This window comes from Gammaproteobacteria bacterium, assembly GCA_019911805.1.
In the GTDB taxonomy this organism is placed as follows: domain Bacteria; phylum Pseudomonadota; class Gammaproteobacteria; order Thiohalobacterales; family Thiohalobacteraceae; genus JAHJQQ01.
Genome location: JAIOJV010000098.1, coordinates 1 through 57,671, shown reverse-complemented (window position 1 = coordinate 57,671; position 57,671 = coordinate 1). Strand labels below are relative to the sequence as shown.

Sequence of the window (57,671 nt, the reverse complement as noted above, 5' to 3'; positions counted from 1 at the left end):
ACAGCGCTGGAATTAGACGTGAGCTATCTTCGAACGGACCATATACTGCGTAAAGACGCAGGTTCGTAACAGGAACACCGCGCACCTTGCCATAATATGTAATAGCGGCACTAGCTGCCACTTTGCTAACGGCATAGTGGCTGTTAGGCACGAGTGCTGCATCTTCAGGAGGGGCTGCCGAGTTAAGGCCATATTCTGACGAACTACCTGCATGAACGAATGCAGCCAATCCCAGCCTTTCGATCTCCTCCATCAAGCGAATAAAACTAAGGTAGTTTGTTGCATGGACCCGCGTATAGTCCTGCTCGAAGGAGTATGCCCCAAAGGATGAACAGTCAAATATCGTCCGTGGCCCAACACGATATAGCACTGATCGAACGCTGACCGGGTCCTCTAAATTCAGGAAGCCTATGTTAGCCGACGGTACGCCGTCGAGCCGCCACGTATCCCCAGAAAATACCGTGCCAGTGACATCACTACGTACTGCAAGCAGATGACGCAGCAAGTTAGCTCCAATAAAACCACTCGCACCAATAACCAGAACCGGTCCGGTAACATTTCTAAGTTTTTCTTCCAGATTCATTTTCTCAGCCCATAATCATGCTGCGAATTGACGGTGCATCGAGACCGCATTGGGCACGGTGAAAAGCCTGAGAACCGAAGCGCCCCGTCGGGTAGCCAAGAGCAGGCCGGTGAATGAAGCGTCCTGCTGTCAAACCGCGAGTAGCCAGACTAAAAGCCAAGCTCATCCCAAGCCCCCCTTGGGCCACGTGTTCTTCTAGAACGTAAAGGGGACGGCCTACAATTTGTTCTAGAAATGTGGATGGTATTTTGGAGTCAGTGAACTCACACACCGCCCATACTGATGGCCTTGAATCCATATCAAGGTCGACCAAGGCTTGCCAAGCAACACCTGCGATCGGCCCTAAGGCGGCAATAGCACCGCACCTGCCGGGCATAATCTCTCGCCACGGAGCATAGTCCGGCACGCTTTGATCAGCAGGCCTAACATCGTACCCAAGGCGAAGATAAGTAGGTGCATCAAGGCGATGAAGGAGAGCGGGAAGATCGTCGTCAAAAGCAGGCACAAGCACTCGTACACCTAGAGCATTCATTGCTGCGCAGTCTTCCAGTGCGTGATGGGTCGGCCCCATGTGACCGTATGCGTACCCCCCCCCATTGCCTACTAAGCACACCGGCAGGTTGTTTAGACATAAGTCATTGCGAATTTGCTCAAAGGGGCGCGCGTAGCAGAAAGGGGCAATACTGTAGACAATTACGCGCAGGGACTCTCGTGCCAGGCCAGCAGCAACGCTGATCATATTCTGCTCGGCAACGCCAGCGTTGACGAAGCGGCTACCAAACGCGGACTGGATTTCCTCTAGAGCCATAAAACCCAAATCTCCGGTGAGAAAAAACCAGTTGTCATGATTGCATTGCGTCAAAACTGCATTCGCGAAGGCCTTTCTCATTGAACCCCTTCCTGTTCTAACGCGTTGCAAGCCGTTACATATTCCGCCTCCGACATGGGCAAGTAATGAGATTCCAGCCGATCTTCGAAATGCAATCCACGTCCTTTCACTGTATCAAGAATCAACACTCTGAGAGCGCTGTGAGTTGGTTCCATTATGACTTCTATGATGGCCTTCGGATCATGACCGTCGATTTTTTTAACATCTGCACCGAACGCGGTTATGCGCGGGGCGAGATCGTCACATGAAATCACATCAGCAGTGCGACCGAACCCCTGTAATCCATTTTGATCGATGAGTAAGACAAGATTTTCTAGGCGCTGATGAATGGCGAAGTTAAGGGCTTCCCAACAGCTACCTTCTTGCCATTCACCGTCTGAACATAGACAGAAAATATGATGATCAAGACCCTTGTGGCGTGCTGCCAGAGCCAAACCGGCAGCCAAGGAGGGGCCGTGCCCAAGAGACCCTGTGGAAAACATCAATCCCGGAATACCTAGGCCACTCGGGTGGCCAGGAAGCAAAGTGTTGTCGCGAGTGAAAGTCTCTAGATCGGCATCTGAGAGGTAACCAAGGCTCCACAGTGTTGTGTATAGGGCTCCGGCCGCGTGCCCTTTTGAAAGAATAAAGTGGTCACTCGGTTCCATGACGAGGTGATGCAGAGTCATTAATGCCTCGATACACGAAAAATTCCCTCCTATGTGCCCACAATTAGCGTCACGGTGAAGCTGAAGAAGTCGCAATTTCGCCTTTCGAAGAAGCCCAACGAAGTGATCGTTTATTTCTTTCATTTTCCTTCGGCCTTTTTCCTATATATCTGATATGCAGAACTATGCGAATGTGGAACAGGCTCAAAATTATTCAGAATATACTGGTAAATTAAGGGGTGCGTATTTTTAAACCGAAGCTCTTCGCGCCCATCAAGGGGCATGTCGAGGACAAGGGCGAAACCTGGTTCCGACGCCTTAATTCTCTCGATTTCTTTCTTCTCAAATAATTCAGGCCGAGGAACAAGCGCATATATTTCCCACATGGGTGATCTACGTTCCAGCAAAGCATAAGCGCCGGGCCAGAAAGGCGCGACAATAAACGATCTCCCATTTGCTGCATACTCGTCCGCCATTTGACGCAGAAAAACTATATCACTCGCTGTACCTGGATCGACTTGGAGATGCTTGCCTGATATATCCACATTAATGCACTGTTTACTTGCGAAGCATTGCCAGCCAGGATGAAAGGCATGCATTATCCATATGCTGACGGCACATAGAGCAGCCGCGATTGGCCATTTGATTTGCGGCCGCGCGGATATCAATAGAACCAAACAGCCAATTAGTAAAGGGAAAAGTCCCTGTGCGAGGTGACTGACATCCGCGCGTGAAAAAGCGAAATGTGCGTAAGGAAAAGCAAGAAAAGCTGCGGCGATCAGAACGGGGGGTACTGACTTGTCATTAAATTTACAGTACACAACCCACGCCACTGAACTCGCTGCAAAAACAAGTGCTCCGATAAAGAAAACCCCGATCAGCGCTCTCCGCACGGCATCACTAAAAGAAGAAGTAGCAAAGGCGATGGTCCATGGCCAGGGCACGGGCAATGGCAAATTAGTCGCTTTCTGCTCGAATAAAAACCGAATGCTCTCCCAAAATGCTTTAGCAAATCCAGGCATGAGGATCGCCATCAAAATAATGGGGAGGAATCCGATTACAACTCCGCCCCCCCAGAATGCAAGGGCTTTAATCAGGCCGGGTCCAGAGCAGCGTTTGATCGCAAGCCAAGAGATCACCCCTAAGCTACCGACAGCGCCGTATACACCATGATTACGACCAAAAACTGCAATCAACCCAACACAGGCACCTGTAATAATGTAACGTTTTGGAATTGGATTACTTATTAGATAAGTCAGCACACCAATCAGAAAGATCGAAAGCGAGATGTCGAAAAGTTTGTGACGTGGAAACATCCAGACCGCAAGGGTAGCTGCCGCAATCAGCCAATAAAAGATGTCGGTCTTGCCTTTGACTTTTGCAGATTGCGCCACCAGTAGCAAGCCTACAAATAAGCCAGCAACTTGAAAAACAGCAACGGCGGCGCGCAAGCTCATGACACCATCGTCACCAGCCACCTTCAACAAAGCCGCAGACCAGTAATACCTCCCTGGATCGTAGGCTAAAAAATCCCGAATTGGGACTTCATTCTGAAGCACTCGCTGGACGCCATACCAGAGATAACCTTCATCCCATAGGTTGAATCCTTTGTTGCCTTGCCAAAGAAATGAAAGCAAAACAACGAAGCCTGATATTACCAAAGCTTTAAATACTATATATCTATGTGTTTCTGCCACTTGGTTCCGGCGCTACCTCGCCCGCAAAGTTACCACTAGTTGCACAGGATCTATTAGGCTCCGCTCAACACCCACAACTTCCCAGTCCGCTCCATCTAGAAATTCGGCATTCATGGATGTGTCGCCGTAATGTGGATTTTTAGGGTGGGGAATAAATGCAAACCCACTCTCCCTGTGAGCGTGTTCCAGCTCTCTGTATGGAACTGGCGTTCTCTTGTTAATGCGTTGCCAAAACTCGATGGGGCGAATCGTTACAACAAACAAACCGCCTGTAGTCAGTGCAGGTCGTACAGCGCGAAGAATTGCTCTAGTTGCTTCGGCCGAAGTGTGCGTCAAAACAGAAAACGCATACGCCAGATCTACTTCACACGATAATGGAGTCGGCACAGATTCTGTTTTCAGCAGGCTGGCGAGTATCCGACTTTCCTGGCAAAAATTCAGAGACTTCTCCCAAGCATCAACACCGATGATGTTTTCCGGATCAGTATAGTAATAAAGGAGTCGTATCAGACGCCCATAACCACAGCCAAAATCCAAAACACGCTTGCCGAAAAGAGACAGATCCGCATGCCGAATACAGATGGACTCGAGCAACCGCATAAATGCAACGGATGTTTTCAATAGCTCCACGCCTGATAGCCCAGTCCACTCTCTCTGAATTTCTTCCGAAGCCATATGTGGCAGCATTTTGGAGAGATTCGGATAGTCGGGGTTTGGGATCGACGCTAGGAATAACCCAAAATCATCCAGACCAATACGTCGAAGTATTGGTAATGCTTCCGCAACAGAGCTCGATTTTTCAGCTGAGTCGAGAACTGAAGCCGTGTATTGGAACATTTCATGCGCCATTATTTGATTCTTCCGTTCGGTATACCATCATCCGGTATCACATCAATTGTGATACCAACCAGCACTGACAACCGGCAACAATTTTGCCCAATATCGCTCTCTGATCGCCAAAGCCAGGAGTTATCAGCCCTATCATTTCCTTTGCACCGCCAGAGCTGCCTGCCAAAACTGTGTCCTGTCATCAATATATTGCTTTACCTCAAAATATGGCGCCCACTTCTTTTTAATATATGATAATGGGACCACTGCATCTCCATATACTGAACTATTCAGAATAGGTCCGCCGCCAGTGGGAAGGTATGCAATCTCGCCTGCATCAAACGCCCTATAATAGCCCTGCACTTCGCTCGCATACCGAGCAAGCGCCCTGTACCAACGATTTTCTGCATTCGCCGAAAGCCCAGCAACAAAATCAATAAAACGCCTCGGCTCTAGGGTGAGGCAGAAAATGCATCCTGGAGCGGCCACACGCGCGATCTCTTCCATCCAATGCAGATGACTTTTCTCTGGCAGATGCGTAAAAACGGAGTACGCCATAATTACATTGAAATGTGCATCAGGATACGGAAGCCTGCCATCTGTGGTAATCAGCGCGAGATTGCCCGGCACCTTTGTTCTTCGACAGACTTCTAATGCCTCAGGATCCACATCGCAGCCATGGAGGTTTTCGCTCGCAATATCCTTCCAAAAAAACCGAAGATAACGACCCCACCCACATCCAAAGTCGAGCAGTTTCTGCTCGGGCCTTAATGGCGCACCCGCATTCTCTGCATTCCTTTTTACAAATTGATAAAATCTAAATGCCTCGTTGAGAGCACCTTCGTTAGACGAGCCCACAAAACGGGCCTGTAAATCTGAAGGCGGAAAACCAGGAAACTCCACCCCGTCTATTACTTGGGTCGATACGCTCTTAAGTAAGAATGACAGCCACTGCTCATCGCTCGCCTTTTGCATTGTGTCAGGTAATTTCATATGTTCCTCTGTCGATTATAACGAGAGCATCACGCCTCAATTCGTGGCGCCGGATTCAACATGGATTTTTGAACAGCTTCTCCGTGCGTCCGTAGCCGCGCAAATAGATGCCCGCCTTTCTTATTCGATATCCAGTGTGTAATTTGCAGCTACAGTACGCGTAAAACGCTGCGGAATAACGTCCACCTTCCCATCATTCAATGTAAAGTGAATCTTCTCTACCCCCGCCAGTTCGCACAGGAAAAACCGGTGATGTCCATCGAAGATCTCGCAATTGATGCCCCGTCCCTCGGTTGTCGTAAAACTCAGCTTACCGGCCGGGTGCGGCACAATTTCCACAGGAGCTATCTGATCGACATAGCCATTAAGAATACGAAACGCATCTTCATATTTGTTTGAAATTTTCCGAATCATCCACTCTGGGTTCTCACAAAACTTCCTCAGATTCTGATCGATCTGCTTCTTTTTAATCCCTTCCAGCAGAAAGCCAAGGTACAGGTTATCAGGACGAACCAACCCCTCAATTTTCCCCTCATTCTCAGCGAACTGATGCAGGCCGGCGAGAAATACCTCGAAATATACATCAGTTCCATATACGTAATCTGCCCCATCATAGCAGGGCTTGCATGCATGCTTCGCGTAGCAGTGATCCGCTAGTTGTAGGATTTCCGCTTTACTTAGTTTGCCATGTCGTTGGATAAACTTATTATCGAAATAGGGCCTTACCTGCAAAAATTGGCGGTTAACCATTTTGTCGATCGTCGCCTTGTCCTTACCAAAAACAACGACCATCCGGCTTTTATGGGGATCAGCCGGCATGTCTGAATATCCTAGTGAAATTGCGTGCGGAAAGTGTTTTAGAATAGGCTGGTAATAAAATTCGATTCCATGATCCAGCGTGTGGCTCTCGAACACCATGACATCGGTGATCTCCGCAATCTGCTCGATGGTGTCTTGCATATACACCCATACGGACAGCGCCAGCACAACATCGTACTTCATCCCCTTGAACAGCTCGGGACGCGTGCAATCACCTTGGAATAGCGATACTCGCGTCATACCAGACAACGCATTTACCACTCGGCCGATTTCGACAAAATACGGATCATACTCATAACCATCAACGAGGGATGCACCCAGCTTTCTTACAATTCGCGCGTTTTCCCCAGTGTTGGCGCCAATATCGAGCACCGTTTTTCCCACGAGATCTATAAGATAAAGAAAACGCTCACGACTCTGGCGACCGCCTTGACGCAACGTGCTATCTAGCATCAACGTTTGGTAGTTGTTCCCAGTTGGAATAGCATCATGAATGGAGCGTGCAACATACGATACCCGCGTCGCCCTGATCACCAGATCCCGCAAATCTTCCTTGATGGATGGCACATCTTTGCTGTTTGCGGGCAAACGAGAGTTCACAAACTGCCTGTAACCAGCTCGGGCGGCCGAATCAACACGTAAGGAAAAGATGTAGTTGTTCGCTGCACTCCCTGCAAATGCACTTATGTCCAGGGCGCTATTGTCGTTACCGATGTCCCTCTGCCTGACCTCCGCAGCCCATTTGCCCGTTTCTGAAACGGCGACGCCTGTTACATATCGGTCAGATCCATCCAGAATAACAACCTGATCGAGCCCAAACGAGCGTATAGCCCCGACATCGACATGCCCAACCAAGGAGATAGCCTCTCCATTTGCTCTTGTACTATCCACAGCACCCACTTCGTAGCCCGTCCTAAAAAGTGTATTTGGATCTCGAAAAATCATCGTTATTGCGTCTCTCTAAGTGTTTATACATGACATCAAGATACAGATCGGCGACTCGATCCGCGCTAAAGAGCGCCGCTACCTCGCGGGCACACGTTTTCATTTGGGAGAGCTTTTCCTGGTCGTCGATCAACGCACCTATCGCATGCGTCATTTCCTCAATCACAGATCGCTCGTCTGCACCTTTTTGCACTACGCGACCAGGCGTCTGACCCTCTATCGCATTCATGATGCGCGATATCTCACCAACATCTGACGTGATGACCGGCAGACCGGCTTGGAGACATTCCAAAACAAAGAGTGGAAACGACTCACCGACATAACAGCTAGGGAAGATGCCAAAATCACATTCGCCGATAATCGGGAAAGGGTTATCGAGTCGACCAAGGAAATATACGCAGTCACTACCGGAGTTTGCCGCCACGATTTCCTTGAAATCTGGACCATCGCCGATCAGAATCAATCTGCAATCGCGTCGTACTAGCCGTCGCAGCGCGATCGTCACATCGATTGCCACCTGCCACCCCTTGTCAACAATGGCGCGTGAGGCAAGAACGAGCAAAATTGTGTCTTCTGGGATCTGCAGCCTCCGGCGAATGCTCAGCTCTGAATCGATATTTGCCTGGTGGGCCGTCACTGAGTTGAAACATTTAGTAAACCGCGCACCATCCAGGCCATATCCCTGGAGTACTTCCCTGTTTTTTTCCGCGAGATACAACCACTCATCAACATATTTTCTGAGATATGCCAAGAACTCACTCGTAAGAAGCTCCGGAACTGTCTCGTAGCCGCCATGAAGAGAAGCTACATATTTGATATCGAGGCGAGCCCTTGCGAGGTATAGCGCGTACTCGATCGCTACATTGTGTGAGTTGAATACATCAATTCTGAAATCCTGCAGAAAATCATCAAACTGGTTTTTGATGTCATCCCAATAAACAACCGGAATGTCACTACGCAAGCGTGATCTCAGCAGAGGAGGATTACCCGGAAGATCTCGCCTAAGCACCAAAAACGTAATGTGGTGGCCGCGCGCTCTCAAAACATTTGCGACGTCAATTGGCACCACCTCACCGCCGCCTACATAGAATCCGTAGCTAGCGATACAAATCCTGAGCTCCCGACGCGCAACTGCTTTGATTTTTAATGCTGTTGACACATAGTCTTGGGAACCAAACTCCGGAGCCTCCTTCAGCACTTCGCACAATGCATCCACATGGCGTTGTATCACCTGCGGACTAACCTCATACATCCGAGCCAAGTCCTGCAAGATCATTTTATGCTCGTTGACATGTCTTGCCGAAAAAAACGCCTTCCGCGAAGTACTTTGCGTACGAACGCGAAAATAGGATTTAGCGTTTTTGCGAAAGCCGATGGAGCCGCCTCGGGCGATTGCGGCATAGAAGTACCAGTCGCCGGCAAAAGTGTATGATGTCAGCCGTTCCTGCTCTTCGATATTAAGATGCGGTTTTCGGAACACTGACCCCGAGACATTCGGGATAATGTTTTTGATCGCGAAAGCGCCGGTGAAGGCGCGAGTCGCCGTGACTACATGAGACTGTTGCCAATCAAGATCATCCAATCCGTCGTAGTAGTGCTGGAGCCCGGGATCGAGAACACCGTCAGCCCCGATATAGCTAATGTCCCCGTATGCAAGCACTATGTCCTCACGATCGAACGCCGGAAGAATCTGCTCCAAGAAATTGGGGGCCGCATCATCGTCGCTTTCGGCAATCCAGATCAGGTCGCCAGTGGCCTTCTGAATTCCTTTTAGCCACTGCTTAAAAACATTCCCGGAGTTAGTCTCATTTTCAATGATCGTAAACCGTATGTTCGATCTCGACAAAATATCTCGAGCAATTTGGACGCTATCGTCGACCGAAGCGTCATCGAGGAAAATTATTTCATCTGGCCTGCGACTTTGATGAATAATAGAGTTCAGTCGCCGCTCAAGAAAAGCGCTGTGGTTGTAATTCGGTACGACGACCGACAATTTTCGACTACTTTTCGCGCAGCCCTTCAGGACCTTCTTCGTCGTCTCCAGATAGCCGAACCCATACTTACTGTCTGGCTCTAGATAGGTGCCTTCGGCCCATTCATTCCAGGCATTGATGAAAACAAATTTTTCACTATCCAACAGATTAGAATCTGCAAGGGTGGCCTTACAAGCTGACATAAGCCACTGAGCGTAGCCAGTCAATGAGAAATTACGCAAAATTGTTGCGTTCCGGCCCCGTCGCGCGGTGTTGTCCCATCCAAGAGTAACGCCTCTAAATAATTTATATTGAAGGTCAGCTCCGTCACAGAAATGGCCGCACATGTTCCGGTAATCAAAAATACGGCCCTTAAAGTCTCGCACTAGCCCCGGCGTTTCATGATTGAGGGAAAATTGATGTCGCTGGTTATGCGGCGGAAACTGCACAGCCGCATCGAATCCGAAATCGTGTGGGTCTTTATGCCCAAAAGTCTGCGCGGCAACTAGATAAAGACCCGGCCATCCGAGAGATTCCGCATGCTCTCGCCACAGCTGCTGGATGCGCAAAATCTGCGGAATAATCGTAGGATGGTAGACAATCAGTACTGGTTTACCATCGATCTTGATATACCTATCATCGCAAAAATACACGTTAATATAGTCAAGGAAAGCGATTGCATCCTTTTCAGAATGCGATTGCGCAATCAGTATCTCATCATCCTGCCCATCCCAGCGTCGAGTCCAGTTTTCGTTTGCCCAGCAAAAACAAAAAGGGTGATCAATCTGAGGGCTCGCCAAAATATTGCGTAAAGGTTTTTCGAGGAGAGTCTTACCTCCGAACCAGTAGAAATAGAAACAAAAACCATAAATACCCGCCCCTCTTGCAAGAGCAACCTGCTTTGCGTATACAGATGCATCCTCTAGATTGTAATACCCTAAGTCAGCAGGAATTCGCGGCTGATGGTGATTGTCAAAAAGCGGTTCAGCTTTGCTGGTATTGGTCCACTCCGTAAACCCCTCTCCCCACCATTTGTCGTTTTCCGGAATCCGATGGAACTGAGGAAGGTAAAAGGCAATCGCTTTAATTGATGTTGATCCTACTGACTCCATCGAAAGATCAAAATAGTATTTTTCCGTTATTGCCGGCAGGGATGCATCATCATTCTCAGATGGATATCCCGTTATTGGTCGTTGAGTCGGATTCGCCCTATTCTGCATCTGTTGGGCGCCCATTTCTCTTGCGACTGGCTCTTGCGCATCCAGCTGCTGCCGCCTAAGGACGTAGGGTGCCCGCCCCCGGAAGAGACGGTCCAAATCGACGAGAATAGCGTTCCTTATTTGGTCCTTTCGCTTCTGCGGCACAGGCAAGGAGCGCCAAGTGAGTCGAAGCACGCGTACTGCTAGCCGATAGACAGCATTGCGCACACTGCGCACGGTACGCACAATCGCGCGCAGCGGGTGAGTCAACTTCCAGGAGGTACTCATTCTGATTAGCCGAATGTCGTTTTCAAGGCTTTCTTTCATTCGCTCGGCAAGGGCAAGCCTAGCCTGCAGCGTCACATTGTTCCTGATCTGCTCATCGAGTCGGGAGCTGATGACCTGGAGATCGCCCCCCATCTTCTCAACTTCCTGCCGAAGGCCATCCGCAACCTCTCGCTCGATTTGGATCAGCTCTTGCTGCAGCGTTGTATTGTTCTTGATCTGCTCATCGAGTTGGGCGCTGATGGCATGGAGATCGCCGCCCATCTTTTCTGCGTCCTGCCGAAGGTCATCCGCAACCTCTCGCTCAATTTGAATCAGCTTTTGCTGCTCATTCGCCTTATGTGCGAGAGCCGCAGCTCGTTCGTCGCAGGTTTGCATGTAGCGCAACGCCGGGTAACTGTCACGGAACTGCGCATCAACCTGACTCACGAGCGATGTCACCTTGCGATCATCAAACTGGACAGCGTCCGCAGCAAGTTCAGTAAGAGCGCTGTAAAGCACGCTTACATTTGAGGGAACCGATTTATCCAGATGCAAGTCCTGCGCCCGATACCGAGTATGACGCATTGAGTCTTCGAGAAACTGGGTTCGGTATTCGGTGAACTCCAGGCTTTCCGGGGCGAACGTTAGCTCCAGGTTCTTAGCTATCCTTTGCAGCTGTCCAGCCGGGTCGTCCACCAGGCGATCGTAATCGACGACGATGCGAGGCTGGTTAGTTGTTTGCATAACACTTTGGAGCATATGCTCAAACCAAAGGTAATAACTTTTTTCGAAGTCAAAACCATCCCGTTCGGCCAATGAGCTAGCCACGCTCAAGGGATTGCGGCAGGCGATGACATAGCTTACCCGGGCCTGTAGATGCGCGAATACATCTTGCCAAAAGGGCAACAACCGTGGGATTCGGGGATCTTTCAACCCGAAGCAGTTTGTAGCGCTTAGCCTGCTGCGCAGTATTTCCACCGCACGCGGCTTGAACTCAGCAACCGCCGGCGTCGCCAAATCAGCGAGCAGGACGGGAGTCAGCGTATGCCAATCGCGACATAACTTTCGAAGAAGCTCATTATCAAGCGCATTGATCTCGGCATCTTCAAAGAAACCTTTGTCATTGTCTCGGGGAAGGCCATCAATAAGGCGATCCCCCAAGTCAACACCAAGCACCTTCAAACCTCGAGTTATTGCACTGGTCCCGCTGCGATGCATGCCCAGAACAACGACAATATGCTTTTGCTGAATATTATTCATGCTGTAACAGTAGATTCGCTATCAGATAAAAAAATAATGTCAGGCATGCAATTGAAATCGACAATTCCAGTAGCCAGATTATCCTCACACGGCAACACACGAAACATGCAGGCATCCAGAAGTCTGTGCAGATATGTTTCTTCTGTGTTTCTTATACCCATGATGCCTGCGTTCAGAAAATAAGTGCCTTGATTGAGATTGCACTGAAAACGGAACTCTACGCGCATCGCGGAACCAGGGGCGACATAGGCCATCGCTTCCCGAGCCCCTTGAGCGGAAGTTGCCCCTCCCAGCTCCATCCCGGAGAGGGTTTTAATGAGCATGCCAAAGCGCACACTGGAAGCGCCCTCCGTGAAGTGCACCGTGTAGGTATAACGATAAGTACGCCCACGTTTGAGACAATTGACCGGGTCTCCTGCAACGTTGAGTATTCGCGGATTCTCGATAACGGCACCATGCGGTTCATAAGCAAGCGTGCTTTGAGGTTTAAGATGCGGATCAAAAAAGTCCTCTGGCGCGTGGGCGCGTGGACACGCTGCAGATTGTGTTGAGATCGAAGTAGCCCTCATCCGTGGAGGTAATACCTGGCTGGGATTGGAAACTGTCTTGATCTCGTTACGGATCTCTTCGCGTTTATCCTCCGGTGCGTAGAGTAGCTTCTGGTATCTACCAACAACGGACTTAGGCGTACCGGAAGCAAGCAGTTCCCCGTCATCCAGCAGAATAGCGCGGTCACACAATTCCACCACGGTAGCGCCTGCGTGAGACACAAACAAAATCGTCGCGCCGCTACTTTTGATGGCTTCGATGCGGGAAAAACACTTGCGCCGGAATAGCTCGTCACCCACAGAGAGAGCTTCATCAACGACCAATATCTGCGGGTCAACATTGATAGCCACTGCAAAGGCCAAACGTACCACCATACCGCTGGAATAGGTTTTGACGGGCTGCTCGATGAAGTCACCGATATCGGCAAACGCGGCGATGCCATCATAGCGGGCATCTAATTCCGCCTTGCTGAGTCCCAACACAGCACCGTTCATGTAGACATTCTCTCGGCCCGTAAAATTCGGGTTAAATCCGGAGCCGAGTTCCAGTAGAGCCGCGATGCGTCCATTGGTCGTCACCGTTCCCCGGGTCGGTGTAAGTGTGCCACAGATAATCTGCAGAAGTGTCGATTTGCCGGAGCCATTGCGGCCAACGATTCCGACGGTTTCACCTTTCCGGACCTCGAACGAGACATCGTGAAGCGCCCAGAATTCGCGGAAATATTGCCGGGGTGTCTGTCTTGCCAAGCGTTGCAGGCGTGGGATCACAAACTGTCTGAGCCGATCGCGCGGTGTACCGTAGATCTGGTAACACTTGCCGAGATTTTGGGCTCGGATAGCACAATCATTTGCCTCCATCGTCGCGTCTAACACTTCTTTCGTTGAAGGAGTGGAGTGATACCGGTTAGAGGACATCGGCAAACCCCTTCCTGGTTTTTTGAAACCAAGCGTAGCCCGCCCACGCTATCACGGTGGCCGCTAGCATGTAGATGCCGCAGCCAGTCCAGTTAGGCAAATGCCCTCTGATAAGCACCTCTCTGGCCTGTTCGATAATGAACGTGAGCGGGTTGGCCATGATCCAGGGCCGGAGTTGTTCCGGCAATGCGCTTAATGGATAGAACACCGGCGCCAGAAACAGCATCACCGTGGTGATGATACCGATGGTTTGTCCCACGTCACGCAGGAATACCCCCAGCGAGGCCAATATCCAAGCGAACCCGAGAGTCAGTATGACCAAAGGAAGCAGCACCAACGGGATGAGTATCGCCGTCCAGTAAAGATGCCCGTTGAGCAGGGCAAAGGCCATGAGCAGCACACCGAGGCTGATCAGGCAATGAAACAGTGCCGCCCCCATGCTGACGACAGTGAGAATTTCCAGTGGGAAGACAACCTTCTTGACGTAGTTGACGTTTCCCAGAATGAGTCCAGGCGCACGATTGACAACTTCGGCGAACAGTCCGTGCACGATCATGCCGACGAACAGCACGACAGCGAACTGGGTCTTGCTCTCCTCGCCCCCGACACCCCAGCGCGCCTTGAACACCACGCTGAACACGAAGGTATAGACCGCGAGCATCAGCACCGGATTGAAGAACGACCAGGCCATGCCCATGACGGAGCCGCGGTAGCGGCCGACGACTTCCCGTTTGCTCATCTGCAGGATGAGCTGCCGGTTACGCCACAGACTCGCGACCATCTCCGCCAGAGACGCCTTGTGTGCCTGATGTGGGTTCACGCTACACCTTCAACAACGCGCATACACATCCTCGAACCGCACGATATCGTCCTCTCCCAGATAACTCCCCGACTGCACCTCGATGATCTCCAGCGGGATCGTTCCCGGGTTCTCCAGCCGGTGCCGGGTGCCCAGCGGGATGTAGGTCGATTCGTTCTCGGAGAGGATGAACACCTCTTCGCCGCGGGTGATGCGCGCGGTGCCCTTCACCACGATCCAGTGCTCGGCGCGGTGGTGGTGCATCTGGAGGGACAGCTGGGCGCCGGGTTTGACAGTCAGGCGCCTGGCTCTGCGAGCGGTTGCGGTGGGTGGCGCGCAATGGAATGTAAGTCAATCCGTCCCCGCTGGCCATCTACTGCATCCCCCGTACAACCGCACTCGCAAATTCCTCGAAATCGACCAACCGGTTTCGGCAGATGTCACGAACGATGTCCCAGTTGATCTTTTCGTAGGCATGCACGGCGATGTTCCGGAAACCGACCGCGTTCTTCATGCGCGTCGCCAGATCATCGTCGAGCAGATTTTCCAATCGCATGACTTCAAACGCCTCTGCCATGGTATTGGGAACCTGCGCTCCGCCGCCCGCCAGGATATGCGCCGCGATATCGACGCTGAGCTGAACCGCTCGGGCCAGATTCATCGCGATGATGTCCTGCAAGTCGGGATCACTCGCCAGTCGCTCACCCGCTTCCGGGCACTTGTCTTTGAGACGCTGCACGCAATATCTGAGCGCCTCAAGCTTACCTTCGATCACGTCCCTATCCATGCCTGCCTCCGTTCGGCCAGGATACGACGTCTGTAGGGCAGGAAATCCGCGCTGTCGAACAGATGACGTTTGATCAGTTCGGCGAACAGACGCTGGTCGCGCACGAACAGGCGATCACCCTTCTGCAGGATCTGTCCGAGCAGTGGTTCGCCGGCCGTGCGCAGGTCGACCAGATCGACAGGCCGTCCGACCAGGAGGCTGAGCTTGTCGATCAATCTCAACTTGTCTGCACTGTTCAGACGGCAGCCCGCCGCGACCGCGATGTCCAAATCGCTGTCGGGGCGCGCGTTGCCTGCCGCAAGCGAGCCGAACAGGATCGCGATGCGCAGCGGTTCGCGCTCTAGCAACGCCTTGATCGAATCTCTGTTCATCAGGGCATGGATTCCACGCGATTGTACACATCCTCGAACCGCACAATATCGTCCTCCCCCAGATAACTCCCCGACTGCACCTCGATGATCTCCAGCGGGATCGTTCCCGGGTTCTCCAGACGGTGCCGGGTGCCCAGCGGGATGTAGGTCGATTCGTTCTCCGAGAGGATGAACACCTCCTCGCCGCGGGTGACGCGCGCGGTGCCCTTCACCACGATCCAGTGCTCGGCGCGGTGGTGGTGCATCTGGAGGGACAGCTGGGCGCCGGGTTTGACGGTCAGGCGCTTGACCTGGTAGCGCGGGCCGTGGTCGATGCCCTCGTAGTCGCCCCACGGGCGGTAGACGCGGCGGTGGAATTTGTATTCGTCGCGGCCGCTCTTCTTCAGCTGGCTGACGATCTCCTTTACATCCTGCGCGCGGTCGCGGTGGGTGACGAGCACGGCATCGGAGGTTTCGATGATCACGGCGTCCTGCAGGCCGATGGCGGCGACGCAGCGGTGCTGCGCCAGCACCAGGGTGCCATGCACGTCGTGGGTGAGGACGTCGCCCTGGGTGACGTTGTCCTCTCCATCATGAGTGGAGATATCCCACAGCGCCGACCAGGCGCCGATGTCGGACCAGCCGGCATCCAGCGGCACCACGGCGGCCTGGTCGGTCTTCTCCATAACGGCGTAGTCGATGGAGTCGCTGGGCGAGCTCAGGAAGGCGTCCTTGTCGACGCGGCAGAAGTCGATGTCCCGTTTGCCGGCGGCCATGCCGCCCTCGCAGGCCGCCAGGATCGCCGGCGCGTGTCGTCGCATCTCGCCGATCCAGGCGTCGGCGCGCAGGGTGAAGATGCCGCTGTTCCAGTAGTACTCGCCGGAATCCAGGTAGCCTTGCGCGGTGGCGGCATCGGGCTTCTCGACGAAGCGGTCGACGCGATAGGCATTGCCGCCTTCAAGTTCGAGGGCCGTGCCACGGTGAATGTAGCCGTAGCCGGTCTCGGCATGCTTGGGCACGACGCCATAGGTCACCAGGCGGCCCGCGTTGGCCAGCACCACGCCCTGCGCGACGGCAGCCTGGAACACGGCGGCATCGGGGATGACGTGATCGGCGGGCATCACGATCATGACTGCGTCCGGATCCTTTTCGAGCAGATACAGCGCGGCGAGGGTGAGCGCCGGCGCGGTGTTGCGCCCCTCGGGCTCGAGCAGGATGGCACCGGCCTTGCCACCGAGGGCCTGCACCTGTTCGGCCACCAGGAAACGGTGTTCCTCGTTGCAGACGAATACCGGCGCCTCTACGCCCGGAAGGTCCATCAGACGGGCCGCGGTGCCTTGCAGCAGGGTGCGTTCCCCGAACAGCGGCAGCAGCGGTTTGGGGTAATGCTCACGCGACAGCGGCCACAGCCGGCTCCCGGCACCGCCGGTCAGGATCACTGGATACACACTCATGGGTTCGTCCCTATCCGCTCTGGCGGCGGTAATTATCGATTAAGTCCCTTCCACCGGACCCGGCAATTATACGGGAACCAGTGCCGTTTTAAACCTCGATCACGTCTCGGGGCGCGGGCGCAAGTCATTGGGGCACGGTCAAAAAAATGGCTGGCACCGGGGGCCCAGTGATTGGGCACGGACGGACGCTGGATTCAATCCTCGGTCGTGTCGCGGTCTTGCGTGGATTTCGTGGCCATTGGTCTTTGGGGGTGCGTCGCCGCGCTGGCGCACCCTACATGTGCTCTCTGAGAGAAAAAGCGGCCCCGGGGGGCCGGGCCGCCAGGTGGCGCGCGGGGGCGCCCCGCTACTGCTTGGTGGGCGGCTCAGCCTCGCCGAAGCGGATCAGGGCCTTACTTCTTCTGGAGCAGACTCTCACCGATGCCCTGAATGAATCAGAGGCTCCTTAAAGTGATGGATTGCCATGGCTAGGGGGCCCGATGGATGCTAGCCGGCGAAAACCACACTCTGATTTCGGCCACCATGCTTGGCCTGATACAGCGCCTGGTCGGAGGCACTGAGCCACTGGGCGTGATCGCTCATAGCAGGGCTGACCTCGGCAACACCCAGACTGACAGTGAACTGGATTTCATGCTGCTGAAAGCCAATTTTCAGGGCGGCGATCTTCTTCCGCAGGCGCTCTGCCAGGTAATGACTTTGTTCTGCGTTGGTATCGATCAGGATTACGCCGAATTCTTCGCCACCGTAACGCCCGGCGATGTCGGTCGTGCGGATGCTGCTGCGGAGCGTACGTGAGGTTAATCGGATAACCTCGTCTCCAGCCTGATGGCCGTAGGTGTCATTGACTTTCTTGAAGTGGTCGATATCAAACATGATCAGTGTGCTGGCCTGTTTGGTGCGCTGGTAACGTGCAAATTCCACCTGCAGACATTCTTCCCAGTAGCCGCGATTGTGCAACTCGGTCAGACGATCGGTGCGCGATAATTTCGCGAGGCTGGTGTTTGCGGCCTCCAGTGCGTATTTGCCGATGGCAATGTCGGTTACGTCATACAGGATTACGCCGATGTGGTTGATCTTGCCATCTGGCGAGAGCAGTGGAATCAGGGTCATGTTCTGATACATGAATTCCGCGGTGCCGGTGATGGGGCGGTAATTCTTGAAGCGCAGCAGATACGGACGTTGTTCATAGGTTGTGAAGGCACGACTCTCCAACAGGAAAACCGACTCGGCCTTATTTTGAAACCAGTTCTTGGAGATATCCGGAAACTGCTCGAACAGGTTGTTGCCGATCACATCGGCCGCTGACTGGCCACTATGATTTTCCATGAAGCCATTCCAGAGCATGATCCGGTAATGACGATCGAGCACCATCAGGCCTACATCGAGGGTCTGGACCATGTCCATCAACCAATGAAATCCCTCGATGTCGGTGTTGTGGCCAGGCATGGTGGTCAAAAGTCCAAAAAGGAGGTGCGTTCATGCAGTGCGTCCAGAGAGTCTTCGCTGAACAGCAGCATGAGATCGCAATCGATGTTGCAATTTTCGATACGGTACTCGATTTCGATAGCCAGAGTGCGGTTCCAGCGCGAGGTATCATGATCCAGTAACTCGGAGATATTGACGTGCCGCCCCAGTATGATCGGATGGCCCTGGCTGAAACTGATATCCAATTGATCCGCGATGCCCTTCAGACAGGCACCGATCAGAATATTGGAGATATCCATCAATAGTTCGAGTTCCGCATTGTCGTCGATCTCGCCCTCATGGTGCATCAACGTGGCGATATCGGCGAAGCTGGATTCGGTGAAGGTCAGCATGGCCTCGCCCGCAATACCGGCGCCAATAAAGCCCTGGCAGACAGCTGAAATGGTGGTACTGGCCTCAATGGCTGAGAGTGTCATGTGCAGATCGCTGCCTTCGATCATGCGCACCTTGAGCCCGGGCAGTTTGACGAAGGCGCCCAATAAGCGTGCCAGCAAATCTCCGGCGCGGCCCATGGCGACATTGGCAATTTCCTGGACACGGTCCAAGGCATCAACTTTGAAGTCAATGTCGGGCTGGGTTTGTCCGGGTGCACCGCGAATACCGTACTTGTCGAGTATTTCGCCGATCTTGTCGGCGTCGATCGGTTTCTTGATGAAATCCAAGGCGCCCAGCGCCAGCACGCGGGTACGCGCCTCGGGTTGGATATCGCCGGACACGACAATGACCATGGTATTGAGGTCTTCGCGGCGGATGGTTTCCAGGACCTGGTAACCATCCAGTACCGGCATGTTGAGGTCTAGAAACAGGATATCGCCCTTGCCGGCCCGGAGTGCGTCGAGCCCCTCCGCGCCATTGGCCGCAAAGGACAGAGTGACATCCCAATCGTCCGGTAGCGCGCGCGCCATTTGTTTTTGGGCAAAACTTGAATCGTCGCAGATGAGTACGGGCGTGGGCATATCGGGCGAAACTATAAGCGATGGATTGAACCTGCGCTACTGCGCGGTGCCGGCGTTGCGCGGATGTCAACCTGGGTTTGGTGTCTCTGGAAGGGGCAGATAGGGACCGTCACGCAGCCTGGGCCGAAGCATTACAGCAAAGCGGCCTTATTCTGTCCGTGACTATTGGTCTTTGGTGGTGCGTCGCTGCGCCGACGCACCCTACACGTACGCTCTGAGAGAAAAGGCGGCCCGAAGAGGTCGGGCCGCCGTGTGACGCACGGGGTGTCGCTACTTCTTGGTAGCCGGCTCGGCCTCGCCGAAGCGGATCAGGGCCTGATTCTTCTGGACCAGGTTCTCGCCGATGCCCTTGACGCGAGCCAGATCCTGATGGCTGCGGTAGGGCCCGTGCTGGGCACGGTGGGCGACGATGGCAGCGGCCTTGCTCGGGCCGACACCGTTCAGTGCCTCCGCCAGCTGGTCGGCGGACGCCGTATTGACGTCGACCGGGCCGGCGAATGCCAGCCAGGGCAGGAACAGACACAGTGCGATGAAAGCCCGCAGGGATGTACGGATCATGATGACCTCCTTGTCTTTGGTTGGATGGGACGGCGCCCGCCATTCCTTGCAGGCGCCGCGATTAGAGTAGCAGCTACGCGCTGCCGGTCAATTCGCTGATTTCGCCAGCGATGGCGCGCAGGGCGGCGATCGGGTCGGATGCCTGGGTGATGGGCCGGCCGATCACCAGATAGTGGGCGCCGGCGGCCATGGCCTGGCCGGGGGTCATGACCCGCTGCTGGTCATCGGTGGACGCGCCGGCCGGGCGTACGCCGGGCGTCACCAGCCGGAACGCGGGGCCAAGACTGCCGGCCAGCGCCGCCGCCTCCTGCGGCGAACAGACCACACCGTCCAGGCCGCTGGCGTGCGCCAGGGTCGCCAGGCGCAGGACGTTGTCCGCGGGCGACCCGGTCAGGCCGACCTCGGCGAGGTCGTCCGCGCCCAGGCTGGTGAGGAGGGTCACCGCGATCAGCAACGGCCGGCGCCCGCCGGCATCGTCCAGCGCCTCGCGCGCCGCGGTCATCATCCGGCGCCCGCCCTGGGCATGCACGTTGACCATCCACACGCCGAGTTCGGCCGCCGCCCGGCAGGCCTGTGCGACGGTGTTGGGGATGTCGTGGAATTTGAGATCGAGGAAGACATCGAAGCCGCGCCCGACCAACGTGCGCACGAGTTCGGGCCCGCTGCGCGTGAACAGCTCCTTGCCGACCTTGAGCCGGCACAGCGCCGGTGCGAGCCGGTCGACGAGGGCGAGTGCATCGGCGGCGTTGGCGTAGTCGAGTGCGACGATGATGCGGGGATCGGGGGGGTTGGAGGTTGTCATGAGTCGTTCGCCTCGTGCTGCGCAATTCCAATCAATAAAACCTTGCTAGTGCACTTTACGTACCTTTAACCGCAATGGTCGCGAAGGCGCGCGAAGAAAACCCCAGGCAAATGTCGCAAGCCGCCTTCTCTCCCCCAGGAGAAGAGAAGGCGTTCACGATGCTACATTTTTGGAGGTCCTTCGCGTCCCTTCGTGTCCTTCGTGGTGAAAACGCCTTTCAAGCCTCTATGGCGCGTCAGGCTGCGCCTCGACGCACCCTACGGGGGCATTGTGGCGTCGGCTGGTGCCGTGGTTTCCGTTGCCAATGCCTCGCTCATTCACCCTCGACACCGTGGATGGGTTTGACGGTGTTCCATTCCTTACAGGTCGGGCATTGCCAATGCAGGGATTTGCCGTCGAAGCCACAGTGGATGCAGCGGTACACGGGCTTGCCCTGCAGCAGCTGCGTGACCAGCGCGCGCAGGATGAGCAGGTCATCTTTACTCTTGCCCGAGGCCGCGGCGAGATCCAGGTCGATCAGCCGGCCGAGGCCGCGCACCGATGGCCGCTTGCGCACCTGCTCCGTCAGGAACTCCGTCGCCACGGTCTCGCCACGGGATTCCAGCAGCAGCTCGGTCAGCATCAGCATCGGTGAGACACCGTCGTAGTGCTCGATGACCGTGTGCAGATAGTCGGCGAATTCAGTCGTGGTGTTCAGCTGCTCGTGGCACTGGTGCATCGGCTCCAGCACCTCCGGCAAAAATTCGATGTCCTGGTCGGCGACCTCGCGGAATGACTTCAGGGCCGCCTTGCCGTTGCCGGCGCGCATGGCCATGCGGCCCTGCAGGATGCTGGCGCGCACACAGCGTCGATCGAAACCCAGCGCGCGCTTGATCAGCTGCCCCGCCTGAGCCTCATCACCCTGCTTCAGCGCCCGCTCGGCCAGCTCACAGTGGAACTGGGCGATGACAGGCTTCATCGCCTGGCTGCCCTCGCTGTCCAGGCGCCGGGCGACCTCGATGGCCTTGTCCCACTCCTTCTCCTGCTGATAGATGTCGAGCAGATGGCGCAGCGCCGGCAGGCGATGGGCATTGCCCTCGAGAAGTTCCTCGAACAGGCTTTCGGCGCGGTCCAGCCAGCCGGCACGCATGTAGTCCTGGCCGAGTTCGAGCAGTGCGGCGCTGCGCTGCTCCTTGCTGAGCGTAGGGCGTGCAATCAGGTTCTGATGGATGCGGATGGCGCGGTCGACCTCGCCGCGGCGGCGGAACAGGTTGCCCAGCGCCAGGTGCGTCTCGGCCGTATCACGGTCGATCTCGACCATGCGCACGAAGACCTCGATGGCCTTGTCCGGCTGTTCATTCAGCAGGAAGTTGAGGCCCTGAAAATAGCGCGCGCTGAATTCACGCGACGCCGGCCGGCGCGTATTGTGCCCCGATCGCTTCGCCATGATCCAGCCGGATGCGGCCGCCACGGGGAGGAGCAACCATAGAAGCTCCAACATGATCAGTGCGTATCTTTGAGGGGGATACTGCGCAGGTTGGTGACTTCCTGCTCCGCCAGCCTGACCTGGCGCCGCAGCCGTTGGGTTTCACGCTTGAGGCGGATCACCAGGCCCAGCGAGAACAACACGCCGGCAAGGGCGCCGCCGGCCAACGTGAGCACCAGCGTCAGGGCCAGCGGCACCTCGCGCGTGCCCAGAAAGTAATTCAGTTCGACGGGTTTGGCGTTGACGACCGCAAACGCGAGTCCGAGCAGGACGAGCGCCGCCAATACCACATAGGCCAACAGACGGGGCATGGTCTCCTCCACGATCTGCGCGTTGAAGTAAACCCAAAAACCGCACTTGCCAAAGAGCAACACGGTCCAGGACTTTTTAGCCACGAAACGTGAGGATCTTGTCCGTGTCGTTCCGTGTGCTTCCGTGGCTGAAGTACGTTTTCAGGTCCAAAGTGGGCCGCGGAAGACACCGACGATACCGGAAGCGCGTCGGCTGGGGAATCCACGGGAATCAATCCTGCCGGCAGGCCGGGGCAGCACCACCGCGGCGAGGCCAGGTCCGGGGTATACCGCCCGGTGCCTCCAGAGTAAAGAGGTGGGATGCAGACTGTCCGATGTTGTCGGATCGCCTGCGCAGCCGGCCCCGAGCCTGACCGTGCGTCACCCGGGACTGGGGCTCAGGTCTCCTGTTTGATCTCGATGTCGCGTCCCGCGTTGACCCGTTCACGCAGTTCCTTGCCCGGCTTGAAATGCGGGACGTATTTCGCGGACAACGCCACGGCCTCGCCGGTCTTGGGGTTGCGGCCGACGCGCGGCGGACGGTAGTGCAGTGAGAAGCTGCCGAAACCGCGGATCTCGATGCGGTTGCCGGTCGAGAGCGACTGGCTCATCTGCTCGAGCAAGCTCTTGACGGCGAGTTCGACGTCCTTGTAGTTCAGATGGCTGTTCTTGCTGGCGATAATTTCAATCAGTTCAGACTTTGTCATTATCTTCTTCCTGATCAGTGATCAGAGCCGGGAGGCCATGGACCATGGCCTCCCTGACCGAACAACACGATAAACGAATAGACGGGGACCCCCAGCCCAATGGACTCAGCTATCCTTGCCTTCCATCTTCTCCTTGAGCAGGTCGCCAAAGCTCGTGGTCGTCCCACCCGAAGAGCGTGAGTAGTCCTGTACCGCTTCGGCTTCCTCATCGCTATCTTTAGCCTTGATGGACAGGCTGATGGTACGGGTCTTGCGATCCACGCCCATGAACTTGGCCTCGACCTCGTCGCCCGGCTTGAGGACGCTGCGGGCGTCTTCGATGCGGTCGCGGGCCAGCTCGGAGGCGCGCAAGGTGCCTTCGACGCCATCGCCCAGATCGATCACCGCTGCCTTGGCATCCACTTCGCGGACCGTGCCCTTCACGATGCTGCCCTTGGCGTGCTCACCGACGAAGTTGGAGAACGGATCGCGATCCATCTGCTTGATACCGAGGGAGATGCGCTCGCGCTCCGGATCGACTGCCAGCACCACGGCCTCGACCTCGTCGCCCTTCTTGAAATTGCGCACCGCCTCTTCGCCCGGCAGGTTCCAGGAGATGTCGGACAGGTGCACCAGGCCATCGATACCGCCGTCCAGGCCGATGAAGATGCCGAAGTCGGTAATGGACTTGATGACGCCCGAGACGCGGTCGTTCTTGTTGTGGGTCGCACCGAACTCGTCCCAGGGATTGGAGTGGCACTGCTTCATGCCGAGCGAGATGCGGCGACGCTCCTCGTCGATGTCGAGCACCATCACCTCGATCTCCTCGCCGATATGCACCATCTTAGCCGGATTGACGTTCTTGTTGGTCCAATCCATCTCGGAGACGTGTACCAGACCCTCGACACCCTCTTCGATCTCGACGAAGCAGCCGTAGTCGGCGATGTTGGTGACCTTGCCGAACAGGCGGGTGTGTTCCGGATAGCGGCGCGCCAGATCCGCCCACGGATCCTGACCCAGTTGCTTCAGGCCCAGGGAGACGCGGTTGCGCTCACGGTCGAACTTCAGCACCTTGACGTCGATCTCGTCACCGACGTTGACGATCTCGGAAGGATGTTTGACGCGCTTCCAGGCCATGTCGGTGATATGCAGCAGGCCATCGATACCACCCAGGTCGACGAACACACCGTAGTCGGTGAGGTTCTTGACTACACCCTTGATGATCATGCCTTCCTGCAGGTTCTTCAGCAGGGCCTCGCGTTCGGCGCTGTATTCGGATTCGACGACGGCGCGGCGCGACACGACCACGTTGTTGCGCTTCTGGTCGAGTTTGATGACCTTGAATTCGAGTTCCTTGCCTTCCAGATAGGCGGTATCGCGTACCGGGCGCACGTCCACCAGGGAACCGGGCAGGAACGCACGGATATCGCTGATGTCGACGGTGAAGCCACCCTTGACCTTGCCGCTGATCATGCCGGTCACGGTCTCGCCATCCTCGAAGGCCTTTTCGAGCACGATCCAGGCGCGCGCACGCTTGGCCTTTTCGCGCGACAGGCGCGTCTCGCCAAAGCCGTCCTCCATCGCGTCCAGTGCGACTTCGACACTGTCGCCCACATGGACCTCGAGTTCGCCCTGTTCGTTACGGAACTGTTCGATCGGGATCACCCCTTCCGACTTCAGTCCGGCGTTGACCACCACCACATCCGAGCGGATGTCGATGACGGTGCCGGTGACAATCGCACCGGGGCGCATTTGCTGATTGGCAATGCTCTGTTCAAACAGTTCTGCAAAACTTTCGCTCATGAAACACGTTTCCTTGAACCGCCGGATAGTCGCGGTTCCGTTGTTGGGCCACCCGAAGGCAGCGGGTTGGTTAATGACAACGCCCGAGTATCATTCCTCCGGGCACCTGAACAAAACTACAAACTCGACACGGACCTGCAATGGATCGTTACACTGACCGTTTAAGACGGATGCCAAGGCAACTGGTGCCGTACCAGATCACGCACGCGGGCCAGTGTAGCGCCGATATCCAGCGTCGAAGTATCGATGACGATGGCATCGTCCGCCGGTTTCAATGGCGCCACCGCCCGGTTCGCATCACGACGGTCACGCTCGGCGATATCGGCCGCGAGCGTGGGAAGACTAGCACTCAACCCTTTCTCTATCAACTGCTTATAGCGCCTGCGCGCGCGTTCCTCGGCGCTCGCGGTGAGGAACAGCTTGAGTGGGGCGTCGGGGAACACCACCGTGCCCATGTCGCGGCCATCCGCGACCAGGCCCGGTGGGCGGCAGAAGGCACGCTGACGCGCCAGCAGGGCCGCGCGAACCGCTGGAATCACGGCCACCTGGGAGGCCGCATTCCCGACAGACTCTGTCCTTATTTCAGTACTGATATCAATATCATTCAAAATAATATTCGAGTTATTTGTCGAAAAAGAGACCGGTAGATTCAGGCCCAGTTCGGCGAGCCGCCCGGCGTCGTCGAGGGCGATCCCCTGTTGCTGGGCGGCAAAGGCCAGGATGCGGTAGAGGGCGCCGCTGTCGAGGAAATGCCAACCGAGTTCCGTGGCCAGGGCCTGGGCGATGGTGCCCTTCCCCGAGCCGCTGGGGCCGTCGATGGCGATGACCGGGACGGCCGCAAAGGTGGATTCGGTCATGCCATCCTCCGGTCCGCCCGGTCAGCCCTGCCGGATGTCGAGGCCCGTGGCACGCGCCAGCGCCACGAAGTGCGGGAAGGAGGTGTTCACGTTGGCGCAGTCGTCGATGTCGATCGGCCCGCCGGCGCACAGCGCCGCCATCGCGAAGGACATGGCGATGCGGTGATCACCGCGGCTGTCGATGCGGCCCTGTCCCAGTGTATTCCCCGGGGTGCCACCCTCGATGATCATGCCGTCCGGGGTCGGCCGGGCGTCGATGCCCAGCACCTGCAGGCCGTCGGCCATCACCTGGATGCGATCGGACTCCTTGACGCGCAGTTCCTCGGCGCCGGTCAGCACGGTGCGCCCCGTGGCACAGGCGGCGGCGACGAACAGCGCGGGGAACTCGTCGATGGCCAGCGGCACCAGTTCCGGCGGGATGTCGATGCCGCGCAGACGGGCGGCGCGCACGCGCAGATCGGCCACCAGTTCGCCGCCGACCTCGCCTTCGTTCAGCACCTCGATGTCGGCCCCCATGGCGCGCAGGATGTCGATCACGCCGGTGCGGGTCGGGTTCATGCCGACATGCTCCAGCACCAGATCCGAGCCGGGTGCGATGCTGGCGCCGACCAGGAAGAAGGCCGCCGAGGAGATGTCCGCCGGCACGTCGATCGGCGCGGCGTAGAGCTGGCCGCCGCCCGGCACGCAGGCGGTGGCGCCGTGCACCTCGACCGGATAGCCCAGGCCCCTGAGCATGCGCTCGGTGTGGTCGCGGGTCGGTGCGGGCTCCGTCACACAGGTGCGGCCCTGGGCGTACAGACCGGCCAGCAGCACACAGGACTTCACCTGCGCGCTGGCCATCGGCAGCGCGTAGCGGATCGCCTGCAGGCGTTGCCCCCCGTGGATGGTGAGCGGCGCGGTGCCGCCTGCGGTGGTCTCGATATGGGCGCCCATCTCCGCCAACGGCTCGGTGACCCGACGCATGGGGCGCTGCGACAGCGAGGCGTCGCCGGTCAGTACGGAATCGAAGGCCTGCCCCGCCAGCAACCCGGCGAGCAGACGCATGGAGGTGCCGGAGTTACCGACATACAGCGGCTCACTCGGCGCCCGCAGGCCGTGCAGACCGACACCGTGAACGCGCACGCTCCCGTCGTACGGTCCTTCGATGGTAACGCCCATGGCACGAAACGCCGTCAGCGTCGCCAGGCTGTCCTCGCCCTCGAGAAACCCGCTGATCTCGGTGATGCCCTCGGCCAGGGCCCCCAGCATGATGGCGCGGTGCGAGATGGACTTGTCCCCCGCCACACGGATGCGCCCGGTGAGCGCGCCGCCGGGCGCGACATGGAAACGAATGTTGGTAGCTGCGTTCATAGGCCTGACCGATCGTTTATTTTTAACCACGAAGGACACAAAGGACACGAAGGGAAATCATGAAAATGCTGCTTGCATCCATGGACAGCACGAGATGGCTATTCTGCCAACAGGGCCCGCATGTTTGCTCTGTAATGCACTTCGTGTCCTTTGTGTCCTTCGTGGTTAAATTGCATTAGGAAAATCACCGCTCATTGTGGCGGTCGCGCGCGGCCTTGGCGTTGCGGAAGACGCGCTCGATCGCGGCGCCGTCGCCGCTGCGGATGGCGTCCGCGAGGTGGTCCAGGTCGCTGCGATAGCGGTCCAGCATGGCGAGCAGCGCCGTACCGTTGGCCAGGCAGATGTCGCGCCACATCACCGGGTCGCTGGAGGCGATGCGGGTGAAGTCGCGAAAACCGCCGGCAGCATACCGGAAAATCTCGTCCTCGTCGCTCATCCGCGCCAGGGTATCGACCATCTGGAAGGCCAGCACGTGCGGCAGGTGGCTGGTGGCGGCCAGCACCTCATCGTGGTGGTCGACATCCATATATTGAACCTGGGCGCCGGCGACCTCCCACATGGCCTGCACACGGGCGGTGGCCGCGGGTGAGGTCTCCGGCAGTGGTGTGAGGATCACCGTGCGGTTGCGGTACAGCCCGGCAAGCGACGCCGCCACCCCACTCTTCTCCGTGCCGGCGATGGGGTGGCCGGGCACGAACCCGGGCGGCACGCCGCCGAAGGCGCGGTGCGCGGCCGCGACCACGCAGGCCTTGGCGCTGCCGGCGTCGGTAACCACCGCGTCCGCCGCCAGTGCCGGGGCGATGCTGCGGAACACCGCCTCCATCGCGCCCAGCGGCACGCACACGACGATCATGTCCGCGCCCTGCACGGCACGGGCCGGATCGGTGTCGAAGCGGTCGATCACGCCGAGATCGACCGCCTCCTGCAGATGCTCGACACGGCGTCCGCAGCCGACGATCTCACTGCAGTAACCGGCGTCCCGCAGCGCGCGCGCCAGCGAGCCACCGATCAAGCCGACGCCGACGACGCACAGGCGGCGGATCATGCCAGTACCTTGCGCAGCGCCGCCCCGGCGCGGCGGTTCTCCTGCGCCAGGCCGAGGGTGATGCGCAGGTGGTTCGGCAGCCCGTAGTTGGCGACCGGGCGCACGATCACGCCTTCACGCAGCAGCGCCTCGTACACCGCTGCCGCCGGCCGGCCGACATCCACGCACAGGAAGTTGCCGACCGACGGAATGGCCTCGAGATCCAGCTCCGCGAGGATCTCCGCCCACTGCGCCATACCGGCCCGGTTGAGCTTGAGGCTGGCCTCCAGATGGGCACGGTCGGTCAGCGCCGCCGTCGCGGCGATCAGTGCCAGGGTATTCACATTGAAGGGCTGCCGCACCCGATTGAGTACATCGGCAATCTCGGGATGCGACAGCGCGAAACCGACCCGCAGGCCGGCGAGACCGAAGGCCTTCGAAAACGTGCGCGTCAGGATCAGATTGGGAAACTGCGCCAGCCAGGGGATGCTGTCCGGATAGTCGGGTTCGTCGACGTATTCGACATAGGCCTCGTCGAGTACCACCACCACCTGACGCGGCACGCGCTGCAGGAACGCGTCCAACTCGTCGCGCTTCAGCCAGGTGCCCGTGGGGTTGTTCGGATTGGCGATGAAGATCATACGGGTCTGGTCGGTGACGGCCGCCAGCATCGCCTCGAGATCGTGCCCATAGCGTGGACCGCGTGAACCGTCGTGTGCCGGTACGACCCGCGCAGCGGCACCGACGGCCTGGGTGACGATCGGATAGACGGCGAACGCATGCTGTGAAAACACCGCTTCCAGACCCGGCTGCAGGAAGGCGCGCGCGATGATCTCGAGCACGTCGTTGGAGCCGTTGCCGAGGGTGATGCCCGCGATATCGACATCGTAGCGGTGTGCCAGCGCACGCTTCAGGTCGAAGCCGTTGCCGTCCGGGTAACGGGCGATCTCGCCCAGCGCACCGCGCATCGCCTCCAGTGCCGCCGGGCTGGGTCCGAGCGGATTCTCGTTGGACGCGAGCTTGATCGCATCGCGCACACCGTACTCGCGCTCCAGTTGGCTCAACGGCTTACCGGGCTCGTAGGGCCGCAGTCCTTGTACACCAGGCGTGGCGAGATCGCAGAATGAGAAAGCAGCGGGCATATGTTTCCAACCACCAAGGACACAAAGGACACGAAGCAATTGCTAACATGTTTTCCTTGGTGTCCTTAGTGTCCTTTGTGGTGGAAGCGTTTCCAGTACGACAAGACGATATCTCAAAGAATCGCACGCGGATAGGAGCCCAGGACCTTGAACAGGCTGGCGTGCTCTTCCAGTTCCTTGAGCGCGGTGGCGACCGGCGCATCCTCGACGTGGCCTTCGATATCGACGAAGAACACGTAGTCCCAGATGCCGCGCCGCGACGGGCGCGACTCGATGCGGGTCATGCTCAATCCGTGGCGCGCCATGGGCTCCAGCATACGGTACAACGCACCCGGCTGATTTTTCATCGAGATCAGCAGCGAGGTCTTGTCCTGCCCGCTCGGCGCGACCGCCTGCCGGCCGATGACCAGGAAGCGCGTCGTGTTACCGGGCTCGTCCTCGATGCGGCTGGCCAGGCGCGTCAGACCGTACAACTCCGCCGCCGCCTCGGCGGCCACAGCCGCACTGCCGGGCTCCTGGGCGGCACGGCGCGCCGCCTCGCCGTTACTGCTGACGGCAACGCGCTCGGCCCGTGGCAGATTTGCATCCAACCATTCGCGGCACTGGGCCAGGGCCTGCTGGTGGGCATACACCCGCTTTACGGTATCGAACGCGGGCTCGCGGCTGAGCAGATACAGTTCGATGCGTAGCGACACCTCGCCGCAGATGCGCAACGGCGAGCGCAGGAACATGTCAAGCGTATGGTTGACTACGCCCTCGGTGGAGTTCTCGATGGGCACGACCCCGTAGTTGCAGTCGCCCGACTCCACCTCCCGGAACACCACGTCGATGTCCGGCAACGCACGCATCTCCACCGAGTGACCGAACTGCTTGAGTACAGCGGCCTGAGTGAAGGTGCCTTCCGGTCCCAGATAGCCGATGGACAGCGGCCGCTCCAGCGCCAGACAGGCCGACATGATTTCGCGGAACAGGCGCGTGATTTCCGCGTCCTCCAGCGGCCCGGTGTTGCGTTCCCGCACCCGCCGCAGGATCTCCGCCTCCCGTTCGGGGCGGTAGAAATCGGCCTGGTCGCCCTGTGCGATCTTCACCTCGGCGACCTGCTGCGCACAGGTGGCGCGTGCACTGATCAGCGCCTGGATCTCGAGATCCAGGGCATCGATACGCTCGCGCAGTTCCTGCAGAGTCGGTTTGTCGGTCATATCAATTGAAGGTTAATAAACCACGAAGGACACGAAGTCACTAAAGCAGTCATTAACAAAGCCTCACGCCGTGTCGGCAGGTGTGAGGCTTTGTTAATGCGGGTTTTGGCATGCGCAATCGATTGCCTTTGTGTCCTTCGTGTCCGTTGTGGTCAATGAATCTCAGACCCCCTATACCGTACGCACGGAGAGCACGCCATCGATCGCTCGCAGGCGCTCGAGGCTGGCTGCGTCCACCGGCATCTCCACGTCGACCAGGGTATAGGCCAGCTCGCCGCGTGACCGATTGAGCATGTCGATGATATTGTGGCCGGTCTCGGCCAATGCGGTGGATATCCGGCCCAGCATATACGGGACGTTGGCGTTGACGATCGCCACCCGGAAACCCGCTGTCCGCGGCATGTTGGCCTCGGGGAAATTCACCGCGTTGAGGACATTGCCGTTCTCCAGAAAATCACGTACCTGATCGGCAACCATGACCGCGCAGTTCTCCTCGGCCTCGATCGTCGAGGCGCCGAGGTGCGGGAGTGTCACGACACGCGGATGATCCTTTAACCGGTTACCGGGGAAATCACAGACGTAGGCATAGACCTTGCCGCTGTCGAGTGCCGCGATCACCGCCTGGTCATCGACGATGCCGTCACGTGCAAAATTCAGCAGCACCACACCTCGCTTCATGGATGTCAGTCGGTCGGCATTGATCATGTGCCGGGTGGCGTCGATCAGCGGCACATGAAAAGTGACGAAGTCGGAGCGGTTGAGCAGATCGTCGACGCTGTTGGCCTGCTGTGCCTCGGAGGACAGTTGCCAGGCACGCTGCACGGTGATGTCCGGATCGAAACCGACGACTCGCATGCCCAATGCAAGTGCGGCATTGCAGACCTTCACGCCGATGGCGCCCAGCCCGATCACACCCAGTGTACGGCCGGGGAGTTCGAAACCGACAAAGTTCTTCTTCCCCGCCTCCACCGCCTTATTGATGGTGGCATCGTCGCCCTGTTGGGCACGCGCGAAATCCCAGGCCTGGCAGATGTTGCGTGCGGCCAGCAGCATGCCGGCGATCACCAGCTCCTTCACCGCGTTGGCATTGGCGCCCGGGGCATTGAACACCGGGATGCCGAGCCTGCTGAGCTTCTCTACGGGAATATTGTTCACACCGGCACCGGCACGCCCGACCGCCTTCAGGGTCGGTGGAATCTCCATATCGTGCATCTTGAACGAACGCAACAGGATCGCATCGGGATGCTGAATTTCAGAGGCGACCTCGTAACGATCGCGCGGCAGCCGTTCCAGCCCGGCGACGGAGATATTGTTCAGCGTGAGAATCTTGTACATGCGTCAGCCTAATTTACGTCATTAACCACGAAGGACACAAAGGACACGAAGTATTTATACCAATGCTTTCCTTTGTGTCCTTCGTGTCCTTTGTGGTTTGAGCTGTGTTCTTTATCCGTTGCGCTGCTGGAAATCGGTCATGAACTCGACCAAGGTGTCGACACCGGCTTCGGGCATGGCGTTGTAGAGACTCGCGCGCATACCGCCTACGGAACGGTGGCCCTTGAGCGCGATCATGCCGGCGGCCTTGGCCTCGGCGAGGAAGGTCTTGTCCAGATCGGGGTTGGCCAGCACGAAGGGCACATTCATCCAGGAACGACAGGCCGGATCGACCGGGTTCCGGTAGAAACCGGAATTGTCGATCGCGGCGTAGAGCTTGTCGGCCTTGCGCTTGTTCATCTCGGCGATCCTGGCAAGGCCGCCCTGCTGCTTGATCCACTGAAACACCAGTCCGGCCAGATACCAGCCGTAGGTTGGCGGGGTGTTGTACATGGATTCATTATCGACGTGAATCTTGTAGTCGAACATGGTTGGCGTGCCCGCGACCGTCTCACCGATCAGATCCTCACGCACGATAACCACAGTCAGGCCCGCTGGGCCGATATTCTTTTGTGCCCCGGCATAGATCAGGCCGAATCTACTGACATCGATAGGCCGCGACAGGATGGTCGAGGACATGTCGACGACCAGCGGCACGTCGCCCGCGTCCGGCACCCAGTGGAATTCCACCCCGCCGATGGTCTCGTTGGGTGTGTAGTGCAGATAGGCGGCATCTTTCGACAGCTGCCACTCACCAAAGGCCGGGATGGTTGTGAAGTTGCTCGCCTCGGAGGTCGCGACGACGTTCACGCCGCAATATCGCTTCGCCTCACTGATGGCCTTCTTCGACCAGGCGCCGGTATTGACGTAGTCCGCACCCTGCTTGCCGCGCAGCAGGTTCATTGGAATCATGGCGAACTGGCTGCTGGCGCCTCCCTGCAGGAACAGCACCTTATAATTGGCCGGGATCCCCATGAGTTCCCGCAGATCGCTCTCCGCCTGAGCCGCGATCGACATGAATTCCTTGCCGCGATGGCTCATCTCCATCACCGACATGCCACTGCCCTGCCAGTCCAGCATCTCCGCACGCGCCTGCTCGAGCACGGTTTCGGGCAATACGGCGGGACCTGCACTGAAATTGTATACGCGCGCCATCTGCTGCAACCTCTATATTTCGGAAAAAGCCATTTAACCACTAAGGACGCGAAGGATGATTATTTCAAAAACCTTTGTGTCCTTGGTGTCCTTTGTGGTTAAACGCATTCAATCTGCTGCAATCTCTAGTTCGGAAAAGCCGCTTAACCACAAAGGACACGAAGTACACGAAGGATAATTATTTCAAAAAACTTTGTGCCCTTGGTGTCCTTTGTGGTTAAACGTATTCAATCTGCTGCAAGCTCTATTTCGGAAAAAGCCATTTAACCACGAAGGACACAAAGGGCACGAAGGATGATTATTTCAAAAACTTCGTGTCCTTGGCGTCCTTTGTGGTTAAACGTATTTAATCTGCTGCAAGCTCTATTTCGGAAAAAGCCATTTAACCACGAAGGACACCAAGGGCACGAAGGATAATTATTTCAAAAACTTCGTGTTCTTTGTGTCCTTAGTGGTTAAACGTATTTAATCAGCCGCGTCACCGTCATCATCCGAGTCGTCCTCTGGTTCGATGATGCGTTCCAGTCCTACCAGCTGCTCGTCGTCTGCCAGGCGGATCAGGCGCACGCCCTGGGTGTTACGGCTCATCTGCGAGACTTCCTCGGCGCGCGTGCGTACCAGGGTGCCGGCGTTACTGATCAACATCAGCTCGTCGGCATCGGTGGCCAGGATCGCACCGACCACCGGCCCGTTGCGCTCGTTGGTCTGGATGGAGATCACACCCTGACCGCCGCGGGTATGCACTGGATACTCATCGATCGGTGTACGCTTGCCGTAGCCGTGGGCCGTGGCGGTGAGCACCTCGCCGCCATCGACGATGATCAGTGCGATGACCTTCTGGTCGTCCTGGAGCCTGATGCCGCGTACGCCGCGGGCAGTGCGGCCCATGGGCCGCACGTCCGTCTCCTTGAAGCGGATCGCCTTGCCGGCGTCGGTGAACAACATGACGTCCCGCACGCCATCGGTGATGGCGACATCGACCAGCTGGTCGCCGTCGCGCAACTCCACGGCAATGATGCCGTTGGTGCGGGGGCGCGCGAAACCGGACAGCGGCGTCTTCTTGATAGTGCCGCTGGTGGTGACCATGAAGACGAACTCGTCGTCGCTGAACGTGCGCACCGGCAGCACGGCATTGATGCGTTCGCCCTCTTCCAGCGGCAACAGATTCACGATCGGCTTGCCGCGTGCGGTACGGCCGGCCTGCGGCAGCTGGTAGACCTTCAGCCAGTAGGCCTTGCCGCGGCTGGAGAAACACAGGATCGTATCGTGCGTGTTGGCAATAAACAGCTTATCGACGAAATCCTCTTCCTTGACCGTGATCGCCGCCCTGCCGCGTCCGCCACGCCGCTGCGCGCTATACTGGGTCAGCGGTTGCGCCTTGGCATAGCCGGTATGCGACAAGGTCACCACCACGTCCTCCTCGGTGATGAGGTCTTCCAGGCTCAGATCGACGTGATCGGCGTTGATCTCGGTGCGGCGCGGGTCGCCGAACTGTGTGCGGATCTCGGTCAGCTCGTCGCGAATCACCTGCATCAGCCGGTCAGGGCTGTTGAGGATGGCCAGCAAGCCATCGATCTTATCCAGCAGCTCCCGGTACTCACCGACGATCTTGCCTTGTTCCAGGCCGGTCAGCTGGTGCAGGCGCAACTCCAGGATCGCCTGGGTCTGCGCCTCGGACAGGCGATAGCCTGCCGCGGTCAGACCGAAACCGGCCGCCAGGTCGTCCGGCCGCGAGGCCTCGCTGCCGGCGCGTGCCAGCATGTCGGTGACGATGCCCGGCTCCCAGGCGCGCCCCATCAGGGCATCGCGGGCCTCGGCGCGACTCGGTGATTGCTTGATGACGGCGATGATCTCATCGATATTGGCGAGCGCCACCGCCAGGCCTTCCAGTATATGGGCCCGCTCCCGCGCCTTGCGCAGATCGAACACCGTGCGCCGTGTCACCACCTCACGGCGGTGGCGGATGAACGCCTCCAGCATCTGCTTGAGGTTCAACAGATGCGGCCGACCATCGACCAGCGCGACCATATTGATGCCGAACACATTCTGCATCTGGGTCTGCTGATAGAGGTTGTTCAGCACGACCTCGGCGACTTCACCGCGCTTGAGCTCGATGACCATGCGCATACCGTCCTTGTCGGACTCATCGCGCAGGTTGCTGATGCCCTCGAGCTTCTTGTCTTTGACCAGCTCGGCGATCCGCTCCAGCAGCCGGGCCTTGTTGACCTGATAGGGCAGTTCGGTGACGACGATGGTCTGCCTGGCGCCTTCCTCACCCTCGATCTCAGTGCGCGCGCGTACATGGATGCGGCCGCGGCCGGTGAGATACGCCTCCTGAATCCCGCGCACACCGTTGATGATGCCGGCAGTCGGGAAGTCCGGGCCGGGGATGTGCTGCATCAGGGCACGGATATCGAGGTCGGGATCGTCGATCAACGCCACACACGCGTTGATGACCTCGGTGAGGTTGTGGGGTGGGATATTGGTTGCCATGCCGACGGCGATGCCGGTGGAACCGTTGATCAACAGGTTCGGCAGGCGGGTCGGGAAGACCGTGGGCTCCCGTTCCGATTCGTCGTAGTTGGTGACGAAATCGACCGTTTCCTTGTCGAGGTCGGCGAGCAACTCATGAGCGATCTTCGCCATGCGCACTTCGGTGTAGCGCATGGCCGCCGGGGCGTCGCCGTCGACCGAACCGAAGTTGCCTTGCCCGTCGATGAGCATGTAGCGCAGCGAGAATGGCTGCGCCATGCGCACGATCGTGTCGTACACGGCGGTATCGCCGTGCGGGTGGTATTTACCGATGACGTCGCCGACGACGCGGGCGGATTTTTTATAGGGTTTGTTCCAGTCGTTGCCCAGTTCGCTCATGGCGAACAGCGCGCGCCGGTGCACGGGTTTGAGCCCGTCGCGCACGTCGGGCAGCGCACGTCCCACGATTACGCTCATGGCGTAATCGAGGTAGGACTGTTTCATCTCGTCTTCGAGATTGACGGGCAGGATTTCTTTGGCGAATTCAGCCATCGACGGGGGGCCGGTCCTTACTATTATTTATATGCTTCCGGTTGCGACGAGGTACCTCATGCCGTCCGGACAGGCGCTAAACCGGCGACATTCTAGCATAGACGCCCCACCCACCGCACCTTATGAAAAACGCCGCAGACCCAGCCTCAACGCCTCACACGCGGATGTCCCCGCTCGGCCCGGCCATCAGTGCGGCCATCTTCGCCGCGGTGGGGCGTTCCACAACGCCGCGCTCGGTGACGATGGCATCCACCAGCTCGGCGGGGGTGATGTCGAAGGCGGGATTCCAGGCCACCGCGCCGCTGGCGGCGACCGGCTGACCGCCGAGCGCCAGCACCTCGGCCGGGTCACGCTGCTCGATGGGGATCTGCGCGCCGCTGGCGATGCCCATGTCAATGGTGGAGGTGGGGGCGACCACCATGAAGCGCACCCCATGGTGGCGCGCGTTCACCGCCAGACCGTAGGTACCAATCTTGTTGGCCACGTCGCCGTTGGCGGCGATGCGGTCGGAACCAACGATCACCCACTGCACACTCCCCTGCCGCATGAGGTGCGCGGCAGCAGCGTCGGCGAGCAGCGTCACCGGAATATTGTCCCGCACCAGTTCCCAGGCCGTCAGTCGCGCACCCTGCAACCAGGGTCGGGTCTCGTCGGCGAACACGGCCTCGATGCGGCCGGTCGCCCAGGCGCTGCGGATCACCCCGAGTGCCGTGCCGTAACCGCCGGTCGCGAGTGAACCGGTGTTGCAGTGCGTCAGCACGCCGTGGGTGTCGGTCAGCAGCGCAGCACCGAGTTCGCCCATACGCCGATTGGCGGCGATGTCCTCGGCATGGATCGCCTCGGCCTCCGCCAGCAGCGCCGGCAGTGGATCGCCTTCGATGGCGACGAACCGGGCGCGCATGCGCGCCAGTGCCCAGAACAGATTCACCGCCGTCGGGCGCGATGCCGCCAGCAGCGCCATATCCGCTTCGATCGCTGTTCGCCAGTCCGGGCCGGCGGTGGCGTAGGCCTGCCGCGCCGCCAGGACGACCCCGTAGGCGGCGGCGATGCCGATGGCGGGGGCACCGCGCACCACCATGGCGCGGATCGCCTGTGCCACCGACGCGGCATCGTTGCAATTGAGGTACTCCTCGCGTACCGGCAGCTGGCGCTGATCGAGCAACACGAGCGCATCATCCTGCCAGGTGACTGCCCGGATGCTGTCATGACGTGTGGAACTTACCTCGAAATGCATCGCGTCCACCCCCACTCAGCGCGCTGTCGTGTGTCTATCCCTGCGATTCTGGCATGGATTTCCGGCATGGGATTCTGGCATAGGACGCGCTGGCTTTGAAACAGCGTCTACTGATAGACTATTGCCGCGTCACCAAACTCCAATCACACACGTGACCTCACGATCAATCAACAATACCAAGGAACTTCACCCATGCGTCACCCTCTGCTTCATATCACACTGATCGCCGCCTGCGGGGGTCTCACCCTCAGCATGACCGTGACCGCCCATGAAGGCGGCACCGCGAACGCGGCCTATGTCGGCGATGCCCGTGGCCATCTCGTGCTGGACGGTTCCGGCAACTGCGTGCGCACCAGTTCCTGGAGCAAAGACCTGGCGATTGCGGAATGCGATCCCGATCTGATGCCGAAGGCCGAACCCGTCGTAACAACCACCCCGGCCCCGGTTCCTCCGGCACCGGCCCCGCAGGTGGTGGCAGAATCCGTTTCATTGAGCGCCGGCGCCCTGTTCGACGTGAACAAGGACATCCTGAAACCGGCCGGTGAGCGGGAGCTGCGTGATCTGGCGGCCCGCATCAGGACCATCGACATCGAGCACATCGACATCGCCGGTCACACCGACAGCACCGGCGCCGAGGCGTACAATCAGGACCTGTCCATGCGTCGGGCCATTGCCGTGAAGAACTTCCTCATCGATGAGGGCATCGACCCGCGCACCCTGTCGACCATCGGCTATGGCGAATCCCGCCCCATCGCCGACAACGGCACCGCGGCAGGCCGCGCGCAGAACCGCCGTGTCGAGGTCACCCTGCGCGGTACCCGTCCAGCGAACTGAGCGCGTCTTCCACGTCCGATCAGGCCATCTTCGGCCGCCGCAAGGCGGCCGATTCGTTTGCAGGATACGTCGGCGCAGCGACGGACCCTGACAAAAACCGATGGCCACGGAAATACACGGAAGCACACGAATAATAAAACCCGCCATGACACCACTTTCGCCCGTCTGTCCGTGTGTATCCGTGGTCAATCTCCTTGCCGGTCCACACTCCAGGATCGACCCCGTACGGTACAGCGACGCGCCACGAACGAATCCGTCCCGGCGGCCGCCCTACGCCGGAATCACGCCACCGAATGACCTCGGACCATCCCACGCTCACACATCTTGACGGACCCTGGAGGATCTCATGGACATACTCGCCGGACTCATCACCCCCGAAATGCTGCAGACCCACGTCATCCCCTGGGTGACGCGTATCGCCGTGGCGCTCGCAATCTTCATCATTGGTCGCTGGATCGCACTACGGTTGCTGTCCGCCACCAAAAGGCTTATGCGCCGTGGTGGCATGGACAGCATGCTGATCGACTTCATGTCCAACATCGTCTATTTCATACTGCTGGCGATCGTCGTCATCGCTACGCTGGACCATCTCGGTGTGCAGACCACCTCGCTGCTCGCCATCGTCGGGGCCGCCGGTCTGGCCATCGGCCTGGCCCTCAAGGATTCACTCGGTAATGTCGCCTCCGGCGTGCTGTTGATCATCTTCCGCCCCTTTCGTGTCGGCGATTTCATCGAGGCGGCCGGCACCAGTGGCATCGTGCAGGCTGTGAACGTCTTCAGCACCGTCCTGGCCACCGGCGACAACCGACAGGTCATCGTTCCCAATGGTCGGATCTATGGCGGCACCATCATCAACGTGACTGCGCGGCCCACCCGCCGCATCGACCTGGTCTTCGGCATCGGCTATGGCGACGACATCCGCACCGCCAAACGCCTCATCGGAGAGGTCATGGCCGAGGACGCACGCATCCTGGCCGAGCCGGCACCAGCGATCTCGCTGGCGGAGCTGGCCGACAGCAGCGTCAACATCAATGCCCGACCCTGGGTGAAGACCGGCGACTACTGGGCGGTGCGTTCCGATCTGCTGGAGAACATCAAGGCGGCCTTCGACGCCAACGGCATCAGCATCCCGTTCCCGCAGCGTGACGTGCACCTGCAGCAGGTCGACGCGGCCTGAGGCGTGCGTCCGGGGCGCTTTTCAGTATACTGACGCGCAACATCGCCACGCCCGACTCATGCAGACCGTCGATACCCTCATTCATGCCGCCTGGATCATCCCTGTCGAACCGGACGGGCGCGTCCTCGGCGAGCACAGTCTCGCCATTCACGAGGGCCGCATCGTGGCGCTGCTGCCGACGGTGGAGGCGCGCCAGCGGTATCGTGGTGCGACGGAGATCGAACGGCCGGCGCACGCGCTGATCCCCGGCCTGATCAACGCCCACACCCACGCGGCGATGACACTGTTGCGCGGCCTGGCCGACGATCTGCCGCTGATGGACTGGCTGCAGCATCACATCTGGCCGGCCGAGGCCCGCTGGGTGAGCGAGGAGTTTGTCCAGGACGGGACCGAACTCGCCATCGCCGAGATGTTGCGCAGCGGCACCACCTGCTTCAATGACATGTACTTCTATCCGGAGGTCACCGCGCGGGCCGCCGCGGCCGCCGGCATGCGCGCCACGGTGGGTCTGATCCTGATCGACTTTCCCACCCGCTATGCCGGTGACGCCGACGATTATCTGGCCAAGGGCCTGGCGCTGCACGACACCTACCGCCATCATCCGCTGATCGGTACGGCGTTCGCGCCACACGCCCCCTACAGTGTCTCGGATGCACCGCTCGCGCGGGTCCGGGTACTCGCCGACGAACTCGATATCCCGGTCCATATGCACGTCCACGAGACTGCGCACGAGGTCGAGCAGGCCGTGGCGCAGCAAGGCCGGCGGCCGCTCGCCCGGCTGCAGGAACTCGGCCTGGTCTCGCCCTCTCTGCTGGCCGTGCACATGACCCAGCTGACCGACGCCGAGATCACACAATGCGCCGCCGCCGGCGTCCACGTGGTGCATTGTCCCGAATCGAATCTCAAGCTCGCCAGCGGCTTCTGCCCCGTGCAACGCCTGCAGCAGGCGGGCGTGAATGTCGCACTGGGTACGGATGGCGCGGCCAGCAACAATGACCTCGATATGCTGGGAGAATTGCGCAGCGCCGCGCTGCTGGCCAAGGCAGTCAGTGGTGACGCCAGCGCCCTGCCGGCGTATCAGGCCCTGCGCATGGCCACCTTGAACGGCGCCATCGCCCTCGGGTTGGGCGATCAGATCGGCTCACTGGTGCCCGGCAAGTGGGCGGACGTCTGCGCCATCCGCCTCGACGAACTCGAATCCACCCCCCTCTACGAGCCGCTGTCACAGATCGTCTACGCCAGCGGCCGGCACCAGGTCACGGATGTGTGGGTCGCCGGCGAGCACCTGCTCAAGGGCCGCGTCCTGACCCGTCTCGATGAGACCGACATCCTGGCCCGCGCCCGCCAGTGGCAGGCGCGCCTCGGCGCGCCGGACGCGGGGACGGACCTTTGAGACCGTTTTAACCACGAAGGACACGAAGGGCACGAAGGTTTCGATTACTCCGGAGTCAGGATGTATCGCTACCATCGTGCGCTGTCATTCCCGCAACAGCGGGATATGGATCGCGGCAGGGATGCCGCTCCTACAGGGTGGGTGTCTGATTTGCCATCCGCATTTTTCCGTGTTGTTCCGTGGATTCCGTGGCCAAAGGGGTTTTTCTCCTCTTGCACGATGTGTAACCAATACCACTGACCACGGTGTAATGAATATTCCTTGGTGTCCTTCGTGTCCTTTGTGGTGAATATACCTACACAAAGCTGCACGCACCGGGGTATCCTTACGCCCATGCCTCACGCCACCCCCAACGTCGACCCTGCCGAGATCGCCAAGTTCGAGGAACTGGCGGCGCGCTGGTGGGATCCGCACAGCGAATTCAAGCCGCTGCACGACATCAACCCGCTGCGGCTGGACTACATTGACCGCCTCGAAGCGCTGCGTGGCAAGCGCGTACTGGACGTCGGCTGCGGCGGCGGCCTGCTGAGCGAAGGCATGGCTGCGCGCGGCGCCCAGGTCACCGGCATCGACATGGGCGAGGCGCCGCTGTCGGTGGCCAGGCTGCACCTCTACGAATCCGGCCTCGAGGTCGACTACCGGCAGATCACCGCCGAAGGCATGGCAGATGAACAGCCCGGCGCCTTCGATATCGTCACCTGTCTGGAGATGCTCGAACACGTACCTGCGCCGGACTCGGTGATCACCGCCTGCGCGCGTCTGGTCAAGCCCGGTGGGCTGGTGGTGTTCTCCACCATCAACCGCAATCCGAAGTCGTATCTGCTCGCCATCGTCGGGGCCGAATACGTCCTGCGCATGCTGCCCAGGGGCACCCACGACTTCCGCAAATTCATCCGCCCCTCGGAACTCGACGAGTGGGCGCGCGCCGCGGAACTCGAACTGTGCGACATCACCGGCATGAGCTACAACCCGCTCACCGCAACCTACCGCCTGGGCCGCGACGTCGACGTGAATTACCTCGCCGCCTATCGCCGCTGAATCGCCACGGACGTGGAAAGATTTTTGGCCACGGAAGCACACGGAACAACACGGAAAAATGCGGGTGGCAAATCAGGCGCCCACCCTGTCAAGAGCAGCAGTTCTACCGTGATTCATGCGCACGGCGAACCCAGGTCATCGCGCCAGGAATGGCGCTCCTACGAAAACCTGCGCGACACCTGTAGGAGCGGCATTCCTGCCGCGATCCATATCCCGCTGTTGCGGGGATGACAGCGCACGATGGTAGCGATACATCCTGACTCCGGAGTAATCGAAACCTTCGTGTCCTTCGTGTCCTTTGTGGTGACTATGCCTACACAAAGATGCCTACAACGAGTTATCCTCACGCCCATGCCCCACACACTGACCCCGGTGCAGCGCATTCGCACCGTCCTGTTCGATCTTGACGGCACCCTGCTCGATACCGCGCCCGATCTCGCCTTTGCATTGAACGAGACCCTGCGTGCATTCGGCCAGGCCCCGCTGCCGTACGAAGCCATCCGTCCGGTGGTCTCGCACGGCGGTGTCGCCCTGATCAGACTCGGCTTCGGCCTCGGCCCGGATGATGACGGCTATCATCCACGGCGCCAATATCTGCTCGACAGCTATCGCGCCAACATCGCGCGTGCGACCCGCCCTTTCGCCGGGATGACCGACGTGCTGGACACGCTGGAGCGTCAGGGGCTGAACTGGGGTGTGGTCACCAACAAGCCCGCTTGGCTTACCGAACCGCTGCTGCAGGCGCTCGACCTGTTCGAGCGCGCCGTCGTCGTCGTCAGCGGCGACACCCTCGACGAACGCAAGCCCCATCCCGCCCCCCTGCTGCTCGCCAGTGAACGCGCCGGCTCGCAGGCGCACGAATGCCTCTACGTCGGCGACGCCCGGCGCGACATCGAGGCCGGCCACAACGCCGGCATGGCGACGCTGGTCGCGCTGTTTGGGTACATCGGCGACGAGGACGATCCGCACGCCTGGGGTGCGGATGCATTAATCGAGAGGCCCGAGGATATTCTCACCTGGCTCGACGCCCGGGGCGACGAGCCAGGGCACGTCGCTGGCGCCGACACACCCGAGGACTGAATGTATGCAACTCCCTCGGCCGCACCAGCATATGGAAAGACACGGACGCCAGCACCGTACGGCCCGCCATCCCTGAGGTCGCCCTGCGTCCCTTGCGGACGGGTCCGGCCCGCCCTCCCCGGCCGGCACCAATGCTATGATGCCGGCCATGCCGCTGCCGCCCATCGATCTGCCCGTCTTCATCCTCGCCGTGGTGCTGGCCGCCCTGCTGGGCGGGCTGTTGGTGTATCTCGTGCAGCACCGCAAACAAACGGCCCTGCACGCGGAGGCCGCGCGGCTGGAGGCAGAGCTCACCGTCGAGCGGCGCCGGGCCGAGGAACGGCTGGCCTCGCTGGAGGACGCACGCACGCAGCTGCGCGAGACCTTCGGCACGATGGCCAGCCAGGCGCTCAAGCACAACAGCGGCGAATTCCTGAAGCTCGCCCGGGAGAATCTCCGTGCCTTCCAGACGCACGCCGAAGGCAGCCTCAGCCAGCGCGAAAAGGCCGTCGAGACGCTGGTCAAGCCTATCCGCGAGGCCCTGGAGAAGACCGAGGTGCAGATCCGGCACATGGAGCACGAACGCAAAGAGGCCTACGGCTCGCTGACCAAACACCTCGAAACCATGGCCGAATCCCAACGCCTGCTGCAGGGTGAGACCCGCAGCCTGGTGCAGGCACTGCGTCGCCCCGAGGTGCGCGGCCAGTGGGGTGAACTGACGCTCAAGCGTCTGGCGGAACTCGCCGGCATGGTCGACCGCTGCGATTTCTTCGAACAGGAGGGGGTGCAGACCGATGCCGGCCGCCAGCGTCCGGACATGATCATCCGCATGCCGGATAAGCGCGAGATCATCGTCGATGCCAAGACGCCGTTGGACGCCTACCTCAACGCCATCGAGGCCAGCAACGACGACACCCGTCGGCACGAGCTCGAACGGCATGCGCGCAAGGTGCGCGAGCGGGTCCGCGAGTTGTCCTCCAAGGCCTATTGGCAGCAGTTCCCACAGGCACCGGATTTCGTCGTGCTGTTCATTCCCGGTGACCAGTTCCTGAGCTCGGCGCTGGAGTACGATCGGCAGTTGTTGGAGGATGCCCTGGCGGCCAGGGTGATCCTGGCGACGCCGACGAGCTTCGTCGCACTGCTGCGCGCCATCGCCTTCGGTTGGCGTCAGGATGCACTGACCGAGAACGCCGAGATCATTCGCAAGGTCGGCGAGGACCTGTACCAGCGCCTGAGCACCTTCACGGAACATCTTGCCAAGATCGGCAGGAGCCTGGATACCAGCGTCAACGCCTACAACAAGGCCGTCGGCTCTTTCGACAGCCGCATCCTGCCGGGTGCGCGCAAGTTCACCGAACTCGGCATCGCCTCCAAGTCCGAGATCGCCGAACCGGAACAGGTCGAACGCGCAGCCCGCACGGTGCAGGCCGGCGAGACGACGAACGAAGACGCTATCCAGGAGGGGACGGAAGATAATGGCACTTCGTAAAGCCATGTCTCGGCCACAGAAGCACACGGAAAAACACGGACAAGATCCTATGCTTTACATGACAGCCCGCATCACCTGCCAGAGGCTGGGGCAGAGTCTCGCGATGTGGCTTCATTTCCGTGTGCTTCCGTGTGCTTCCGTGGCAAATACGATTTTCAGGATGAACATGAGGCCTCGTCGTCGCTCGTGTTCAATGCCATCTACGTGCGGATGACGTTCCCCACTCATGCCTGACCGTGCACTCGAACGGGCCTATGCCGACTGCCTGGCCAGCGCCCGCTCCCATTACGAGAACTTTCCGGTGGCCTCCTGGCTGCTGCCGCGCGCGTTGCGCCGGCCGGTGGCGGTGATCTATGCCTTTGCACGCCAGGCCGACGATATCGCCGACGAGGGTGATCTCGCAGCGGAAGCCCGGCTGGCGCGGCTGGCGGAGCTCGATGAGTTGCTGGATGGCATCGCCGCCGGCGTGCCGCCGACGACGTCCGCGGATCCGGGCCTGGCCCTGGCGCTGGCCGATGTCATCGGGCGCCAGCGTCTGCCGATCGGGCTGTTCCGCGATCTGCTCAGTGCCTTCCGCCAGGATGTCACCCAGAAACGGTATGCGAATTTCGGTGAAGTCATGGACTATTGCCGGCGCTCGGCCAATCCGGTCGGGCGCCTGCTGCTGCATCTGCAGGGGTGCACGGATACGCGTGACCTCGCCTGCTCCGATGCCATCTGCAGCGCGCTGCAGCTGATCAATTTCTATCAGGACCTGGGCCAGGATTACGCCGAGAACGGGCGTATCTACCTCCCGCAGGACGAGATGCAGCACCACGGCGTCGATGAGAGCCATTTTCGCGAGCGGCGCACGGATTTCGGCATGCAACAGCTGATGCGCAGCCAATACGCCCGCACCTTCCGTTTACTGCGGGCAGGCGCCCCGCTGGCCCGGCGCCTGCCCGGCCGCTTCGGCTTCGAGCTGCGCCTGACGGTGCTGGGTGGGCGTCGTATCCTCGAACGGCTCGACCAGAACCGCACGGATGTGTTCGCGCGGCCGCGGCTGACGCGCAACGACTGGGCCAGGATCGTCTGGCGGGCCCTGCGCCGACACTGATGCCGGAGACCGGCCGATCGTTTATGCTTGCCCCCATGTCCGCCCAACCCCAGCCCCGCGAGCCCTTCGACTACTGCCAGGCCAAAGCCGCCGCCAGCGGGTCGAGCTTCTATTACGCGTTCCGTTTCCTGCCTGAGCCGCAGCGGCGCGCCATCATCGCCCTGTATGCCTTTTGCCGCGAGGTCGACGATGTCGTCGACGAATGCAGCGATGCTGGCGTGGCACACCTCAAGCTGCAGTGGTGGCGCGACGAGCTGCAGCGCACCTTCGCCGGCAACCCGCAGCACCCGGTCGGTCAGGCGCTGGCCGAGCAGATCCCTGTCTACAACCTGCCGCAGGAATATTTTTTGGAGATCATCGATGGCATGGAAATGGACCTGCAGCAGTACCGCTACGCCGCCTTCAAGGATCTGGCGCTGTATTGCTATCGGGTCGCCGGCGTCGTCGGCCTGCTGTCGGCGGAGATCTTCGGCTACCGCAATCGCCAGACACTGAAATATGCCACCCAGCTGGGTACCGCCTTCCAGCTGACGAACATCCTGCGGGATGTCGGCGAGGATGCACGCCGTGGCCGCATCTACCTACCCGAGGACGAACTGCGGCGCTTTGGGGTGAACGAACAAGATATCCTGAGCGGCCAGCATACCGAGCAGGTGCAGCAGCTACTGGTCCATCAGCTCGAACGGGCGCGCCAGCACTATCGCAGCGCCCTCGCCCTGCTGCCCGCCGAAGACCGGCCGGCGCAGCGTGCCGGGTTGATCATGACGGAGATCTATCAGGCCACGCTGAACGAGATCGAGCGTGATGGTCTGCGTGTGCTGGAACGGCGCGTCGCGCTGACGCCGCTGCGCAAATTCTGGATCGCCTGGCGCACGGCCCGCCGGGAAAGCCGCGCCACCCCGGCCGATGGCTGAGGCCCCTACGACACCACCGCCGGTCCTCGTGATCGGCGGTGGCTGGGCCGGCCTGGCCGCGGCGGTGACGCTGGCCGATGCGGGCCGCCCGGTCACGCTCATCGAGGGGGCGCGCCAATTGGGCGGACGCGCGCGCTGCGTGCGCTTCGGCGAGCGGCGCGTCGATAACGGTCAGCACATCATGGTGGGCGCCTATCGTGCGCTGCTGGGGCTGCTGGACACACTGGGCGTGTCACCGACCGAGGCCTTCCTGCGCCTGCCGCTCGATCTCCACCTGCGCAGTCTGCGGCGGGCCGACCTGCGCCTGCGCGCCCGGCGGCTGCCGGCCCCGCTGCACCTTGCCGTCGCCGTCCTCACCGCCCGCGGCCTGCCACCGGCATCGCGGCTGCGACTGGCACGCTTCGCCGTGCGCCTGCTGCGTCGGCGCATCGAGCTTGGCAGCGACATCAGTGCCCAGGCGCTGCTGCTCAGCGAAGGCCAGGACGCCCGCCTGATCCAGGCACTCTGGAACCCGCTGTGCCTCGCCACCATGAACACACCGCTCAACGAGGCCTCGGCGCTGCTGTTCCTGGAAGTGCTGCAACGCACCTTCGGCGGCGACGCCCACCAGGGTGACCTGCTCATCCCGCGCACCGATCTGGGTGCCCTGCTGCCCGAACCGGCGATGGAGTTCATCGAGCGCCGTGGCGGCAGCGTGGTTCTCAGCCGGCGTATCCGGGCCCTGGAACTGGACGGCGACCGTCTTGCCGGTATTCGCTGGCAGGACGGTACATGCCAGACGACGCAGGCCATTCTGGCGGTCAATCCGACCATGTGCCGGCGGCTGCTGATGCCCCATCCCCCGCTCGCGGCGATCGCCGCCCACATCGGGGAACTGCGCCACGAACCCATCACGACCGTTTATCTGCGTTACCCGGAGTCCGTGCGCATCGATGCTGCACTGCAGGGTCTGCTGGATGGGCTCGGCCAATGGCTGGTCGATCGCCAGTTCAGCGGGCTGCCAGGGACGGTCGCGGTCGTGATCAGCGGCCGCGGCGAGCACCTGTCTCTTGCCGCGGACGTACTGGCCGCCCGCGTGGGTGCGGAGCTCGCCGCGCTCTATCCGGATTGGCCGGCTGCCGTCGACCATCTGGTCGTCCGGGAAAAACGTGCCACCTTCGCCGCCACCCCCGGCGTCGACCACGTCCGGCCGGCCCAGCAGACCCCGGTGGCCGGACTGTGGCTGGCCGGTGATTTCACGGCTACCGGCCTCCCCGCCACACTCGAAGGCGCGGTGCTGAGCGGGCGGCGGGCCGCTGCAGGCATCCTCAGCGAAGGCTAGAAGCCGCTCCAATTCGAATGGCACGTACCTGACCCCTTCTTGGCCACGGAACAACACGGAAAACATCTATTTCCAAAACCGGTGCTCGTGGCTCGATCTTGTAGGGTGCGTCGAGGCGCAGCCTGACGCACCAAAATTCTGCGCCTGTGGGGTGGAGTGGGGCGTGAGGCGCAAACCCCAAACCCCAAACCCCAAACCCTTTTTGGCCACGGAAGAACACGGAACAACACGGAAAAAATACTCTTGTAAAAGCCCAGACTTCACGCGACGCGCGTTGTTGCATAGCGCCGGGCCAATGGCCACGCTACGGTTTTTGCAATAAGTTTTCCGTGTTGTTCCGTGTTCTTCCGTGGCTAAAATCGGGTTTGGGTTTTACGCCTCACGCCTCACTCCGCGCCACAGCGCGAATACAATACAAGGGTGCGTCGAGGCGTAGCCTGACGCACCAGCTTCCCGCGCCACGGTGCGTCGCTGGCGCCGACGCACCCTACAAGGGCTCGGCTCCCGTAGGAACGCCATACCTCTCTAATCCCATCGGATTGCTCAACTTCCACCCTCCGGCGCCGACAAGAGCCGAGGCAGGTCGTGTTCAGAAACAGACGGGTTGGAAAGCCCGCACACTGGTCGAGGGAAGCCTCCGTGGAGAAGCAGGTCGACAGCAGGGACTTGAAGCCGGGCATGTACGTCGCGCGACTCGACCGGCCGTGGGTGGAGACACCGTTCCTGTTTCAGGGTTTCCACATCCACACGCAGTACGACATCGCCGAACTGCAGCGCCACTGCCATTTCGTCTACATCGATACCGAACGCGGCGCACCGGCCAGCCGCTACCGCGACGAAGATCCGGCCCGCGCCCGTGCCGCTGACACCCAGCTGCGGAATATCTGCCGCACCACCTGCGGCCAGCCCGTCTATCCGGACAGTGTGAGCGTCGAAGACAAACTCGCACCGGCGCGTGCCAGTCATCAGGGCGCCTGTGACCGCATCGGCGCCATCCTCGACGACATCCGTGCCGGCCGTAAACTGAACGTGCGCGAGGCCGAACACGCCGTCAGCGGCATGATCGAGAGTATCCTGCGCAACCCCGACGCCTTCATGTGGCTGACCAAACTGAAGGACAAGGATTCCTACACCTACGCCCATTCCATCGACGCCTGTGCCCTGGCCATCACCTTCGGGCGCCACCTCGGCCTGCCGCGTCCGGAACTGCAGCAGGTGGCCGTCGGCACACTGCTGTTCGACATCGGCAAGATGAAACTGCCCACCGAGCTGTTGGAAAAGCCCGGGCGACTGACCGCGGCGGAGTTTGCACTGGTGCAGGCGCACGTTGGGCACAGCGTGGAGTTGATGGCGGACAGCAAGGACATCTCACCCACCGCCATCGAAGTCGCCCACAGCCACCACGAGCGCCACAACGGCAAGGGCTACCCGCGTGGACTGAACTCCGAACAGACCTCGGTGTACGGCAAGATCGCCGCCATCGTCGACTGCTACGACGCCATCACCAGCAATCGGCCCTACGCCGTCGCGGTGTCGCAGCACGAGGCGATCCGCAACCTGTACGCGTGGCGCAACGTCGATTTTCAGGAGGAACTGGTCGAACAGTTCATCCAATGCCTGGGGGTCTACCCCACCGGTACACTGGTCGAACTGAGCACCGGTCAGGTGGGTATCGTGCTGTCGCAGAATCGGGTGCGCCGCCTGCGCCCCAAGGTCATGCTGGTACTGGACCCCGACAAGGTTGCCTACGAGATCGCACCGACCGTCGACCTGATGCGCGAGGAGTCCGCGAGCCGGAGGCTCGAGATCGCCCGCTCACTGGAACCCGGCGCCTACGGCATCGACCCGGCCGCCTACTTTCTATGAGCTGCCGCCATGGAATGTGACCCGCTGACCGGCCTGCCGAACCGGCACACCTTCTTCCGCCGTCTGGAAGACCAGATCAGGTGCAGCGGCCAGTTCGGGGAGTTGCTGGGTGTCATCGTCGTCAATCTGCGCCGCTTCCGCCACATCAACCGGGAATACGGGTACACGGTCGGTGACGCCCTGCTGCAGGAGGCCGGCCAGCGCATCCGTGCGGCACTGCGCCAGTCCGATACCGTCGCCCGCATCGGCGCCGACGAATTCGCCCTGCTGCTCCCCGGGCTGATCAACCCCGGTCATGCCCAGTTGGCCGCCCACAAGATCAACCAGATCCTGAGTGAGCCCTTCCTGATCGGCGACCTGCGGCTGCGGCTGCGCAGCTACGCCGGTGTCGCACTGTTCCCGGAGCACGCCGACGACGGCCAACAGCTCATGCAGGCGGTGGACCGGGCCTTGGCCGAGGCAGACTCCAGCGCAGCGGCATGCACATTCTTCAGCGAGCAGCTGGCGGTGACCGAGCCCTGTCTGCTGGCGCTGGAGACGGATCTCCAGGAGGCCATCGACGGCAACGATCTGCGCGCCTACCTGCAGCCCCAGATAGACCTCGAACACGGACGGGTGGCCGGTTTCGAGAGCCTGACACGCTGGAATCATGGGCAATACGGCGAGATACCGCCTGATCAGTTTATCGCCCTGGCGGAGCAGACGGGGCTGATCGAGTCGTTGACCTTCTGGTCTCTGAAGACCTCGTTGCATCACCTGCGCATGCTGCAGCAGTTGCAGCCGGGGCTGACGATGGCCGTGAACCTGTCGCCGGGCATCCTGCATCACGAAGACCTGGTCGAACTCGTGCAGCAGGCGCTGGCGATCTGGAACACACCGCCGCGGCAACTGGTGCTGGAGATCACCGAAGGTGCAGTGATGCACCAGCCGGATCGCGGCCTGGATGTGCTGCGGCGTCTGCATGCGCTGGGCGTCGGTTTGTCGATCGACGATTTCGGAACGGGGTATTCGTCACTCGCCTATCTGAAGCGCCTGCCAGTGGATGAGATCAAGATCGACAAGTCTTTCGTCCGTGATCTCCACCGGGACGCCGGCGACGAGAAGATCGTGCGCAGTATCATCACGCTGGCACATAATTTCGGCATGTGCGTGGTGGCGGAAGGTGTGGAGGAGCAGTCGACCCTGGAGCGGCTCGCCGATCTCGGCTGCGACTGCGCCCAGGGCTACCATATCGCGCCGGCGTTGCGCGCTGACGATGCCGCCGCCTGGCTGAGCCACCCCGGCGACCACCTGCAGGACCTCGCCGGGCCGGCCCGTACCGCCCGCCGTTCGTAAGCCAGCGGCAACGGCCGCACGATCCAGCAGCCTGATCTGTCGCGGGACCCCCGGAACTTCACAGGCAAGCCCATACTGGCGTGCACTCAAACCCTTTTTGGCCACGGAAGCACACGGAACAACACGGAATGTAAAACCCATCGTGGCCTGACACCGGTAGGAGCGGCATTCCTGCCGCGACCCCGGCGGGAACGCCCGATCCAATCGCTGCGTGTTCAGTCATAAGAATTTCTTCGTGTCCTTTGTGTCCTTCGTGGTGAAGGAAATTGAGTATCAACAGCAGAGCGCCGGCATGAACGTCCAGCGCATCCGGGCGTATGTCGATATCTTATAGATTCGCCATTTCACCACGAAGGACACAAAGGACACGAAGGAATAATCATTGCAGAACCGGCTCGTCGATCAGGCTCGGTTGCACTCGCATCGAAATGCATTTGGTCATGGAACCACACGGAAATACACGGAATGTAAAACCCATCGTGGCCTGACACCTGTAGGAGCGGCATTCCTGCCGCGATCCTGGCGGGCTGTCCGCCCAATCCAATCGCGCCAGGAATGGCGCTCCTACATCAGAAGCTCTGCTGTGTCGCTCGCCCAATCCAATCGCTGCGTGTTCAGTCAGTGGAAAAAATCGGTTTTTATAGGATAATGCCGGCTCCTCCAGCCTGACCGACGAGCCGGCATGCCCGCACACACGCCCCCCAAGGACCTGCTGTCCGAGCGCATCATCCTGATCACTGGCGCCGGCGACGGCATCGGGCGCGCCGCAGCCCTGGCCTGCGCGGCTCATGGCGCCACCGTGGTGCTGCTGGGGCGGACCATCCGCAAGCTGGAAGAGACCTACGATCAGATCGAACAGGCCGGCCACCCGCAGGCGGCGATCTATCCCATGAACCTCGAAGGGGCCACGCCCAAGGATTATGGCGATCTGGCGGCGACGCTGGAGACCGAGTTCGGGCGCCTCGACGGCCTGCTGCACAATGCCGCGCTGCTCGGTACGCTGGCGCCCATCGCGCATCAGGATGTCGAACTGTGGTTCAAGGTCATGCAGGTGAATCTGCATGCCCCTTTCCTGCTGACGCGCGCCTGCCTGGGGCTGCTGATGAAGTCGCCGGATGCCTCGCTGCTGTTCACATCCGACAGCGTCGGCCGGCGGGGGCGTGCCTACTGGGGTGCTTACGGGGTAGCGAAATTCGGCCTCGAAGGACTGAGCCAGATCCTCGCCCAGGAGCTGGAGACCAACACCACGGTGCGGGTCAACAGCATCGACCCGGGGCCGACCGGCACGCGCCTGCGCACCCAGGCCTACCCGGGCGAAAACGCCCTGGCGCTGCCGACCCCCGAGAGCATCATGCCGGCCTACCTGTACCTGCTCGGCCCCGACAGCCGCGGTGTGACCGGCCAGCAGTTCGATGCACAGAACTTCGACTGGCCGGCCACCACCCCCTCCTGAGGCGACGCCTCACTCCATCAGATCGACCGGGATGCCCTGCGCCCTCAGGGCGTCGGCGCGTGTCTGAACGAAACGCTGGAAGCTCGGCTGCTCCCGGTAGGTGCCCGAGGCCACATAGTCCAGCACCGATTGGATATGGAAGGCCTTCAGATAGGCCTCGGCGCGAAATACCTCATGACCGTCCGCATCGAACAGCACCACCGTCGGGGCATACTGCACCTTGAGATCCTGCGCCCATTGCCCGGACGTCGTCTGCACGCCGGCCGGCGTGGTCACCGGCGTCTTGCCCCACAGATCCAGCAAGGCCACATCGAAGTGCCCCAGTAGGGCGCGGCTTTCGGCACGCTGCAGGATATCCAGATGCAGTTCATCGCAGGCGGCGCATTCGGTCTGTTCGAAGAACACCGCCAGCGGCCTGCCGGAGCCCCGCGTAGCGAGCCCGTAGGGCGGCTGGAGGTAACCGGGCTCCTGGTGCAGCCGGCCGTGGGCGGGCACTGGCTCCACCGCGGCCAGATACTCCCGGAACGACTGTTTCGTCTCGGCATGCGTGCCGACGTACTCGAGCGCGGCCAGGAAGCGGTGCGGGGGATAATAGCCGTTGACCCGCAACACCACCGCGCCGGATTCGTTCAGGAACAGCAACGTCGGTGTGAACATCACCCGCAGGTCGGTGGCGAACTGTTTCTCGGTGGTCATCCCGCCGGAGAGGCCGGTCACCTCGCGGTCACCCCACATATTGATTGCAATGACATCGAAGCCGGTGCGCGTCTTTTCCACCACGTCGTGCAGGGCAAAATTGGTGTTCAATAATTTCTCGCAGTACGGGCAGCCGTCCTGATAGAAATACAGTACCACGCGCTTGCCGGCGGCCGTCGCCTCGGCGATGTCCTCGCGGATATCCAGGAAGGAGTGTTTGAACCACGCCGGCTTCTCGTGATAGCCGGGATTCACCAGACCGGGGCCCAGTTCCCCCGCGGGGGCCCGGGTCTGCGCCGGAGTCTGCACCGGGGTCTGCGCCTCGGTGCGCACCTCCGCCGGCGTCTCGCCGTGTGCCCCCACGGGGAAGACCACCAGAGGGAGAACCACCAGTCCAAGTAGGTACAACAGTCGCCGCAGCATGCGTTCACCTCCAACGGGGGGTGCTATCGAAGTCTGTCTCCCGACACTACGGGTTATCAGGTTGGTGGACAACCGGCGCGGTTGGCGCCTTGCCGCAGGCGGCAAAATCCCTCCTCACCCGGGCGGCAGAGGGCAAAGTCAACTTATTGACGGTCGCTGAGTGCCCTTGGAAAATAACGCTAGTAAACTGAATTTAAGGGGTTTAGTCTACTGCCCCAAAGAATTGGCACAGATCTGGCAGTCCGCCAGGCTCGTGCCGACAACGGATCACCGCAATGGCGTTGCCCATGCAAACCCAGGCCGACAATTTGAAGACCATCGCACTGGAACCGCCCACCGCGGACGCTGCGTATGGCACCGACGATTTCGCCGATCACCTGCTGCAGATGACGCAGTCACTGCAGACCACGCTCGACATCCCATTGTTGCTGGACCTGTTCCAGCAGCAGACCGAACGCAACGTGCCGCTGGACGGTCTGGAATACGAGCCTACGACCCCAGGGCTGGCACAGCGCCGCGGCGAGCGCGCCCGCCATACGGCACGCTACACCCTCAAGCTCGGCGACCTCGATCTCGGCAACCTGGTGTTCCGGCGGCGGACGAAATTCACTGAGGACGAGATCGCCATCATCGAGAAGCTGTTGTGCTGCCTGCTGTATCCGCTGCGCAATGCCCTGCTCTATCATGACGCCCTCGCACTCGCGCAGAAGGATGCGCTGACCGGCATCTGCAACCGTTCCGCCTTCGACGACGCGCTCCGCGCCGAGGTCAGCCTGGCACGCCGTCACGGCACGCCCCTGTCGCTCGTCCTGTTCGACATCGATCATTTCAAACAAGTCAACGACACCTACGGTCACACGCAGGGCGACAACGCTATTCGTGCGGTGGTGCGCTGCGCCCAGCAGTGCGCACGCAACACGGACCTGCTGTTCCGCTACGGGGGTGAGGAGTTCGTGATGATATTGCGCAACACCACGACGGCCGGCGCCTACCTGCTGGCCGACCGCATCCGCCGCAAGGTGGCAAAACTGGAATGCCAGGGCGAGCGCAAGCCCATCGTCATGACCATCAGCGCCGGCGTCGCCTGCCTCACCGACACGGAATCCGCCAGTCAACTGTTCGATCGCACCGACCAGGCGCTCTATGCCGCCAAGCACGCCGGCCGCAACCGGGTCCAGGCCGCCGACTGACGCCTTACCGATCGTTACAAACCGTTTTACCGCAAAGGACGCGAAGGCGCGCAAAGGAAATCATCAACGAGCGCTACACCTAAAAAACTTATTTTGGCCACGGAAGCACACGGAAATACACGGAATGTAAAACCCCCCACATTCTTATCTTCCGTGTATTTCCGTGGCCAATGCGGTTTTCGGGTTTATTTAAAAACGCCTGTGCAGGACGCGAAGGCGCGTAAAGGAAGATCATCAACGCGTATTAAACCTAAAACTTATTTCAGCCACGGAAGCACACGGAAATACACGGAAGATGGGGATACAGCGGGTTTCGCATTCCGTGTATTTCCGTGTGTTTCCGTGGCCAATACGGTTTTTGGGTTTATTTCAGAATTTCCTTTGCGCGCCTTCGCGTCCTTTGCGGTAAAAATTCCTTTCGCCACACCGCACCGCACGGTCGCGCCCGGTCACAGCCGCTTTCCCGGGCAGAGCCTGCGCAGGCAGCAGTCTCCGCACTGGGGTCTGACCCGGCAGTGATATTTGGCGTGCACCACGATCAGGGCATGGTATTCGTTGAACAGCGCCACATCCGGCCCGAGTGCCCGTTCGCAGGCATGGCGCAGTGCCTCGTAGCCTTCGCCGCCCTCGATCAGACCCAGACGCGTGAACAGGCGCCGCGTGTAGGCGTCGATCACGAACACCGGGCGTTCGAAGGCATACAACAGGATGTCGTCGGCGGTCTCCGGACCGACGCCGTTGATGGTCAGCAGCGCCTGCCGCAGGGTCGCCGTGTCCTGCTGCATCAGCACCGCATATTCACCGCCGTCCCGGTACCAGCGGCAGAAATTGCGCAGCCGGCGCGCCTTGACGTTGAAGTAGCCCGAGGGTCGCAGCCATTCGGCCAGACGGTCCACGTCGACGGCGAGCAGGGTCGCCGGATCCAGCGCGTCGTTGACGATGAGGTTGGCGATGGCGCGCTCGACGTTGATCCAGGCCGTGTTCTGGGTGAGCACGGCGCCGACCATGATCTCGAAGGGGGAATCGCCGGGCCACCAGTGCTGTGGGCCGTGACGCGCCAGCAGCCGGGCGTAGACCGCGCGCAGCCGACGTGGGGGCAGGCGCACGGTCATGGGGCTCAGCGTTGCCGCGGGCGCGTTCTTGACCGGGAGCCAGGCCCGGATTCCGATTGGGGGCCTGATCGGGAGCTTGACCCCGCTCCGGACCGGGGGCCTTCCGGGCGGGCGCCGGGTTTGCCCCGGCGTGCGTCCTCGCGGGAGGTCGGCTGGCGGTCGGCGGGGCGCGCCGCGGAACGGCCCGGGTGCTTGCCGGATGGCGCGCCCGTTGGCTTGTCCGTCCGGGCACGGGGCGTGGTCGCGGCCTTGGTGGGTTGCACCGGCCTGGGTACCGGCATCCCGGCCGTCTGATACAGCGCGCGCACCTCGTCGGCAGTCAGTTCGCGCCATTTTCCGGCCGGTGGACGCCGGCCCAGTTCGATCGGTCCGTAGCGCACGCGGATGAGACGGTTGACCTGTACACCCTGCGATTCCCACAGGCGCCGCACCTCGCGGTTGCGACCTTCGGTCAGCACTACGTGATACCAGCGGTTCGCCCCCTGTCCACCGGCGTCGCGCAACGCCAGGAAGCGCGCCGGGCCGTCTTCGAGCTCCACCCCCGTCAGCATGCGTTCGAGCATCAGCCCATCGACTTCGCCGAAGATGCGCACGGCATATTCGCGCTCCAGCGCCTGGGCGGGATGCATCAGGCGGTTGGAGAGTTCACCGTCGTTGGTCAGCAGCAACAGGCCGCTGGTGTTGAAGTCCAGGCGACCGACCGAGATCCAGCGACCCTCGCGCAGATGCGGCAGGTGTTCGAAAACGGTCGGGCGGCCTTCGGGATCTTTGCGGGTGGTGAGTTCGCCAATGGGCTTGTGGTAGGCGATGACGCGCACCGCGGCGGGCGGCGCGCTGGAGACCGGCTTGCCATCCAGCAGGATGGTCTCGGTGCCGGTGATCTGCATCCCCAGCACCGCCGGCACGCCGTCGACCTGCAGACGCCCGGCACTGATCCAGCCCTCGATCTCGCGACGCGAACCCAGACCGGCACGCGCCAGCACCTTCTGCAGCCGTTCAGTCATGGTGATGTCCTGCGACCGGCCTCAGTGCAGTGTCTCGGGGATCCGGATGTGCTCCGGATCGGTCTCGACGGGTTGGAAGTCGGTATCGTCGGGCCACTGCGGCATGTCGATGGCCGTACCATCGCCGCGCGCAGCCCGGGCCGGGCGGCCGCCCGGCTCCAGCACGCCACCGAAATCGAGTTCGGCGTTGATGCTGTCGATGTCGCGCAGCTCCGCCAGACTCGGCAGACTCTCCAGCGACTTCAGGTTGAAGTAGTCCAGGAATTCGCGCGTGGTGCCGTACATCGCCGGGCGCCCCGGTACGTCGCGGTGGCCGACGACGCGGACCCATTCGCGATCCTGCAGGGTCTTCATGATGGAGGTGCTCACGCCCACGCCGCGGACATCCTCGATCTCACCGCGGGTGATGGGCTGCCGGTAGGCGATCAGCGCCAGGGTCTCGAGCAGCGCGCGTGAGTATTTCGGTGGCTTCTCCTCCCACAGGCGCGAGACCCAGGGTTCCAGCGACTGCCGCACCTGGATACGAAAGCCGCTGGCGACCTCGATCAGCTCCAGGCCGCGGTCGGCGTAGTCCGTGCCGAGTTCTTCCAGGGCCGTGCGCAACGCCGCCTTGTCGGGGCATTCGAGTTCCGGAAACAACGCGCCCAGGTCGTCCAGCGACAAGGGCCGGCCGGCCGCCAGGAGCGCGGCCTCGAGGATGTGTTTGAGTGCGATGTCGGTCATGATCGGTCGGGTGTCAGATGAAGAATGGGTCAGGCCGGCACGTTTGCGGCGGTCGGCTGGTAGTCCTCGGGCAGCTCCGCCTCACCGCCACGCGCCTTCACGTAGATGCGGCTGAAGGCGTCCGCCTGGATCAGTTCCAGCAGTGATTCCTTGATCAGCTCGAGGATGGCCAGCAGCGTGACCACCACCCC

Annotated in this window: 47 protein-coding genes and 1 pseudogene (1 of these 48 running past the window's edge); 13 read left to right on the top strand and 35 right to left on the bottom strand. The window is 60.2% G+C overall.

Annotation, left to right across the window (positions count from 1 at the left end):
• From K8I04_12440 to mtnA, 31 genes and pseudogenes are all read right to left on the bottom strand, one after another.
• Window positions 1-583, bottom strand: the 5' portion of a protein-coding gene (locus K8I04_12440) for an NAD-dependent epimerase/dehydratase family protein (protein MBZ0072518.1). The gene continues 1,382 nt to the left of window position 1, outside the view; only the first 583 of its 1,965 coding nucleotides appear in the window; it begins with the start codon at window positions 581-583; the stop codon falls past the left edge of the window.
• Window positions 584-587: 4 nt separating this feature from the next.
• Window positions 588-1,472, bottom strand: coding sequence for a transketolase (locus K8I04_12435; protein MBZ0072517.1), 885 nt, complete (start codon window positions 1,470-1,472; stop codon window positions 588-590).
• Entirely contained in the window at window positions 1,469-2,263 is a 795-nt protein-coding gene (locus K8I04_12430; GenBank protein ID MBZ0072516.1) for a transketolase, read from the bottom strand. The genes K8I04_12435 and K8I04_12430 overlap by 4 nt, the downstream gene beginning before the upstream one ends.
• Complete coding sequence (locus K8I04_12425; GenBank protein ID MBZ0072515.1) at window positions 2,260-3,795, bottom strand: hypothetical protein; 1,536 nt, start codon at window positions 3,793-3,795, stop codon at window positions 2,260-2,262. Before K8I04_12425 ends, K8I04_12430 begins: the two co-directional genes overlap by 4 nt.
• Before the next feature lie 33 nt (window positions 3,796-3,828).
• A complete protein-coding gene (locus tag K8I04_12420; protein MBZ0072514.1) occupies window positions 3,829-4,665 on the bottom strand; it encodes a class I SAM-dependent methyltransferase in 837 nt (278 codons plus the stop codon).
• A 132-nt stretch (window positions 4,666-4,797) separates the two neighbouring features.
• Window positions 4,798-5,637, bottom strand: a complete 840-nt coding sequence (locus tag K8I04_12415) for a class I SAM-dependent methyltransferase (protein ID MBZ0072513.1) — start codon at window positions 5,635-5,637, stop codon at window positions 4,798-4,800.
• Window positions 5,638-5,757: 120 nt separating this feature from the next.
• Window positions 5,758-7,401, bottom strand: coding sequence for a class I SAM-dependent methyltransferase (locus K8I04_12410; GenBank protein ID MBZ0072512.1), 1,644 nt, complete (start codon window positions 7,399-7,401; stop codon window positions 5,758-5,760).
• Entirely contained in the window at window positions 7,370-12,100 is a 4,731-nt protein-coding gene (locus K8I04_12405) for a glycoside hydrolase family 99-like domain-containing protein (protein ID MBZ0072511.1), read from the bottom strand. The genes K8I04_12410 and K8I04_12405 overlap by 32 nt, the downstream gene beginning before the upstream one ends.
• Complete coding sequence (locus tag K8I04_12400; protein ID MBZ0072510.1) at window positions 12,097-13,506, bottom strand: ABC transporter ATP-binding protein; 1,410 nt, start codon at window positions 13,504-13,506, stop codon at window positions 12,097-12,099. Before K8I04_12400 ends, K8I04_12405 begins: the two co-directional genes overlap by 4 nt.
• A gap of 46 nt (window positions 13,507-13,552) precedes the next feature.
• Complete coding sequence (locus K8I04_12395; protein ID MBZ0072509.1) at window positions 13,553-14,302, bottom strand: ABC transporter permease; 750 nt, start codon at window positions 14,300-14,302, stop codon at window positions 13,553-13,555.
• A 90-nt stretch (window positions 14,303-14,392) separates the two neighbouring features.
• A pseudogene (locus tag K8I04_12390) lies at window positions 14,393-14,668 on the bottom strand (cupin domain-containing protein).
• Between the two features lie 67 nt (window positions 14,669-14,735).
• A complete protein-coding gene (locus tag K8I04_12385) occupies window positions 14,736-15,149 on the bottom strand; it encodes a DUF86 domain-containing protein (GenBank protein MBZ0072508.1) in 414 nt (137 codons plus the stop codon).
• Window positions 15,134-15,520, bottom strand: a complete 387-nt coding sequence (locus K8I04_12380; GenBank protein MBZ0072507.1) for a nucleotidyltransferase domain-containing protein — start codon at window positions 15,518-15,520, stop codon at window positions 15,134-15,136. The genes K8I04_12385 and K8I04_12380 overlap by 16 nt, the downstream gene beginning before the upstream one ends.
• Window positions 15,520-16,953 carry a mannose-1-phosphate guanylyltransferase/mannose-6-phosphate isomerase gene (locus K8I04_12375; GenBank protein MBZ0072506.1) on the bottom strand — a complete coding sequence of 478 codons (1,434 nt, stop codon included), beginning with the start codon at window positions 16,951-16,953 and terminating at the stop codon, window positions 15,520-15,522. The genes K8I04_12380 and K8I04_12375 overlap by 1 nt, the downstream gene beginning before the upstream one ends.
• Before the next feature lie 486 nt (window positions 16,954-17,439).
• Window positions 17,440-18,351 (bottom strand): diguanylate cyclase, encoded by a 912-nt coding sequence (locus tag K8I04_12370; protein ID MBZ0072505.1) that lies wholly within the window; start codon window positions 18,349-18,351, stop codon window positions 17,440-17,442.
• Between the two features lie 53 nt (window positions 18,352-18,404).
• Entirely contained in the window at window positions 18,405-19,394 is a 990-nt protein-coding gene (locus K8I04_12365) for a response regulator (protein MBZ0072504.1), read from the bottom strand.
• A 270-nt stretch (window positions 19,395-19,664) separates the two neighbouring features.
• Window positions 19,665-19,952, bottom strand: coding sequence for a ComEA family DNA-binding protein (locus K8I04_12360; GenBank protein ID MBZ0072503.1), 288 nt, complete (start codon window positions 19,950-19,952; stop codon window positions 19,665-19,667).
• A gap of 73 nt (window positions 19,953-20,025) precedes the next feature.
• On the bottom strand, window positions 20,026-20,754 hold the full coding sequence (gene pyrF, locus K8I04_12355) for an orotidine-5'-phosphate decarboxylase (protein MBZ0072502.1): 729 nt from the start codon (window positions 20,752-20,754) through the stop codon (window positions 20,026-20,028).
• Between the two features lie 313 nt (window positions 20,755-21,067).
• Window positions 21,068-22,234, bottom strand: coding sequence for a lipopolysaccharide assembly protein LapB (lapB, locus tag K8I04_12350; GenBank protein ID MBZ0072501.1), 1,167 nt, complete (start codon window positions 22,232-22,234; stop codon window positions 21,068-21,070).
• A 2-nt stretch (window positions 22,235-22,236) separates the two neighbouring features.
• Complete coding sequence (locus tag K8I04_12345) at window positions 22,237-22,530, bottom strand: LapA family protein (protein MBZ0072500.1); 294 nt, start codon at window positions 22,528-22,530, stop codon at window positions 22,237-22,239.
• A gap of 377 nt (window positions 22,531-22,907) precedes the next feature.
• The gene (locus K8I04_12340; GenBank protein ID MBZ0072499.1) at window positions 22,908-23,216 is read right to left on the bottom strand and encodes an integration host factor subunit beta; all 309 of its coding nucleotides are present in this window, start codon (window positions 23,214-23,216) and stop codon (window positions 22,908-22,910) included.
• Between the two features lie 105 nt (window positions 23,217-23,321).
• Window positions 23,322-24,998, bottom strand: coding sequence for a 30S ribosomal protein S1 (rpsA, locus tag K8I04_12335; protein MBZ0072498.1), 1,677 nt, complete (start codon window positions 24,996-24,998; stop codon window positions 23,322-23,324).
• Between the two features lie 161 nt (window positions 24,999-25,159).
• On the bottom strand, window positions 25,160-25,855 hold the full coding sequence (cmk, locus tag K8I04_12330; protein MBZ0072497.1) for a (d)CMP kinase: 696 nt from the start codon (window positions 25,853-25,855) through the stop codon (window positions 25,160-25,162).
• A gap of 21 nt (window positions 25,856-25,876) precedes the next feature.
• The gene (gene aroA, locus K8I04_12325) at window positions 25,877-27,205 is read right to left on the bottom strand and encodes a 3-phosphoshikimate 1-carboxyvinyltransferase (protein ID MBZ0072496.1); all 1,329 of its coding nucleotides are present in this window, start codon (window positions 27,203-27,205) and stop codon (window positions 25,877-25,879) included.
• 184 nt (window positions 27,206-27,389) lie between these two features.
• Complete coding sequence (locus K8I04_12320) at window positions 27,390-28,250, bottom strand: prephenate dehydrogenase/arogenate dehydrogenase family protein (GenBank protein MBZ0072495.1); 861 nt, start codon at window positions 28,248-28,250, stop codon at window positions 27,390-27,392.
• The gene (gene hisC, locus K8I04_12315; GenBank protein MBZ0072494.1) at window positions 28,247-29,371 is read right to left on the bottom strand and encodes a histidinol-phosphate transaminase; all 1,125 of its coding nucleotides are present in this window, start codon (window positions 29,369-29,371) and stop codon (window positions 28,247-28,249) included. Before hisC ends, K8I04_12320 begins: the two co-directional genes overlap by 4 nt.
• A gap of 113 nt (window positions 29,372-29,484) precedes the next feature.
• Complete coding sequence (pheA, locus tag K8I04_12310; GenBank protein MBZ0072493.1) at window positions 29,485-30,570, bottom strand: prephenate dehydratase; 1,086 nt, start codon at window positions 30,568-30,570, stop codon at window positions 29,485-29,487.
• Between the two features lie 171 nt (window positions 30,571-30,741).
• Window positions 30,742-31,905, bottom strand: coding sequence for a phosphoglycerate dehydrogenase (locus tag K8I04_12305; protein ID MBZ0072492.1), 1,164 nt, complete (start codon window positions 31,903-31,905; stop codon window positions 30,742-30,744).
• 111 nt (window positions 31,906-32,016) lie between these two features.
• Entirely contained in the window at window positions 32,017-33,099 is a 1,083-nt protein-coding gene (gene serC, locus K8I04_12300; GenBank protein MBZ0072491.1) for a 3-phosphoserine/phosphohydroxythreonine transaminase, read from the bottom strand.
• Window positions 33,100-33,564: 465 nt separating this feature from the next.
• Window positions 33,565-36,123 (bottom strand): DNA gyrase subunit A, encoded by a 2,559-nt coding sequence (gene gyrA / locus K8I04_12295; GenBank protein ID MBZ0072490.1) that lies wholly within the window; start codon window positions 36,121-36,123, stop codon window positions 33,565-33,567.
• A gap of 154 nt (window positions 36,124-36,277) precedes the next feature.
• Window positions 36,278-37,357: an S-methyl-5-thioribose-1-phosphate isomerase gene (gene mtnA, locus K8I04_12290; protein ID MBZ0072489.1), complete on the bottom strand. Its 1,080-nt coding sequence runs from the start codon at window positions 37,355-37,357 to the stop codon at window positions 36,278-36,280.
• Window positions 37,358-37,549: 192 nt separating this feature from the next.
• Between mtnA and K8I04_12285 the strand changes: the two genes are divergently transcribed.
• The 12 genes from K8I04_12285 to K8I04_12230 all read left to right on the top strand — a co-directional run bounded on the left by K8I04_12285 (window position 37,550) and on the right by K8I04_12230 (window position 52,332).
• Complete coding sequence (locus K8I04_12285; protein MBZ0072488.1) at window positions 37,550-38,191, top strand: OmpA family protein; 642 nt, start codon at window positions 37,550-37,552, stop codon at window positions 38,189-38,191.
• A gap of 346 nt (window positions 38,192-38,537) precedes the next feature.
• The gene (locus K8I04_12280; protein ID MBZ0072487.1) at window positions 38,538-39,368 is read left to right on the top strand and encodes a mechanosensitive ion channel; all 831 of its coding nucleotides are present in this window, start codon (window positions 38,538-38,540) and stop codon (window positions 39,366-39,368) included.
• A 58-nt stretch (window positions 39,369-39,426) separates the two neighbouring features.
• The gene (locus K8I04_12275; protein MBZ0072486.1) at window positions 39,427-40,761 is read left to right on the top strand and encodes a TRZ/ATZ family hydrolase; all 1,335 of its coding nucleotides are present in this window, start codon (window positions 39,427-39,429) and stop codon (window positions 40,759-40,761) included.
• A gap of 333 nt (window positions 40,762-41,094) precedes the next feature.
• Window positions 41,095-41,799, top strand: coding sequence for a bifunctional 2-polyprenyl-6-hydroxyphenol methylase/3-demethylubiquinol 3-O-methyltransferase UbiG (ubiG, locus tag K8I04_12270; GenBank protein MBZ0072485.1), 705 nt, complete (start codon window positions 41,095-41,097; stop codon window positions 41,797-41,799).
• Between the two features lie 351 nt (window positions 41,800-42,150).
• On the top strand, window positions 42,151-42,879 hold the full coding sequence (locus tag K8I04_12265; GenBank protein ID MBZ0072484.1) for an HAD-IA family hydrolase: 729 nt from the start codon (window positions 42,151-42,153) through the stop codon (window positions 42,877-42,879).
• Window positions 42,880-43,027: 148 nt separating this feature from the next.
• Complete coding sequence (gene rmuC / locus K8I04_12260) at window positions 43,028-44,347, top strand: DNA recombination protein RmuC (GenBank protein ID MBZ0072483.1); 1,320 nt, start codon at window positions 43,028-43,030, stop codon at window positions 44,345-44,347.
• A 226-nt stretch (window positions 44,348-44,573) separates the two neighbouring features.
• A complete protein-coding gene (gene hpnC / locus K8I04_12255; GenBank protein MBZ0072482.1) occupies window positions 44,574-45,443 on the top strand; it encodes a squalene synthase HpnC in 870 nt (289 codons plus the stop codon).
• Window positions 45,444-45,478: 35 nt separating this feature from the next.
• Window positions 45,479-46,357: a presqualene diphosphate synthase HpnD gene (gene hpnD / locus K8I04_12250; GenBank protein ID MBZ0072481.1), complete on the top strand. Its 879-nt coding sequence runs from the start codon at window positions 45,479-45,481 to the stop codon at window positions 46,355-46,357.
• Window positions 46,350-47,678, top strand: coding sequence for a hydroxysqualene dehydroxylase HpnE (hpnE, locus tag K8I04_12245; protein MBZ0072480.1), 1,329 nt, complete (start codon window positions 46,350-46,352; stop codon window positions 47,676-47,678). Before hpnD ends, hpnE begins: the two co-directional genes overlap by 8 nt.
• Before the next feature lie 639 nt (window positions 47,679-48,317).
• Window positions 48,318-49,544, top strand: a complete 1,227-nt coding sequence (locus K8I04_12240; protein MBZ0072479.1) for an HD-GYP domain-containing protein — start codon at window positions 48,318-48,320, stop codon at window positions 49,542-49,544.
• 9 nt (window positions 49,545-49,553) lie between these two features.
• Entirely contained in the window at window positions 49,554-50,879 is a 1,326-nt protein-coding gene (locus K8I04_12235; GenBank protein ID MBZ0072478.1) for a bifunctional diguanylate cyclase/phosphodiesterase, read from the top strand.
• Window positions 50,880-51,561: 682 nt separating this feature from the next.
• The gene (locus tag K8I04_12230; GenBank protein ID MBZ0072477.1) at window positions 51,562-52,332 is read left to right on the top strand and encodes a YciK family oxidoreductase; all 771 of its coding nucleotides are present in this window, start codon (window positions 51,562-51,564) and stop codon (window positions 52,330-52,332) included.
• Between the two features lie 9 nt (window positions 52,333-52,341).
• On the opposite strand, the gene K8I04_12225 is transcribed toward K8I04_12230, so the two are convergent.
• Entirely contained in the window at window positions 52,342-53,451 is a 1,110-nt protein-coding gene (locus K8I04_12225; protein MBZ0072476.1) for a thioredoxin fold domain-containing protein, read from the bottom strand.
• 287 nt (window positions 53,452-53,738) lie between these two features.
• Between K8I04_12225 and K8I04_12220 the strand changes: the two genes are divergently transcribed.
• On the top strand, window positions 53,739-54,641 hold the full coding sequence (locus tag K8I04_12220; protein MBZ0072475.1) for a GGDEF domain-containing protein: 903 nt from the start codon (window positions 53,739-53,741) through the stop codon (window positions 54,639-54,641).
• Window positions 54,642-55,090: 449 nt separating this feature from the next.
• Here K8I04_12220 and K8I04_12215 read toward each other — a convergent pair whose 3' ends face one another.
• The 3 genes from K8I04_12215 to scpB are packed head-to-tail and all read right to left on the bottom strand — an operon-like array spanning window position 55,091 to window position 57,480.
• Window positions 55,091-55,753: an endonuclease III domain-containing protein gene (locus K8I04_12215; protein ID MBZ0072474.1), complete on the bottom strand. Its 663-nt coding sequence runs from the start codon at window positions 55,751-55,753 to the stop codon at window positions 55,091-55,093.
• A 5-nt stretch (window positions 55,754-55,758) separates the two neighbouring features.
• Window positions 55,759-56,757: a pseudouridine synthase gene (locus tag K8I04_12210; GenBank protein ID MBZ0072473.1), complete on the bottom strand. Its 999-nt coding sequence runs from the start codon at window positions 56,755-56,757 to the stop codon at window positions 55,759-55,761.
• Between the two features lie 21 nt (window positions 56,758-56,778).
• Complete coding sequence (scpB, locus tag K8I04_12205) at window positions 56,779-57,480, bottom strand: SMC-Scp complex subunit ScpB (protein MBZ0072472.1); 702 nt, start codon at window positions 57,478-57,480, stop codon at window positions 56,779-56,781.
• Window positions 57,481-57,671 lie beyond the last annotated feature (191 nt).

What these genes read in the sequence shown, in the direction of transcription:
- K8I04_12435 (MBZ0072517.1), bottom strand. Translation starts at nt 1,472, where the DNA reads ATGAGAAAGGCCTTCGCGAATGCAGTTTTGACGCAATGCAATCATGAC.
- K8I04_12430 (MBZ0072516.1), bottom strand. Translation starts at nt 2,263, where the DNA reads ATGAAAGAAATAAACGATCACTTCGTTGGGCTTCTTCGAAAGGCGAAA.
- K8I04_12420 (MBZ0072514.1), bottom strand. Translation starts at nt 4,665, where the DNA reads ATGGCGCATGAAATGTTCCAATACACGGCTTCAGTTCTCGACTCAGCT.
- K8I04_12415 (MBZ0072513.1), bottom strand. Translation starts at nt 5,637, where the DNA reads ATGAAATTACCTGACACAATGCAAAAGGCGAGCGATGAGCAGTGGCTG.
- K8I04_12410 (MBZ0072512.1), bottom strand. Translation starts at nt 7,401, where the DNA reads ATGATTTTTCGAGATCCAAATACACTTTTTAGGACGGGCTACGAAGTG.
- K8I04_12405 (MBZ0072511.1), bottom strand. Translation starts at nt 12,100, where the DNA reads ATGAATAATATTCAGCAAAAGCATATTGTCGTTGTTCTGGGCATGCAT.
- K8I04_12400 (MBZ0072510.1), bottom strand. Translation starts at nt 13,506, where the DNA reads ATGGAGGCAAATGATTGTGCTATCCGAGCCCAAAATCTCGGCAAGTGT.
- K8I04_12395 (MBZ0072509.1), bottom strand. Translation starts at nt 14,302, where the DNA reads ATGAGCAAACGGGAAGTCGTCGGCCGCTACCGCGGCTCCGTCATGGGC.
- K8I04_12385 (MBZ0072508.1), bottom strand. Translation starts at nt 15,149, where the DNA reads ATGGATAGGGACGTGATCGAAGGTAAGCTTGAGGCGCTCAGATATTGC.
- K8I04_12380 (MBZ0072507.1), bottom strand. Translation starts at nt 15,520, where the DNA reads ATGAACAGAGATTCGATCAAGGCGTTGCTAGAGCGCGAACCGCTGCGC.
- K8I04_12375 (MBZ0072506.1), bottom strand. Translation starts at nt 16,953, where the DNA reads ATGAGTGTGTATCCAGTGATCCTGACCGGCGGTGCCGGGAGCCGGCTG.
- K8I04_12370 (MBZ0072505.1), bottom strand. Translation starts at nt 18,351, where the DNA reads ATGGTCCAGACCCTCGATGTAGGCCTGATGGTGCTCGATCGTCATTAC.
- K8I04_12365 (MBZ0072504.1), bottom strand. Translation starts at nt 19,394, where the DNA reads ATGCCCACGCCCGTACTCATCTGCGACGATTCAAGTTTTGCCCAAAAA.
- K8I04_12360 (MBZ0072503.1), bottom strand. Translation starts at nt 19,952, where the DNA reads ATGATCCGTACATCCCTGCGGGCTTTCATCGCACTGTGTCTGTTCCTG.
- pyrF (MBZ0072502.1), bottom strand. Translation starts at nt 20,754, where the DNA reads ATGACAACCTCCAACCCCCCCGATCCCCGCATCATCGTCGCACTCGAC.
- lapB (MBZ0072501.1), bottom strand. Translation starts at nt 22,234, where the DNA reads ATGTTGGAGCTTCTATGGTTGCTCCTCCCCGTGGCGGCCGCATCCGGC.
- K8I04_12345 (MBZ0072500.1), bottom strand. Translation starts at nt 22,530, where the DNA reads ATGCCCCGTCTGTTGGCCTATGTGGTATTGGCGGCGCTCGTCCTGCTC.
- K8I04_12340 (MBZ0072499.1), bottom strand. Translation starts at nt 23,216, where the DNA reads ATGACAAAGTCTGAACTGATTGAAATTATCGCCAGCAAGAACAGCCAT.
- rpsA (MBZ0072498.1), bottom strand. Translation starts at nt 24,998, where the DNA reads ATGAGCGAAAGTTTTGCAGAACTGTTTGAACAGAGCATTGCCAATCAG.
- cmk (MBZ0072497.1), bottom strand. Translation starts at nt 25,855, where the DNA reads ATGACCGAATCCACCTTTGCGGCCGTCCCGGTCATCGCCATCGACGGC.
- aroA (MBZ0072496.1), bottom strand. Translation starts at nt 27,205, where the DNA reads ATGAACGCAGCTACCAACATTCGTTTCCATGTCGCGCCCGGCGGCGCG.
- K8I04_12320 (MBZ0072495.1), bottom strand. Translation starts at nt 28,250, where the DNA reads ATGATCCGCCGCCTGTGCGTCGTCGGCGTCGGCTTGATCGGTGGCTCG.
- hisC (MBZ0072494.1), bottom strand. Translation starts at nt 29,371, where the DNA reads ATGCCCGCTGCTTTCTCATTCTGCGATCTCGCCACGCCTGGTGTACAA.
- pheA (MBZ0072493.1), bottom strand. Translation starts at nt 30,570, where the DNA reads ATGACCGACAAACCGACTCTGCAGGAACTGCGCGAGCGTATCGATGCC.
- K8I04_12305 (MBZ0072492.1), bottom strand. Translation starts at nt 31,905, where the DNA reads ATGTACAAGATTCTCACGCTGAACAATATCTCCGTCGCCGGGCTGGAA.
- serC (MBZ0072491.1), bottom strand. Translation starts at nt 33,099, where the DNA reads ATGGCGCGCGTATACAATTTCAGTGCAGGTCCCGCCGTATTGCCCGAA.
- gyrA (MBZ0072490.1), bottom strand. Translation starts at nt 36,123, where the DNA reads ATGGCTGAATTCGCCAAAGAAATCCTGCCCGTCAATCTCGAAGACGAG.
- mtnA (MBZ0072489.1), bottom strand. Translation starts at nt 37,357, where the DNA reads ATGCATTTCGAGGTAAGTTCCACACGTCATGACAGCATCCGGGCAGTC.
- K8I04_12285 (MBZ0072488.1), top strand. Translation starts at nt 37,550, where the DNA reads ATGCGTCACCCTCTGCTTCATATCACACTGATCGCCGCCTGCGGGGGT.
- K8I04_12280 (MBZ0072487.1), top strand. Translation starts at nt 38,538, where the DNA reads ATGGACATACTCGCCGGACTCATCACCCCCGAAATGCTGCAGACCCAC.
- K8I04_12275 (MBZ0072486.1), top strand. Translation starts at nt 39,427, where the DNA reads ATGCAGACCGTCGATACCCTCATTCATGCCGCCTGGATCATCCCTGTC.
- ubiG (MBZ0072485.1), top strand. Translation starts at nt 41,095, where the DNA reads ATGCCTCACGCCACCCCCAACGTCGACCCTGCCGAGATCGCCAAGTTC.
- K8I04_12265 (MBZ0072484.1), top strand. Translation starts at nt 42,151, where the DNA reads ATGCCCCACACACTGACCCCGGTGCAGCGCATTCGCACCGTCCTGTTC.
- rmuC (MBZ0072483.1), top strand. Translation starts at nt 43,028, where the DNA reads ATGCCGCTGCCGCCCATCGATCTGCCCGTCTTCATCCTCGCCGTGGTG.
- hpnC (MBZ0072482.1), top strand. Translation starts at nt 44,574, where the DNA reads ATGCCTGACCGTGCACTCGAACGGGCCTATGCCGACTGCCTGGCCAGC.
- hpnD (MBZ0072481.1), top strand. Translation starts at nt 45,479, where the DNA reads ATGTCCGCCCAACCCCAGCCCCGCGAGCCCTTCGACTACTGCCAGGCC.
- hpnE (MBZ0072480.1), top strand. Translation starts at nt 46,350, where the DNA reads ATGGCTGAGGCCCCTACGACACCACCGCCGGTCCTCGTGATCGGCGGT.
- K8I04_12235 (MBZ0072478.1), top strand. Translation starts at nt 49,554, where the DNA reads ATGGAATGTGACCCGCTGACCGGCCTGCCGAACCGGCACACCTTCTTC.
- K8I04_12230 (MBZ0072477.1), top strand. Translation starts at nt 51,562, where the DNA reads ATGCCCGCACACACGCCCCCCAAGGACCTGCTGTCCGAGCGCATCATC.
- K8I04_12225 (MBZ0072476.1), bottom strand. Translation starts at nt 53,451, where the DNA reads ATGCTGCGGCGACTGTTGTACCTACTTGGACTGGTGGTTCTCCCTCTG.
- K8I04_12220 (MBZ0072475.1), top strand. Translation starts at nt 53,739, where the DNA reads ATGCAAACCCAGGCCGACAATTTGAAGACCATCGCACTGGAACCGCCC.
- K8I04_12215 (MBZ0072474.1), bottom strand. Translation starts at nt 55,753, where the DNA reads ATGACCGTGCGCCTGCCCCCACGTCGGCTGCGCGCGGTCTACGCCCGG.
- K8I04_12210 (MBZ0072473.1), bottom strand. Translation starts at nt 56,757, where the DNA reads ATGACTGAACGGCTGCAGAAGGTGCTGGCGCGTGCCGGTCTGGGTTCG.
- scpB (MBZ0072472.1), bottom strand. Translation starts at nt 57,480, where the DNA reads ATGACCGACATCGCACTCAAACACATCCTCGAGGCCGCGCTCCTGGCG.